The sequence below is a fragment of the Pseudocalidococcus azoricus BACA0444 genome (genome assembly GCF_031729055.1).
Lineage (GTDB): Bacteria > Cyanobacteriota > Cyanobacteriia > Thermosynechococcales > Thermosynechococcaceae > Pseudocalidococcus > Pseudocalidococcus azoricus.
On record NZ_JAVMIP010000018.1, the window covers coordinates 1 to 57,671 of the forward strand.

A 57,671-nucleotide genomic window follows, 5' to 3' on the forward strand; every position below is an offset into this window, starting at 1 on the left:
ATCTTACTTGACAATAGATAAGTTTAATTATAGCTCACTTATTAATGGGTATTGCCATATTGGGTGTGGTAACGCTGAAGAATGATTTCCCCATCTTGGTATTCAGCGGGAGTTAACCCAGTTTTGTGGGGTTCCCATTGGGAGATGACCCAGACCCAAGCCTGCGGCTCGATGGCCAATAGGGTTACTCATCCGCCGCTCATATTGGAAGAGTAGGCCTGGGGACAGCGTTGATAGGTTTGTAACCGAGATGCAGAGAGGACATAAGCCATGACTATCTAGCCTCTTAATTTCCGTCCCGACCAGACCACTCGCCCCAGGATGGCAAAATCATCCGGGTCAATTTGCTCAGAAATCGGAAACGGGGGATAGGCACTGTTATCACTGGCAATCAAGAGGGTTTTACCTGGCTGTGGGAGTAACCGCTTCACCATCAAGAGAGCATTACAGCGAATCAGATAAATTCCCTCTTGCAAGGGGTCGGGGAGCTTATGGGTAAAGAGTACGGTATCGCCATTATTGAGGGTGGGTTCCATCGAATCACCTCGCACTGTCAGTAATCCGGCATCCTGGGGATTGACGTTCAACTCTTGCTCAATCCAATCCAAGTCTAGGTTAAGCGCATCAACCGCGGTTTCCGCCTCCAAGAATGTACCCGTCCCCGCCGCTGCTTCTAAGTCATACCGAGGAATCGCCACCGTTGGGCGTTGTGGGTAACGTCCCATCAGGAGCCAGGTTGGGTCAGCCTCAAAGGTTTGGCACACACGGGCTAACAGTTCAGCATCGGGGAGACGTTCTTCTTTTTCATACCGCACCAGAGTACGTGCCCCAATCCCTAATAGCTCGGCAAAGGTTTGACGGCTTCGCTTTCCCCGTAACTGTACTAAACGTTCCCCAATTCCACACGAAAGACGCTGATTATGATGATTCATTTTTAATATCATGCCCGAATGGGCGTAATCTAACATAAAACCTATGAGATGTTGAAGGGATGGAACGGAGTCGCCCCATGAACAACAACCCATCTCAAACGCTGACTGCCCAACGGACTAGCTTAGAACAGCAGTATGGTCGCTTCCTAATTTCTGCCCAGTTTGGCCAGAGATGGCAGCAGATGAGTCTGTCACAGCAGACAGAGGTGTTGGCCTATTGTGAACAAATTATTGGCCAGCCTGAAGCCTTGAGATTATCCCCTCTATCCCCTGAAGTTGTCTTAGAAGTCAGTTTAGGTCGGGTTTGGGCCGTGCGGGTCAGTCGTGGATCCGAATTTGCGGCCTATCAATTTGCGAGATGGGCCACAAGGGTATCAGCCTTAGTCGCGGTTCAGCAGACTGAACTGGGTTGGGTTGTGCGGTGTTGGGGGCTAAACCCGTTGGTTTGGCGACAAATCCTCGATGCCCAAGCTGGATGAAGGACTGTCATCAATGACAGTTGAATTTGGCAGTCGAGTCGAGATAAGTGACCTGACCACTACCCAAACAGCCCCCTCACTCCACTGGGACTGATGTTAGTAATAAGGTCGTCAATTGCAGTTCAAGTATCTGGAATCTCTAAATACTTGATATGTTGCAGAAGTGTTAAAAGTTAGCTTAAAGTACAAAAAAAGGGGCGGAAATCAAGTATTTTTCCCTTGAATAAAAACAGTGAAGTATCATGTCATTATTTACAAACATTGTCAAATCGATTCTCAAACAACTTAGCAGTCACGATTACCCTGTTCTCAACTCTCAACTGTTTTTCAAAATCTGGTTAACCTACGTCATAGACCAAGGTTAAACGAGTATGAGAGCCTTATTTTACCGCTTAAACAAATCAGGAATTGAGATTGATATATCTACCTTTTCAAAAGCAAATAAAACTCGTGAGAATGGCTTACTTCGGTGATTTTATCCCCAACTGATGCAGCAAGTCAAACGGAAAAATGCCCCCTGTAAGCTGATGCCATTTTCCATTGATTCAACCATTATTACCTTAACCAGTAAACTCTTTTGGTTGCGAGGATATCATCCAGTAAAGTTGATCAATGGATTTAATCTGACTCAGAACGTCATGAGTAAATGCATGATTAACTTCGGTCAATAAAATGATGCTAAGTTTACCGATGAAATTCTGACAATAATCCCAGAAAATGCAGTCGCCATCATAGATAGAGGATTTGCTGACTGGAAATTTCTCGATGAACTGAGTCAATTAGAACACTTATTCTTAGTGCGAATTAAAAACAATATGAAAACGGATCTAGACCACAACCGCTATTGAATCATTTGATTTTATGATATTGACAGTGGCATAGAGTTTCGTTTGGCCACTAATCTGCTAGGAATGAGTGATCAAGAGATTAGTGAATTGTATCGGCATCGCTGGGCAATTGAAAATCTATGGAAATTTCTATAGAGCAAAGCTTGTTCGCAGAAGATGAACTTATTTTTAGAGAAAATAATCACGAAGAGTCTTAATGGTGTCACGACACAAATTTATATAATTCTGATTACATATTTAATCTTAGAGTTGATGGATATTCCTTTTTGCTATGGTTGTACATTATTAGATAGATTGCGTTATTCAAAACTTGAATTAAGTCGGCATCACTCGGTCATCCACTGGAGCTTTAATTGGTAGTCAGGAATATTTATTACTTAAAATATAAAATTTTATTGCAGCTTTCAACGTTTCTGATTAAAAATAAATAAATAAATTCAGGCCGGGAATGGTGCGGGATAATGTCCAGAACAGTAGGCCAATGTAAGGTAAACCCAGGCCCCACTGATACCAAACCAAACTTCCTACCAGGCCTGGTAACTGTTGATCTCGCAAGCGGACATCATTAAAGCCAAATTTGAGAAAGTTAATTAAACTCAGATCAAAATAATTTAATCCTGTCCAGCGGCGGCCCCAGAGAATTGGTTCATAACGGTCGCGGAAAAAGGGAAATCTTGGCATGATCGGTAAACGCCCAATCAGTAAGCGAAACTGCCGTTGACTGCCATCTTCCACAAAATAACTAATGGTCATCAGGTCATGATAGCGACCTTGGAGATAGATAATCAGGGTTAAAACCAGGGGAATTGGAACCAGAAAAATGACTAAACAAAGCCATGTTAACCCCGGATTGACCGCCGCCCGCATAATTAAACTTCCCCCCACCAGGCCGAGGCCAATCCCCCCAAAAATCATTACCACTGTTTCCACCAGGCCTGGCAGGATGGGAGTTGGCCGCCAGCGTCTAATCCGATCCACCCCCCAGAAGACCAAGGCAAAATAGGCAATCGCTACTAGACCAACTCCAAAAATTAAGCCAAACCGACTCCCATAGGCCGTAAAGGCTAACAGTAAACTCAAGCCCAACCATTGCCAGAGATAACCCCAATAGGCCGTTAAGGAGAGCACCGGCACAACATTTACCTTGGCCTGGAGTTTGACATAGGTGGCGAGATCAATCACATTCCGACTGAGTAAATCACTGAGGTCAGTAAAGGGTTTTTGGACCCGCTGGGCAAGGACTTGGGTGGTCTGGGATGGTGTAAATCCTAGCTGCTGCAATTGAGATTCGGATAGTTGATTCAAATTCCGTTGCCAAAGGGTGCGGCTGAGTTCTTGCCAGTGGCGGAGTTGGCCCATGAGTTCAATGGCATTGGCATCTTGAATTTGCTCCAACTGGCGGAAGTTACGGACTAGATTACGAATGACGGTTTGATTGTTGCGATAGCTGGGCAGGGTGAAGCTGGCCCCGATTTTGCCGGGAGTTCCTAAAATTTGGGCAGTTTTGGCATCAAACTCAAGGTCAGGAATATTGATTTTGGCCTGGGGACTAAAGCTGGCATCACTGAGATCGAGTTGATTGAGAATGGTAGCGGCCCGTAAATTCATTTTTTCTTGGAGTTGGATCCCCCGAAAACTGATCATCTGGTTAAAGCTGGCCTCAGGAAAAAATATCGATTTCTGCCACTGACTACGATTAAAATTCACGGTTCCGAGCCAGCGGGTTTGACTAAAATCTGCATTGCCTTGCCATTGGGAACGGGAAAAGGTGGCGGACTGCTCAAAAATGACGCGACTAAAATTAGCACTGTCACGAAACTCACTATTACTAAAGTCAACGGATTGCTGCCAGCGGGTTTGGGTAAAGTTGATTTTCCGAAAAAAGATCGTCCCGTGCCAATTACTGGCCTGGTGAAATTGACTCCCACTCCAATTACAGGCCTGGCTGAAGCGACTCCCAGACCAATCGGACTTGCTGAAAAAATCTGTATTCTGCCCTTGGACTTCACCTAGAAAAAAAGTATTTCGCCCCGAAACCAGGCCTTGAAATTGGGTGCGATTTAGATAGATAGCCCCCCGCCATAGGCGCAATTGTAAATCGTCTTCACGGTAGTCTTGACTTAACAGGGATCGGGATAAGCGACTTAATTGAAATAACCGCTGCCGATCTTGATTGAATTGAGTTTGTTCTGCACTGGAAAAATTAGGAGCCAAGGCCTGGCCGGTTAAGGGTAAACGCACTCCCAAGGGGCCAAACTGCCAATCCCCCATAATCACGGCATCACTTAAATCCAGGCCCCAGGCCTTGCCAGAACGTTGGAGTTGAGTCGCTAAAACGGAATAAAATTGATCGCGAAAGGGGGTATTTTCTGGACGTAAATCAATTTGAAATTGTCTGAGATCGATAGTGGGTTTGCCATCTAAAGTGATTGGATTTTGGAGTCGTTGTTGCAGTGTTTCTAGGGTTAGTAATGGATGCTCATCTGCAAGGCCTGGCCTGGTTAAACTAATCCACACCAAAATAACAGTCAAAAGATACCGCAAGATGAGCTTGATATGATTTGTTGGTGAACCTTGCTTAGGGCTGAATCTCATTATCAAGACCATCAAATCCTCTAGGGAGCCAATACTTTGCCAACGCCCCATCTTCTAGGTTTATCTCACAAAAGGCGATGGGGAATGTTTGCTACGATTGTAGAACTCCTGCTGACCTGAATTTCTATGAGTGAGCTAGAATTTCAATCCCAAGTCTTGACTGAGTTGCGGGGCATCAACCAACGTCTTGATCACCTCGAGAATGATTTACAACTCATTAAGGGTGATTTAGCTGCCTCGACCCAGCGGATGGACAAATGGGAGGAACGCTTTTTTCAACTCTCCCGCGATAACCTGATCATTGCCCGAACGGTGATTGTGGCGGCAGCTTCGGTGGTCATCTTTGGGAATTTGCTCCAAAATGCAGATGCCATCATTGGGGCGGTGACTAAGTTACTAGATCGGGCTTAGATTTCGCTGCTACCATCGTTCACATCTGTAAAATTCCCCCCCAGGCCTGGGAAATTCAAAGTCCCTAGGGCATAATGATGGGTAATCTAAGGATAGTTATTGTTCCGGTCTGGGATGGGTTATGGCAAGTTTCTGCACAAATATTACTAAAACGAACTGGTTAACTGGGTGCTGTATCCTGGGTATCTTGGTCAACTTTGCAACCCCAGGCCTGGCTGCCAAACCAGAAGACCTCCAACAACTGAACCGCACAGGTAACTGTCCTAACTGTGATCTGAGCTATGCCAACCTTAATGGCCGGAATTTCAAAGGGGCTGATCTGCAAGGAGCCAATCTAAATGCGGCAACTCTCAGAGGTGCGAATCTGACGGGGGCAAACTTGACCGGAGCAACCCTGACCAATGCGGATTTACGGGGCGCGCGCTTTAGTCGTGCAAATTTAACCAATGCCAGCCTGGCCTGGGCCCGAGTTGAGCGGGTGCGGTTTGATCAGGCCAATCTGACGGGAGCTATGTTGGGGGGCAGTAAACTCGCCGGGGCCTTAGATTTAACGGGCGCAACTCTGCCGAATACGAAGCCAGCCTTCTTTGTTTTACCAACTCGGTCATCTCGATAAGGGGTCAATTCCGCTTTATTTAGCTGCTTGGGTGATCCGCAGTAAATCCGTCAAACTACCGCAGTAGGGAGTTAGGCCTAAACTTTGGGGATTGATGATCCTGTCATAACTGAAGTGTCGATATTGGACACAAAAATAATCCCAGGCCGCCATCTGTAAGCCAAAAACCTTGATCAAAATATTCACTAGCCATAACCGGAGCGGCAGTTGGACGTAAATCCGTTGTCCGCTAAAGTCACACATTTCCGCTAACATTTGTTGAACGGTCAAGGCTGGATTACCCAAAACTAAACGCGGGCCTGGGTTTGTTTCAGGGTGCTGAATCAGATGGGTAATCACCAGGCCAATATCGCGACCGTGGACAAAATGAAAACTGCCATCCACATCAAAATATTTGGCCAACCACAACCATTTGAGCGCGTCCCCCAGGCCCCCCGTAATATGAGAAGTTGGTTTGCCATCGCCGCCCCCCCCAAACACCAAGGTGGGAAAAAGCTCCACAATCCGATCCGCAATCCTTAAGGTTTCCAGTTGGTGCAGGCATTGATATTTGGAGCGAATATAATCGGTACCAATCGTCCCAGCTTCCGGGAGGGGATTGAGTTGCCGATCTAGAACACTTGCAGTAGAAAAGTAAAAGACTTTTTGGCAAACGTCTGGATTTAACGCTTCCATTAAGGCCAAGGTTTGAGTTACATTCACCTGGAAAATTTCCGGGCCACCCCACATCGTTGCCGTCAAAATCGCTATGTTGAAAGTTGGGAGTAAAGCCGCTAGGGGTTCCAGGTTGAGCATATCCCCTTGAATCACCGTAATCCCAGGCCGGGCCGTCAGATCCAGGTTTAATTTGGCCGGATTGCGCACCATGAGAAATAATTCATGATCCGTCTGTTGAATCAAGCTTTCGGAAATATAGTGACCAATGCAGCCGCTCGCCCCAGTAACTAAAATCCGCAAGGGTTAATAGCTCCCCGATTTGACCAAATCAAACAAGTAGGCCACATTTTCTTCGGGGGTTTTTTGGAGCACACCATGACCCAGGTTAAAGATATAGCGAGAATCCCCGGCCTGGCGAATAATATCAGCGACCCGTTCCTTAATCACATCGGGACTGGCAAAGAGGGTCACAGGGTCAAGATTGCCTTGAATGCCAATGTTGGGGCCGAAGCGTTGCCGGACTGGACTAATATCGACTGTCCAATCCAAACTGACAATATCCACCCCACTGGCCGGCATCTTATCGAGAATTGCCCCACTGCCATTGATATAAAGAATCATCGGCACATCGGGATAAACCGCTTTTACCCCCCGGACAACCCGCTGTTGATAGGGCAGCGCAAAATTGGCATAGTCCCGCTGGCTGAGTTGCCCGGCCCAGGAATCAAACAACTGCACCACCTGCGCCCCACAATCAATCTGATAGCAAAGATAGGCAGCAATGGCATCGGCCAGTTTTCCGAGGAATTGATGGAGTAAATCCGGCTCCTGGTAGGCCATGGTTTTAATCACAATGTAGTCTTTGGAACTTTTTCCTTCCACGGCATAGGCAGCAAGCGTCCAAGGGGCCCCGGCAAACCCCAAAACAGTCGCTTTATCCCCAACTTCTTTTCTCAGGGTGGTTAAGATCGGGCGAATGAATGGGCAGGCAACTTCTGGTTCAAGGGGGGTTAAGGCATTGACCTGGGCCTGGCTGCGAATCGGCGGATCAATAATCGGCCCTTTACTTTCAATGATGTCAAAGGGAATCCCCAGGCCGGGTAAGGGGGTTAAAATGTCGGAAAAAAGAATGACCCCATCGGGAGCAAAAGCCCGAAACGGTTGGAGGGAAATATCAATGGCTAACTCGGGAATTTCGGAGCGATCACGAAAAGAGGGGTAACGATCCCGCAAGTCTCGATAGACCTTCATGTACCGACCGGCCTGGCGCATTAACCAAATCGGGGGCCGATCTAGGACTTCCCCTTGAGCGACGCGCAACAAATGCGGGAGTACGGAGGTCGTTGTCCCCACGTTTTTAATTCCTTGAAATTCAGTGCATACTCTAGTCTATGCCAGGCCGGGACTCCTGAAAAGTCTCTTGTCGGTCTGCCAGCGGTCTCTACCCCCTGTATAGTGCTATAGAAGCGCAATCTGGCATTGTGTAACACATTTATGGCAAAACCTGGTATGGCAAAACTTGGCTTTAATCCCCTCCAGTCCCTCACTGCCGCAATCAAAGTATTTGAAAGCAAAAAAATGGCGGTTGTGCTCTTGATGGGTTTTTCCTCTGGATTGCCGTTTTTCTTGACCAGCCGCACTCTCCAGGCCTGGATGACCCAAGCAAACGTAGATTTAACGGCCATTGGCTTGTTTAGTTTGGTCGCGCTGCCCTATTCCCTCAAATTTCTCTGGTCGCCCCTATTAGATCGCTATGTGCCCCCCTTTTTAGGCCGGCGGCGGGGTTGGTTGATGGTGACCCAAATCGGTTTATTACTGGCCATTGCAGCGATGGGGTTCCAAAATCCCGCGGTGGGGCTGCGGCTGTTAGCGGTTAATGCCCTCCTGATTGCGTTTTTCAGTGCCAGCCAAGATATTGCCGTGGATGCCTACCGAACCGACATCTTGGAAGAGTTGGAAATGGGGGCTGGGGCTGGGGTTTATGTTTTAGGCTATCGGATTGCGCTGTTGGTAACGGGGTCGGCGGCTTTAATTTTGGCGGATCAAATGCCTTGGCCCTTGGTTTATCTGTTAATTTCTGGGCTGATGATGGTCGGGATATTAACCACCTTTTGGGGAGAGGAACCGGCCACGGATGTCCCTGCACCCCCCTCTTTGAAAGATGCAATTATTTTGCCCTTTGGGGAGTTTTTTCACCGCTTTGGGGGGGGGAAGGCCCTGATTATTTTGCTCTTTGTCTGTTTCTATCGCTATGGAGATGCTCTGATTGGCAATATGGTGACTCCCTTCTTATTAAAAACTGGGTTTAGCCAAACGGAAATTGGGGCCTGGCAAGGGGGCCTGGGCCTGGTGGCAACCATTGTGGGGGTTTTGGCGGGAGGGGCCATTATTAGTCGGATTGGGATTCATCGGGCATTGTGGATATTAGGCTTTCTCCAGGCCCTCAGTAATCTGACTTATTTTGCCTTGGCCCAGGCCGGACAGAGTTATGGGCTGATGATTTTAGCGATTAATGTGGATAATTTTTGTGGGGGCCTGGGAGTAGCAGCCTTAACAGCCTTTCTGATGAGTTTATGTAATCCCCGTTTTTCGGCGACTCAATATGCCCTCTTGTCCAGTTTATTTGCCGTCAGTCGAGATATTTTTACTGCCCCTGCTGGCCGCTTAGCTGAAATTATGGGTTGGCCAGTGTTTTTTCTATTCACCCTTGCCGCTGCCTTACCCGCCTTGGCCCTGTTGCCCTTTTTTGCCCCCTGGCAGAGCCATGAAGAACCTCCCTTACCCCGGCCTGGTCAATAATTTTGATCTGTTTTCTATTCAATCCGAACCAAAAAAGAACTGATATTCTGATCACTCTGAACTTGGTAACTGAATTCATCCACATTTTGTAGGGCTAGGAAAATGCCCAAACCACCAATCGGACGTTCTTCAATGGGTTCTTCTAAAATAGATTCATCAAAGTTCCGCTCCCGTGGATCATAGGCCAGGCCAGAGTCAATCAAAATAATTTTCAAAAACGTTGGCGCAAGTTCAGCACTGATTTCCAGACCAACGGGGGAGGATTGATTCGCATAACCATAGTTAATAATGTTTGTTGCTAACTCGTCCACCGCTAACCTTAAGCGATAGGCTTTCTTTTGGGAAAGTCCAGCAACTTTAGCCGCATTCAGGACATATTTACCAATTGGTTCTAAAGAGTCTAGCTCGGCGGGCAAAACCAGGGTTTCCATAGGATTAATTCCGATAAACTACCAACATCGTAATATCGTCGAACTGAACTGCATCAGCAATATGGTCTAACAACGCTGAGCGCACACATTCTAGAATATTGACATGATCCTCATAATGCTGAATGAGTAATTGTTCAAGTCGCTTACGCCCAAAAAACTCCCCATTGGGGCAACGGGCATCCGTCACACCATCGGTATAACCCACTAAAAGATCACCTGGCTCAAGATTAATGTGATGGCTAGGGAACATAGATTTCGGCATCATCCCCACCGCTGGCCCCGAGGACTTGAGTTGGTGTTTAATCCCGGCCGGGTTGAGAACATAAACCGGCTCATGGCCAGCATTGATGTAGGTTAACATTCCAGTTTTAATATCAAGAACGCCGAAAAATAGGGTCGCAAACATCGCCATACTGGAATGTTCGGTTGTAATGTAGTCATTAGTTAAGTAAACTGCCTGGAGAAACTGATGAACGAGCGGATCCATCCCGTCCAAAATATCGGTGAGATCATCATTTAAGCTGCGATTATCAATGTAAATTTCTGATGACATTCCTGCCCCAGAGAAGACCCGTAAGAGGCTCCGAAAGAGGCCCATAAACATGGCTGCACCAACACCTTTATCACAAACATCCCCAATCACCAGGCCCAGGTAATTATCATCCAAAGCAAAGGCATCATAAAAATCCCCAGACACAGAGCGAGCTGGCTCAAACAAACCCGCAATATCCCAACCCGCCGCTTCCGGTAGATGTTCAGGGAGAAAATCTTGCTGAATTTGCCGTCCCTTTTCTAATTCCAAGCGGTAAACAGCATCCTTAACCTCTTGATCAATCAGATTTTTAAGTTGGGACTGCATATTCATAAAACTTTGCGCCAATGTCCCAATCTCATCTTGGCGGTGAATATCAATCACATAGTCCAAATTTCCATCGGCAATCGCGCTGGTGGCCTGGGTGAGGGCTGTAATCGGGACAGTGCTATGGTGAATAATTTTCCAGGAACTATAGGCAACAATGATTCCAATGAAGGCGACTAGAATTAAACCGACACGATTGACATCGGCAATGGCTGATTGAACTGTTTCTTCAGTATTAATTAAAATTAGTCCCCATGTTCGATTATTTCGATATTTAATTGGCATTGTAAAGATAAACTTTCTGTCAGTGTAGGTGATGCGTTGCTCCCCGGCCAAAACCCGTTTTTCGGCGGGCAAATTCTGACGATTTTCTAATTGACTATAGGTAGTGTTGCCAGTATCCGCGTAAATCCAACCTTCATAATTGACAAAAATGATCCGATCAACATCAATTGATTTGCCTATCTCATTAACAAACCTTGAAATGGCACTGAGGGGAATACATTCCAATAACACGCCTACTTGCTTGTTGCTTTCTGGGGATATTATTGGCATGATCAAGCAGTCTTTGCTATCTTCAATGGTGGTGTTTCTGGTCAGGCGGTTCATCGGCCCCCCACGAGCCTTAGATTCTGCTAGCCATTTTGGAAGCTTATCAAAGGCCTGGAAAGAGTTTTGGGGACTCTCGGCAATTAAATCTCCTTGCATATTAAATATGCTAAAGTCTCCTTCCCAGTGATGAAACTGGGCAAAATGCTGGAGGAGAACCTGTGCTTCTTGTTTCTTAAATTGAATTACGGCTGGGTGGGAAGCCAAAAAATCTGTATCAAGGCGGCGCTCACGATCGAGTCTGCCCATCAGTTCGGCCAGTAACTTGCCCCGACTGACGAGGTCTTGTTCAGCTAACTTAATTAACCGCTCCTCAGTATAAAGATCAAGCCAATAAATTCCGCCCAAGGACACTGGAATGAGGCAAATTAGCAGTAAAAAGACAATCCGTAACTGAATCGAACGGGCAATCGGGTTGTGTTGTTTGATAAAGTTAATTTTCTCAATCCACTGTTGACGAATATTTTTCGTTTTTGCATGGGGTTGATTGGGAATCTTGGCCAAACTCATAGGCCAACGTCCCTGGCATCCAGGCCGAGATCTAGACCCCTTGGCAATGAAATGGAGTAAGGCAAACAATTCATGACGGTCAAGACTCTGGGCCTGGGCCAATAAAAATCAGTCAAATCATCGGAATTGGTTCAATCATCATCAAGTCGTAAAGTCGAAGGCATCCACTAAATAAAAGCTTTGGTGCAAACCGGTTTGATCAATTGTATCTTGTACCATTTCTTGGGCCCCAACAATATAGATATTGACACTAGTGCCCATTTTTTGTTTGGCAAAAATCAGAACTCGTAACCCAGCACTCGACATGTATTCCAGTTCGGCCATCAGTAAAACTAAGCGTTTAATTTCTGCCTTGGCAATCTCTTCAATTTTCTCCTTAAATAGGGGCGCTGTGCTGCCATCTAACTCACCGATCAATGTAACCTTACCCAAGTCTCCTAAAACTTCTGCTTCAATTGTAAATGCCATAGTTCCTCTCAATAATATTCGTGCAGTTACTTCGCCAATAAAATGACCAGGCTCCGATCCCCAACTAATAATCCAGATTGTGAGTCTAAACGCGGCTCTGACCCTGGCCAATGAATATCTTCAGGTGGTTTAGCCCCAGTATTGGCAAACACATACCAGGCCTGGCCCAGTGGTGGTTCAGGGAGATTAAACCAAAGGCTTTCGTGATGCATATTCATCGCCACATAAATTTGGTTATCCTTCACTTTACCCCCTTTAGCGTGTTGACCACAGAGCATAAAAGCGAGAACTCGACTCGTAGCTGACCAATCGGCGTGCCAGGCCTGGACTCCATGCCAACTAATATCTGGGTAGCCTGTCCCTAAGTAATCACAGTTCTGGAAATGTTCCGCATTCCGAAAAACAGGATGGGCATGACGGAAGGCAATACAATATTGAACAAACCGAAACCAGTCTTTTTCTTTTTCGAGTAAGTTCCAATTCAACCAATTCAGTGGTGAATCATGGCAGTAGGTATTGTTATTGCCGTATTGGGTCCGGCCAAATTCATCGCCCATCAGGATCATCGGCACACCCTGACTCACCATCAGAATCGCCATCGCATTTCGCATCAGTTTGTGACGCAGGGCCTGGATGTAGATATTATCGGTGGGGCCTTCAATGCCGCAGTTCCAACTGTAATTATCATTAGCCCCATCGTTGTTGTGCTCCCCATTGGCTTCATTGTGTTTGCCGTTATAGGAAACTAAATCCGCCAGGGTAAACCCATCGTGGGCGGTGATAAAGTTAATCGAAGTGGAAGGGGGGCGGCCAGCGGCTTGATAGAGATCTGGAGAACCTTGTATCCGTTGGGCCATTTCCCCGACCAGGCCCAGATCCCCCTTAATAAATTTCCGCACCGAGTCCCGATATTTACCATTCCACTCTGCCCAACGCCCGTAATTGGGGAAAGAACCGACTTGATAGAGTCCCCCCGCATCCCAGGCCTCGGCAATCAGTTTTGAGCGGGCCAAAATTGGATCAAAGGCGAGGGTTTCCAGCAGGGGTGGATTGGCCAGGGGAAAGCCCCAGGGATCCCGGCCCAAAATTGAGGCTAAATCGAAGCGAAATCCATCAATGTGAAACTCCGCCGTCCAGTAGCGCAAACAATCCAGCACCATACCCCGGACGATGGGATTATTACAATTCAGGGTGTTGCCCGTGCCGCTGAAGTTAAAGTAATAGCCTTCCGGGGTGAGCATATAGTAGGTTTTGTTATCTATGCCCCGAAACGAGATGGTTGGCCCCCGTTCATTCCCCTCAGCGGTGTGATTAAAAACCACATCTAAAATAACCGCAATCCCGACTTTGTGGAGTTCTTTAACCAGGGTTTTGAGTTCATCGGTTTGCATCCCAAATTTGCCAGTGGCCGCATAGCCTGCCTTGGGTGCGAAAAAGTTAACGGTGCTGTAACCCCAATAGTTGAGCAGGAGTTCGCCCGTTTCCGGATGCCGCCGACTGTTTTCAAACTCATCAAACTCAAAAATTGGCATTAACTCGATGGTATTCACGCCCAATTCTTGCAAGTAGGAAATTTTATCTCGAATCCCGGCAAATGTCCCCCGATGACTGTCTTTGATCCGAGCAGATTCATCTTTGGTAAAGCCGCGGGCGTGCATTTCATAGATGATCATGTCCTCAAGGGGAATATCTAAGGGCCGATCATCCTGCCAATCGAAGTCATCAAAGCTAATCCGGCCCCGGTGTTGATAAATGTCATTCCAATCCGGCTGTACGCCCCAAACATCCCGGCCGCTGACAATTTTGGCATAGGGGTCTAGGAGAATTTTGCTGGTATCAAACCAATGCCCGGCCTGGAAATTATTCGGCCCATCCATCCGATAGCCATATTCCAGATTTTCGTAATCCAGATCAAACACGGTCATGCAAAAGACATTGCCAATCCGAAAGGCTTCGGGAAAAGGAATCTCCGCAAAGGGTTGGGGTTCTTTTTTGTTAAAGAGGACTAAGGTACAACTGCTGGCATGGCTGGAATAAATGGCAAAGTTGACCCCACCAGGAACAAGCATGGCCCCAAAGGGAAAAGGTTGACCACAGCGGAGTTTACGGCCGTTGATCTCATGGGTGGGGTGAATATCAATCCGTTCAATGGACATGATTTACAAGGCCGCCTTGCCTGCGTCTAGGGTATCGCGAATCGTAAAAAACTCTAAAAAGCCCGTGACGGACATGGTGTCAATCAGTTCTTCCGAAAGACCCACCAGGACGAGTGTGGCAGCATTGGCTGTGGTTTGACGATAGAGAAACAGGAGTAACCGTAACCCGGCACTGGACATATAGGGAACCTCGGTCATATCCAAGATGATTTTGGTATCCGGTTCGGCTAGGGGCATGATGGCCTGGTGGACTTTCGGCGCAGTATTGGCATCTACTTCCCCAGCTAAGGTGACCAAATGAAATCCATCCTGCTGTTTGATATCAATGTTCATACAACTAGGCCTTGGGAACTAAACGAACTTTGACCTTCACCCGTTCTTTGCTCTCTGGTAATTGCACGGTTAATCCTTGAGCATCAAAATGACTGTAGGCCTGGCCGTCAATTTCCACAGACTCAATCAAGATCGATCCCGGTGGCAAAATATCCGGTGAAACCCGCAAAATCCGATCTGGGAAGCCATTAGGTAGGGGCTTAAAGTAAAAGTCCATCGGGTGCTTGGTGATCAAGAAGTTGGTATAAACCGCCGCCAAATAACAGAGTTCAAAGGAATGATAGCCGCTCATGGAGTGACTGCCTTTGGCCCGCTCGTTCCCCCCAGCCAGATAGGAAATCCCATTGGCCAGGACATTAAAGTAAACGCCGCCATCTTCCAAGTCTAAGAACCAGGCATTGTAGAAGGCCGCCGCTTCCCGCCCCAGACGGTGATAATCATCATGTTCAAGGATACCGGCCAAAATCAAATAGGCAAGAATGGCTTGTTCCTGTTGCCACCAGGCCTTCCGATCATGCCAGACAAACTGATGGAATTTACTATTATTCGTGAGTAACCGCTCCACCGTATCTGACCAGCCGCCCCGTTGTTGATCACTCCCGACACTAGGCATCAGATCGGCAATTTTCTGGGCTAAACCCACATACTTTTCCTTGGGCTTGAGGCTCTGCATCCGCATCAGATTCCAAGCAATTTTCAGGTTATGGCCGACTACAGCCCGGTTTTGCTGCCAGCCCCAAGTTGTATCGTGAGACCAGTCTTCATAGAAGCGTTCTTGGACAAAGGGGCTATTGTCGTAGTCGGGAAAATATTTCTCAATCGTGTCGAAGGTATACTCCAACATCTCGGCGTACTTCTGCTCACCCGTGGCCAACCAAAGGTTAATTAAATAGGCTGGGGCATGATCTCCGACCGAGTTCCAGTTTTTTCTAGCTCTATTCCGTCCCAAGGACTCACTGCGAGGATCCAACATCAAGGGGTCAATGTGGGAGAAATAGCCACCGTATTCAGACTGGTCGAGAAAGAACTTATCGAAGAGCTTGATGGTTTGTTCGGCATCCGAAAGAATCCGGGGATCTCCGGTGACCCGATAGGTTTGGATTGGCCCCGCCAAGGCGTAAATCTGTTCGTAGGCCGGAATCGCATCATAGTCATCGCCAAATTCGGAGGCAAAGATTTTGAGTTCTTTTTCCCCCTGGACATCAATGCCGTGATACCAGTAAATAATGTCCTCATCCCGATCCACAAAGCGCATATGGTCCCGGAGATATTCGGTGCCTTTTTCTGCTGCTTCTAGGAACACTTCATCCCCGGTCATCATAAAAGCCGTCGCAAACCCGTAAACCAGACGGGAAATAGTATCGGTTTCTTGGCGAAATTTGACCGAGGAGCGTTCCCCACTGACTGACAAATCCGTCCGATAGTTGCGGTAATCAATTTCCTCTTGGCCAAATTGGGCCTTGACGTAGAACTTACCGAGGGCGTTGATCTGCTGAATCCACCAGTCCTGCTTTTCAAAGACATAATCATCTTCTTTTTTACCGGCAAAGACGACTTGCTTGGCATCAAAAACATCGGTATCGGGATAAAACACCCCATAGACAAAGAGAAACCGTCCCGGTGTTAACCAGGCCCGCATCGTACTCGTGGCATCGGGATAGCCTTCATCAAAGTTTTGGATCACCTTAGCATAGGCCATTGGACTGAGTTTGACCGGAAATTTCCGCCCATCGGAAGTTCTCAGGCCAAAAATGTCGGTTTCGGTGTCGTAGCTGGTTACATAGCCCGCAATCAGGTCGGAAAAGGGGAAGTTAATTTGGGGTGCCATAGGGTTGGAATCAAAGGAGGACTAAGCGGGACTAAGCAGCATCAAGTTGCGCGACAAAGACTTGGACAAATTCTTCAATCATGCCGGGATGTTTGCCTGTAATCAGGTTCCCATCAATGACGAGATCCACGGTTTCATCGTTTTCAATCACGACATCAGCCCCAGCATTTTCGACATCGCAAACAATGTTGTGGGCACAGGTGACTTTCCGGCCTTTGAGGAGATCCGGATCCGCACAGAATAACCAGAGGCTATGACAAATGGTTCCCAGTTTTACGCCCTCGGTGGCCATGGCTTTACGGAGAAATTCCACCCCTGGGGCCGTGTTTTTGCCGCCTTTTTTCACCTTGACCTGATAGCGCAACCGATCCATGGCATAGGCCCCGATGGCAATAATCCCTTTGTAATCGCTGGGGCTAACATCATTGACTTCAGTGGTGACAACGGCATGATATTCAATCACATCATTTTCGGGGTTAGAGCCAAAGGTGAGTTGCGGCTGCCCCCAGAGATGGCTGAGGTATTCCACTTCGTAGCCGTGGGCTGGGAAATATTCGTTAAACCATTTGTACTCGGTGGCATCAAAATGTTCTTCGATCAGAACCCCGATTTTGCCCTTAGTTGCGGTCATAGTTGCCTTTTTTTAGAACGTTATGAGGTGGATGGATTACTCGAACATTTCCTTGAGGGTGCCAAAACAACCGGCCGCCTTATTGAATCCGGCATAGACACACATAAACAACAGCAGTTCTTCAATTTCTTCCCGTGTCGCGCCCTGTTGCATCGCCATCGTTACATGGGCTTTGAAGGGGTTCCCCGGCCCGGTTTGATCTTGATTAACCACATCCACAGCAATCGTAATCAGGGCTTTGGTTTTTTGATCGATCAGCGGCAATCCCCAGGCCTCGCCTGCTACTCGGGTACAAAAATCACCAAACTTAGGATTGATACTGTTTAACCCATCTTGCAGGGCCTGGTCATCGAGCACCGCATTGGCATATGGACTCATAGACTAAATCTCCTTGAAAAGTTAGGTCGTGATCAGTTTGAGTAAAGTTTCTGGGGCAAAGACATCCCTGTAGAAGGTGAGTTGTTCGGTTTTCAGGTAGCAGCCGCCCCGATGCCCGCGCCGAACCCAGGTGACATTTCCCTTGGCAATGGTTTCGTGGGTTTCATCATCCAAACATTTCCATTCAAAAAAGGTATGCTCACCCCAAAACATGACAATGGGCCAAACCATGGTCACGCCCGGCTGTGCAATCAAGGCCCACCAATGTTGTTCCCGCTCTTTCTGTTGCTCCAGGCCAGAGTAGGGGCCATCTTGGCAAAAATACACCAGATCATCCCGATATTCTCCGGTTAAAATGTCTCCCCGGCCTTGGCGCAGGGCTTCACAGTGGGTCGGCCACCAGTCTTTATTTTCTTCCTCAATTTGCTCAAGAGTGTAGTCAGGGCCAATGGTGGGCAAGGTCGCTTCTTTCAGGCCAACAATCCGTAATCCCTCGGCAATCAGTTCGGCTTTCTGGGTATCGGGCACCAGGCCGGGTTGGGAGTAATTGGCTTTTAGATGGGCGTAATAATTGGTACGGGCCATAGAGAGCAGCGTCCTTTTTAAGAGTGGAGTCACAATTCAAATCTAGATCCTGGAAAAATGGGAACAGCTTTAGGTTTTCTCAATAAACTTGCGATTAATTATGATCCGGCTTGTAATGAGAACCAAGAATATAAATAAATAACAAGTAATTGTTAAGATTCTAAAAGCCTCCGCAGGACAAGGTTAAACATCATGAATCTTGTTAATACTTTAAAGTGAATATTGCCAATTTTAGTCGGCCTCAAAATACTTCAAAGTGGTTAAATCAACAATTTAATGCCAAGCATACCATAAAGTCCCAAAACTCCTCAGATAATGACCAAAAATTAACTTTTACTTAATCTTGTTGAGTGAGTGATCATTCTAAGGGAATGGGGACTTTAATTTTTGTGAATCATGTCCCTCAAAGCCAGTGGTAAATCTTTATAATGATCACCACGGTCAGTATTAATATTGCGAGGGCGTAACTTAGGCTATGAGCATTACATATGTTGAAGGTGATACTGACTCTAGTAAGGCTCTTGGGGGTATAATGTCATGGGGTAAATGGCATCATGAATAATGATCAAAGACATGGCTGGGCCAAGCTACTCTCAATTATGGTTGGGCTTTTGTTGGCTCTAGTGATTGGTCTCAGTACCGTCTTAGTTTTGCCCAGTCCGGCCCAGGCCACAGTTGGTGAAGCTCCCTCTTTAATCGTGGTTGCCGGAAAAATCAAAATCAAACCAGGGACAAAGGAAGAATTTACACAGTTGGCTGAAAAGTGTCTGACCCTCTCTCGCCAAGAACCTGGCTCAATTTCCTATAGCTTTTATGAAGATCAAACCGCTGCTAACACGATTTTATATTTTGAAGAGTGGCGGAATCAGGCGGCCTTAGATCATCATTTTCAAACTCCCTACTTTCAGGAATTTATGGAGAAAGCCGGGCCGTTATTTAATGGTACGCCAGAAATTAAGGTTTACAGTGTGACTGAGACTAAAACCCTATAGTTGCTACGCTTATGCTCGGCTTGATAACAGCATTTTTGAGGTGATTTCCTGCTATGCTCAACCACTGGTTTAGGGCTAGTTTATCGTTGCTTACAACTATCGTTTTAATGTTCGGCGTTTTAGTGTTGGGGATCATGGGTTTTGATCATTCCCCGGCCTGGGCGATTAATTCTATTCCCGACCTGCCATTTCCTAAAGTCGAAAAACCAGAGCAAATTTTAGGCCCCGCTGGAGAGATTTTCACGTTTGCCACTTGTAATCGGGGAACCCAGGGCTTTACCTTGGCTGACGCTCAAATTCCGGCTGGAGCGGGGCCATTGCCGCATATTCACCATCACACTAACGAATGGTTTTGGACTCCCCAAGGGGGACTGGAGTTGTTTCAAAGTGTGCAGGAATACCCAGACCTAAACCATCCCGCCACCGATGAAGATGCTGGTCGGGCCAAAGTCTATACCGTTGATACCGTTCCCAACCAGATTGTCTATGGTCCGAAAAATCGGGTGCACGGGTTTACAAATATTACCGATGAAACTCGCCCATTAACATTTATTTGGCTCCAAGATTCAAGTTCTCCTCAATATCCCTATGGTGATGGGGGGATTCGCGAGTATTTTCAGGATGTGGGCATTCTGATTACTGATGCTAACAATCTCCCTCCAATCACTGACCAGGCCAAGGAAGAATTTGTCACCCACGCACCCCAGTATGGGATCAACCAAAGTGACTATTTCCTGAAATATGTGGCTGAAGTTGATCATCATCCTCCCCTCATTTTGGCTAAAGGGAGTAACGATCCCGACCTAATGGCAATCATTGATACGATCCAGGCCTTTAATCAGGGTGATACTTCGGTAAGTTGTTTTTAAAAAGGAGCAGGATCAAGAATGTTCAATCAACAGTTGGGATATGCCATTATCGGAGGCTGGATATTGGGGGTTATTTTTGGTTTTTTCAAGCTGCCGTTACCAGTGCCTCCGTTTGAAGGGTTAGTTGCAGCGGCAGCCTGTTTATTGGGGCAGTTCACCTACACATTTATTAAGCAAAAACTCGGTCAAGGATAGGAATGACAACAATGTTAAAAATTAGAACTTGGGTTACTGCGCTAGTTTTTGTCCTGGTGATTAGCGGCGTAGTCATTTTTCAAACCCAGGCCAGTTTGGCAAAAAATCCCCCCTACTCCATTGACAATATCCCGATGCCAAAGCTGGAGAATCCCCTCCGCATCCTCACGCCAGCTAATGAAATTTTTGAAATTGCCTCCTGCTCCACAAAAGACTTTGGTTTTGCCATTACCACGGCCCAAATTCCCCCCGGCGGCGGCCCCATGCCCCATGTTCACTACTACATCAATGAATTTTTCTGGCCCCAAAAAGGTGGACTGGAGATTTTTCACAGTGAGCGTAAATTTCCTGATATGAGCAACCCCCCAACCGTTGAAGCCGCTGGCCGGGCCGCTCTTTATAGTGTGGAAACCCAGCCCAAACAAGTAGTTTACTCTCCCCACACCTTTATGCATGGCTTTGTCAATCCGACCACAGAAACCTTGCCGATGGTGATGATTTGGGTCCGGGATGAGGTTGCTCCAGATTTTGAATATCACGATGGTGGAATGCGGGAATATTTCTCAGCGGTGGGGGCCCATATTACGGACTTAAACAATTTACCCACCGTTACCGATGCCCAACGCAATGCCTTTGTCAGCCAGGCCCCGAAATTTGGCATTAACCAGAGTGCCTTTATGATGCAATATGTTACCTCCATTAGTGATAAATTCCCGAAAAACTTGGCGAAACTGCAAAATCCGCAAACCCTCAATAAGGTAATTGAAACCATCAATGCCTTTAACAATGACGATAAATCTGTCACCTGTGGGTAAGCATGGCTGCTGCAATTCGCTTTGGGGTTCATTCATTCATCTGGAAACAAGAGTTTTTCGGAAATGAGCATTATATTTTTGAGCAAGCCCAGGCCTGGGGATTTGATGGCGTAGAAATTTCGACCCATTACTTTGCCGATATTGCTCCAGAAACGATCAAACGCTATCGGGATGAGTATGAAATTGAATTAACCCTATGTACAAGTATGCCCAATGGCTTGTCCTTGACCAGTGAGGATGCAGACTGTTGGCAAAAATCGGTGCAATATGTCCAAGATGCCATTACCTTTGCCCAGGCCTGTGGCATTACCCAACTTTCGGGGCCGCTGATTCATCCCGTCAGTTACTTAACCGGAAAGCCTTTACAACCGGAAGAAACACCCCGACTCCACCAGGCCCTCACAGAAATTGCCGATACTTTATCTAAAACTGAGATTAAATTGGCGATTGAACCCCTAAATCGGTTCCAAGGCTATGCTCTAAATACCGTGGCGCAGGGCCTGGAGTTGTTGCATCAAATTGGTTGCGCTCAACTGGGCCTGTTGCTGGATCTCTTTCACATGAACATTGAAGAAAAAGATCTCGTGAAAGCCTTCTTGGCCGCCGGGGAGAAATGTTTCCACGTCCATGCCTGTGCCTGTGATCGGGGAACGCCGGGGACGGACACCATGCCCTGGCCGGAGTTGTTTCGAGCTTTAGACAATATTAATTTTCAGGGTTGGATTGTGATTGAAAGTTTTAATCGTGAGGATCAAGCCTTGGCCACCGCAGCCCGAGTTTGGCGACCCCTAGCCGACAGCAGCGAACAAATTGCCCGTGACGGCCTCAATTTTCTACAGCACACTTATCAGGCAACCCGATGAGAGACCCGTTTATTCCGATTGATTTACCCCCTGGCTTTGAACATACGTTTACCGAAGTTGGGACTACAACCCTCCATGCCGTTGAAGGTGGCCAAGGCACTCCCCTCTTGCTCCTCGGTGGCTGGCCCCAAACCTCTTATGCCTGGCGATTGCTCTGGTCACAGTTGGGGGAAAAGTTCCGGGTCATTTCCCTTGATATGCGGGGGCAGGGTGACTCTGATATTCCGGCTGGCCCTTACGACTGCGGCACGGCTGCCCAAGAAATTAAAGATTTTCTCGAGCTTAAGGGCATTTCCCAGTTTTATTTAGTTGGTCATGATGTCGGGGCCTGGGTAGCCTTTACGGTGCTCAAAACCTTTCCAGAGGCAATCTTAGGGGCGGGGTTGATTGATGCAGCGATCCCTGGCCTGGTTAGTCCCGACTTTTTTGGGGTGGTGAATGCAGCCAAAGTCTGGCAGTTTTACTTCCACAAAGTCCCGGATTTAGCCGATAGTTTGGTGGCGGGCAAAGAACTCGACTATCTGAGTTGGTATTTCACCAATAAATCTAAGCGCAAGCAGAACTTAACCCCAGAGGTGATGGACTACTACGCCAAATACTACAGTCAGCCCGGGGCGATGAAAGCCGGATTTCTTTGGTATGCTGCCCTCGAGGAAACCATGGCCGCTAATACTCTGGCTCCTGAAACAAAATTTACGCAGCCAATTTTTGCCATGGGCGGTGAATTTGCCACCAAAACCCTGATCTATAACGGCATGGCTCCCTACTGTGAAAACTTGACCAGCTATCTGATTGAACAGTGTGGCCACTACATTCCCGAAGAAGCGCCGGAAGAAATTTTTAACGCCATCACCACCACATTTAACCCCTAAAGGAGACCCCGACCATGCATCGCCGTGATTTATTCAAACAAGGATTAGCCGCCGGAGCCGGAGCCATTGCCACCTATGCCATGATGCGCCCTCAATCAGCCCAGGCCCAGACCCGATCCAATACCGTTAAACCCGGACAATTTTGGCCCGATGGAATCCGGATGCCAGTCTCCCTCTCCTTAATGTTTGAAACTGGATCCCAACCGGCAACTGGCGCACCTACCCCCTTTGGCAACTTCACCCCACCCCCCGGAATTTATGATTTGCCGACCATCACCTGGTATCGCTATGGCTACACAGAGGGCGTGCCGCGGATTTTAGATGTTTTAGATAAATACAAAATTAAAATCACCTCCCATATGTCCGGCCGCACGGTGGAAATGTATCCGGATCGGGCCAGGGAAATTGTCCAACGCGGTCATGAGGCGGCGGCCCACGGCTGGAATTGGGACAACGAATTTAACATGACCTTTGACGAGGAAAAAGCCTTTATTAAACGCAATGTGGACATGATCTACAAAGTGACGGGGCAGCGCGCTGTGGGCTATAACGCACCTGGCCTGCGGGGATCTGTGAATGTCCTGAATGTTTTGAATGATTTGGGCTTTCTTTATCACATTGATGATGTCAGCCGGGATGAACCGTTTATTGTCAAATTACTGAATGGCAAAACCATTGTCGTGGTTCCATACGCCGTCTATATGAACGATATTCGGGCCTATGAAGCACGGTTTTTTTCATCAGAACAATATTTAATTGAACTGAAAAACTCCTTTGACCGCCTCTATGAAGAATCGGCCTACCGCCGCCGGATGATGGCTGTAACCATGCATGATCGCCTCCAACGCCCCGAGCACGTCCAAACCTTTAACGAATTTCTGGAGTACATCATTAAAAAGCCGGGTGTCACCTTCATGAAGAAAATTGACATTGCTAACTTTGCGAATAACGATCCCAATACGATTCGGGAAAATATTGCCGATGTCTATCCCAATGTCCCTAACTTTGAAAAGAAAACCACCTAAACCTCATGACTCGGACTCTTAACCTACCACTATAAATATATAGCAACCTCATTTGAGATTGCAGCGGTAAAGTGATTATCATAAATTTATAGGCTGGTCAATATAGCGTTACGTAGACTGTTTTGAGAGAGTAGAAATGTTAAAATACTTTCCATAAAATATTTTCTGACTTGTCCCCGTCTAACCCTAAATGAGTAACGCTATAAAAACATGAACGGTTAATCATCATGAGTCGAAATAATCTCAGAAAGAATCTCTGGCCTGCGTGAATTTATTCGTTCTAATCCTGATGCAAGAGAACTGAAACAAGTCTGGTATTTATGTCCAACATTTAAGGCTGTTAAGTGGTTATTTGAATGGTTTATCGATCATTTTACACTGCATTCTGGGCAACTTCATATGTATGGTGTCTTCTCATGAACAATTTATGTTTGCTATATCAACTCAATCATTACAGTCCAAACGAACACAACTATGGAAATTACAGCTATTGCTAGAGAACGAGAGGGGATTCTCAGTGGGATGGCCCAAATTGCGCTGTTGGGGGGAACCCGGACATTAACCCCAGCCGACATCGCCAGCCTCCAGGCCTGTAGCCACTATCTTTTTCAAACTGAACTCAGAGACTGGCATCAACTGCCTCCAATTCTCCCCCAACAGTTAGCTGCGCGTTTACCCAATCCACGCCAACGGGAAATAGCCCTGCAACTGCTGACCGTGATGGCCTTTGTGGATGGGGTAGTGGATGAAGCCAAAATCAACCTCGTTCTCACCTATGCCGATGCCCTCGAAGTTCATGCAGACTACATTCAGGATTTAGTTGCCACCACCCGCCGCCAATGGGCCTGGATTTTAGCGGATATGAGCCAGCGAAACATTGAGAGTATTATCGGGCAACCCTGGGCAGGAGCCGACATCACCGCCTGGTTATTACCCTATCAACATAGGAGTGACCCGATCTTAGTAGATCGTTTCCAGGCCCTAGCTGAACTCCCCGCCGACACCCTTGGCTACAAATTTTGGGACTTTTATCAAGCCCAGGCCTATGGGTTTCCAGGAGAACCTAGGGGCTTAAATGCCAGATTTGCTGTTCCCCACGACTGTATCCATTTGCTGGCAGGCTATGACACCTCACCCGCTGGAGAAATTCTCGTTTCTACCTTTACCGCCGCCATGCACCGTCAAAAACCAATGGCTGGCCACATCTTGCCCGTAATTTACAGTTGGCATTTAGGGATTGCTTTTAATGATGTCGCCGGATCTGCCCAAGGAGCATTAGATCCCAAGGAATTCTGGCAGGCCTGGGCCCGGGGGCATGATACAGCCATAGATTTATTTGACCCGGCCTGGGATTTTTGGGCTATAACAGCAATACCCCTAGAAGAACTCCGAGACATTTATAAAATTCCTGTCCGATAAGATTAAGAGAAAAGTAGGGAGAGACTAAGCGGGCACGGGGAATCGAACCCCGATCAGTAGCTTGGAAGGCTGCGGTTTTACCACTAAACTATGCCCGCACGATTTAAAATCCTGACTTAATCGGCAATGTCTATTTTAGCCTATTATTTCTCACTCTCAGGCCTGGAAATGCCAGAAAATCATCGGGCTGCAAATTGCTATCCAGCTATGGCATTACTGATTTAGGGTGAGACGGGGACAAGTCAGAAAATGCTTGATCGGCAGTCTTTTTGACAGTTCTACTCTCTTAGAACAGCCTGCATCACGCTATCAGGAGGGAGTTAGGAGGGGAAAGCCTAATGCTTGGCGTTGCTCTAAGTAGAGTTGGGCCACCTGCCGGGCTAAGTGTCGAATTTTACCAATGTAGCGAGTCCGTTCCGCCACAGAAATAACCCCCCTTGCATCGAGCAAATTAAAGGTGTGGGAGCATTTGAGGACATAATCCAGGCCGGGTAGGACTAACTTCCGGGCAATCAGTTGTTCTGCTTCCGTTTGGTATAGGTTAAACAAAGTAAACAGCATCTCTGGGTTGGCAGCTTCAAAGTTATAGGTGGATTGCTCAATTTCTCCCTGTAAATGCACATCCCCATAGGTTAGGTCTTGATTCCACTGAATTTTGGCGATGGCATCCACCTCTTGCAAATACATGGTTAAACGTTCCAGTCCATAGGTAATTTCAATGGAAACCGGACGACAATCCAACCCCCCACATTGTTGAAAATAGGTAAATTGGGTCACTTCCATCCCATCCAGCCAAACCTCCCAACCTGTGCCCCAGGCCCCCACCGCCGCATCTTCCCAGTTATCCTCGACAAAGCGAATATCATGTTCTTCGGGTTTAATGCCCAAGGCCCGCAGTGAATCTAAATAAACCTCCTGAATGGTGTCCGGTGAGGGCTTAATCAGAACTTGATATTGGTAGTAGTACTGATAACGGTTGGGATTTTCGCCATACCGTCCATCTCCCGGCCGCCGACAGGGTTCAACATAGGCCACGGCCCAAGGTTCCGGTCCCAAGGCTCGCAAAAAGGTATGTGGACTTTTCGTCCCCGCGCCTTTTTCAATGTCATAGGCCTGGGCAATCAAGCAACCCCGCTCTCCCCAAAATTGATGCAAGGTTCCAATCACGGCCTGGAAGTTCACGAGTTTTCCTACCCCAATCTTGAACGTATCGCTTTTCCAGAATATCGAATCATTGGGGCACAAGTGCAAAACAGGTACATCTGAACTTAGATTAAAGCCTCTTGGCGAGCCATGTGCAGGATCAAATCCACTACCCGACAGGAATAGCCCCACTCATTGTCATACCAGGCCACGACTTTGAAAAACTGCGCATTTAACTCAATCCCAGCGGTGGCATCGAAAATACTGGAATGGGTGTCGGTGGTAAAGTCAGTGGAAACAACTGCATCTTCCGTATAGGCTAAAATTCCCGCCAGTTCACCGGCCGCCGCTGTTTGCATCGCTGCACAAATTTCGGCATAGCAAGTTGGGCGATCCGTCCGAAAGGTCAGGTCAACCACCGAAACATTGGGAGTTGGGACTCGAAATGCCATCCCCGTTAATTTCCCTTTCAGTTCAGGCAAAACTAAGGTCACAGCTTTAGCGGCCCCGGTGGAGGCAGGAATAATATTTTGGGCCGCCCCGCGCCCGCCGCGCCAATCCTTTTTGCTAGGGCCATCTACAGTGGGCTGAGTCGCTGTCATGGCATGAACTGTCGTCATTAAACCCTCAGCCAGGCCAAAATGATCCTGAATGACTTTAGCGATGGGGGCCAGGCAATTGGTCGTACAACTGGCATTGGAAACGATGACATCAGTGGCAGGATTAAATTGATGCTGGTTAACCCCTATGACAAAGGTGGGAACTCGTTCAGAATCCTTAGTAGGGGCAGAAATAATCACCCGCTTGGCCCCGGCCTGGAGATGTTGGGCGGCTCCGTCATAGCCCGTAAACAAGCCCGTTGATTCCACCACATAGTCAACCCCAAACTCGCGCCAGGGGAGTTCAGCCGGATTGCGAATCGCCACGCACTGAATTAATTGCCCATTGACCTCAATCCCGGCTGCCGTTGCTTTTACATCTCCGGCATAGGGGCCATGGGTAGAGTCATATTTGAACAGGTAGGCCAGATTATCAGGCGGAACCAAATCATTAATGCCGACAAATTCAATTTCGGGATGTCCTAACCCAGCCCGGAGCACGAGTCGCCCAATTCGTCCAAATCCGTTGATGGCAACTTTTACCTTGGTCACAATCTTTTCTCCGCCATTTCTGTCACTTTGATCCTAAGCGGGGAAACGCAAAAGCTAGCTTTTTTTAGATTTAATTTGTTTTTGAGCCAACGACTTTTGATCTGTTTGGGGATAAGGATGGCGCAGAGACTCTCGGATCATCACTTTTTCCAGCTTGCCCCGTTTACCAGCCAAAATGAGTATCCATTCCTCATTCCCAGTCCCTACTCCTCTGGCATTAACCCCTGAGATTATGAGTAGGGGAGAAATGTCTAGGCGGGGATGCGTTTCTTGAGGGAATTGGCCCGACGTTTGGCCACGGCATTGTTGGGATCAGCCCCTAAGGCTTGCTCGTAGGCTTCCAGGGCCTGGGTGACTAAGCTTTTCCGCTCGTAGGCATGGCCGAGATTGTTGGCCGCTGTTACATAGGCTGGGTCTTGGCTCAGGGCTTCTTTGTAGTTGCGAATGGCTAAATCGTATTGATCCTGAACAAAGTAAGCATAGCCGAGGGCGTTATAGATGGGGGCAGTGATCGCCGTAGGATCGGTTTCGGCTGTTTTTAGGGCTTTTTGGAGCAGGGGAATGGCCTGGGTTGTCAGTTTCTTATTCAGATAAATACTACCCAATTCAAAATATTCTTGGGCTGTGCCTTTTTCTTGTTTTAACTTGGCCTGGAGACGAGATAAGGCGGTTTCGATCCGGCGCGTCCGTAAAATTTGCCGAAATACAAACCAGCCCACGGCTGCCAACAAAATGAGGAGAACACCCAAATACAGGGCGGGTAAATTAGTCTCCATGACTGCTTTCTTTCCTCTAAAAACAAGCTAAGGTCACCAGGCCTGGAATCCAAGCATTGGCAAACACCCATTTTCCAGACTAGCAAGGATAGAGCCGGAGAATCCCAAGATCCTAGATGCAAAAAAAATAGCCCCCAAATTCTCTAGCCGCATCAACGACATCAAGAAACTTGGCAAGCTATGTCTAAAGAGAGAGATTAAAAGACATTTTGTTGACGAAATTTATGTCATCAGGCTCGGGAATCGTCACTACCCTAACCCTGTTGGCTTAGCCTGCCAGAGGCATAAAAGTTAGAGGCTAGTCAGAAAGCCGATGAGACCGTGGCCTGTGAAAACTTCCAAGGCCAACAATGAGATAAAGCCAACCATGGCTAAACGACCATTGAACAATTCAGCATAGGGGGTAAATCCTGACTGAGACTCGTTCATGACGTACATTTCCGGCTCAATCGCAAAGTTGTTCATCTTACCTTGGTCGTCAACAATAGAACCGCTTCTCATATTTCGCTCCGTTATTTAGCTTTACTTTTTAGCTTCTTTACATAAGTTAACATTCTTTACAAAACTTGACAACTGTTCAGGCAAATTTCTCGGCCATGTTTCGCTGCTTATTGCTGTTGTTGCTCTCAATTCCGAGTATAGTTACCCTGAATCCCTTGATATTAAAGCAATGTAGGTTGGATCAAAGTCGGTAAACCCCATAATGATCTGCTCCACCTGGCCTGGGTGATTTGTAACAAAACTCCTGCTCTTAACTTAATAAATATTTATTTTTGACTAGAGAGGCTTAATTTCTCTCTCCATTTCTTTTTGTTAGGCCAGCCCTTGCCCCCTGAACATCTTAGTTGCCTGGTCACAGGATGCTTTCCATCGCTCGCCCCATCTTGGCTTGGGGATAGAGGACATGATGGAAAAATTGCCCCATCCACAATTTGGGATTCTTGCAGCCAATGGATCAGCCTGTGTCACGCTATATGCTCTAATCTGAAGTTATCTCTAGTCGCCGATTCCTTGTCAATGCCCAGTCGCTTCCTGAAACGTCGAACAAAAATTGTTGCCACCGTTGGCCCCGCTGTCAGTAGTCCAGAACTGTTAAGGGCAATTATTGAAGCCGGAGCGACTACCCTACGCCTTAACTTTTCCCACGGCAGCCATGAGGATCATCAACGCAGTATTCGCCTAATTCGCCAAATTTCCTATGAACTCAATCAGCCCGTGGGTATCCTCCAAGACCTACAGGGCCCGAAAATTCGTCTGGGTAAATTTGAAAATGGCAAGATCAGTCTTCGGCCTGGGGATAAATTTACCCTCACCAGTCGCATTCTCTTGGGTAATGAAACCATTAGCACCATTACCTATCCACCCCTCGCCAAAGAAGTCCCCCCCGGAGCAACAATCCTCCTGGACGATGGGCGGGTGGAGATGGTCGTTGAAAGTATAGACAAAATCAAAGAGGAACTCTACTGCCGAGTTGTGGTCGGGGGGCAGTTATCCAATGCCAAGGGGGTTAACTTCCCCGGGGTTTACCTGTCCATTAAAGCCTTAACCGAAAAAGACCGGGCCGACCTGATGTTTGGCCTCAACCAAGGGGTAGATTGGATTGCCCTCAGCTTTGTCCGCAATCCCCAGGATATGTTGGAAATTAAGGAACTGATCTCAGCGGCGGGGAAATCTGTCCCTGTGATTGCCAAGATTGAAAAACACGAAGCCATCGAACAAATGGAGGCAGTGCTCTCGGTCTGTGATGGGGTGATGGTGGCGCGGGGGGATTTGGGCGTAGAACTGCCAGCCGAAGATGTCCCAATTTTGCAGAAACGGCTGATTGCAGCGGCTAATCGGTTGGGGATTCCAGTCATTACCGCCACCCAAATGCTCGATAGCATGGTTAACTCCCCGCGGCCAACAAGAGCCGAAATCTCGGACGTGGCCAACGCGATTTTAGATGGGACTGATGCGGTGATGCTGTCTAACGAAACGGCAATGGGCCAATACCCTGTGGAGGCGGTGGCAACCATGGCCCGGATTGCCATGCGGATGGATGACCAGGCCCAACTGCATCGGTCTCCTCCGGCCTCAGCTCCCGGCCAATCCATTCCCAATGCCATTAGCCAGGCCGTGGGTCAGGTGGCGGCCCAACTCAATGCCAAGGCAATTATTACCCAAACAAAAACTGGGGCCACGGCGCGGAATGTTTCTAAGTTTCGGCCCCAAATTCCAATTCTGGCCGCAACGCCCCAACTCGATATTGCCCGCCGCCTGCAATTGGTGTGGGGAGTTGAACCCTTACTCACCCTCAATCAAGGTTCAATTCGGCAATCCTTCCAAGTGGCAATTAATACCGCCCAAGAACGGGGCCTGCTGGCGGAACGGGATTTGGTCGTGATGACCGCCGGAACATTACAGGGGGTTTCTGGCTCAACGGACATGATTAAGGTGGAAATTGTCACCTCAATTATGGGGCGAGGCTCAGGAATTGGCCATGGTTCTGTGAGTGGGCCAGCCCGAGTAATTCTGGAGGGGGCGCGAATTAGCTCCTTTAATCCAGGAGAGATTTTGGTCACATCCCGGACTAATGCCGACTATGTCGAGGTAATTCGCAAAGCCGCCGGGATTATTACCGAAGAAGAAAGTTTGACCAGTCATGCCGCGGTGTTGGGCCTACGCTTGGGGATTCCGGTCATTGTCGGGGTCAAAAATGCTACGGACATTATTCGAGAAGGAACCATTCTGACCTTGGATGTGCAGCGGGGCCTGGTCTATTCAGGTTCTGTGAATAGCCTTAAGGAGCACTATTCCTAGTGTCTTCGCCAGGTGGACTTATAAATTGGCTGACCATAGATAGTTTCATTGGGGTTCAATGGGTCTATTTAAGCGGCTGTACCATCTGGGTCAATATTGTTTATCTTGTGGGCTTCTTTAGTGAGGCGATTGAATGATTGTGAATCACTAAATTCTATAGCGTTATTCCTTGAGGGTAAGAGGGAGATCAGTCAGAAAATGCTTGATAGTCAGTTTTTTAACATTTCTACGCTCTCGGAACAGCCTGCGTAACGCTATAACTTTGATAAACCTATGGCCTCAAAATGGTTGATTGGAGAATTCAGTTGGTGGCGACTCCTCAAGTCAATCCTTTTTGTCTATGTGACTGTAGCCATTTATATTTTCTTTCGGGCAGATCAGATGATCTTTCAGCCCCAGGCCCCCAGTTATGAAATTACCAGCGAATTTATCCAAATCCCCGTTACCAATCAAGAGTTCATTACCGCCCTCTATTTACCCAATCCCCAGGCCCAGTGGACGATCCTCTACAGTCACGGTAATGCTGAAGACCTTGGGGATATTCGCCCCTTTTTAAACCAACTGCGGGCCTGGGGATTTAACATTTTTGCCTATGACTATCGGGGCTATGGTCAAAGCTCCGGCGTTCCTGGAGAAACTCATGCCTATAGGGATGCCCTAGTAGCTTATACCTACCTAACCCAAACTCTGAAGATTCCGCCAAATCGGATCATTCTCTATGGCCGCTCCCTCGGGGGTGGGGTGGCAACTCATCTGGCGACAGAAGTAGAGGCAGCAGCTTTGGTTTTAGAAAGTACTTTTACCTCTGCTTTTCAAGTTGTCTCACCCATCCCAATCTTTCCTTTTGACAAGTTTACGAATTTAAGCAAACTCCCACAAATTCAGATACCGATCTTAATCATCCATGGTGATGCCGATGAAGTCATTCCCTTTGCCCATGGCCAGGCCCTCTATGCAGCAGCTAACGCGCCTAAATTTCATCTTTGGGTTCAGGGGGGGACGCATAACAACATCTCACTGATCGCTAGAGAGCCATTACAGGCAGCCCTGCAAACCCTTAAAATGACCCTAGACCAGTCCTCAGTGATACCATTACCTATTGCCTTAGGCAGACTGTTCTGAGAAGGTAGCAATGCTGCCAAGACTGCCCATCCAGTATTTTTTGACGGGTTCCCCTCTCACCCTCAATGAGTAATGGGATAAGACTGGAAAAATTGACACTCGCTTTCTCAGGACTTTACTGGAGCCAAGATGTTCTGGCCCGTTGGTTGAGATTGCCCTTGTGCAGGCTGCTATGAATCCGGCTATGCCCTAACCCACCTTAGCCAGATGCAAAACAACCCCCAGGCCCGCGCCAATTTCTTCTGGGGTAACTTTGCCATCTTGATTGGTGTCCAAGGCATCAAAGACCGCATCCGAACCGAGCCACTCCTCCCGCGTAATAATCCCATCCCCATCTAGGTCATAGACATGAAAAATATCTTCCGTGGCATGGGTGAGGGTGGCTTCTCCTTCCAGACGGGCTAAACGCCGGGCTAAGAGGTCTTCTAGGGTTTCGAGGGCTTTGGTAAATCCTTTGATGCCTTCATCCAGTTTTTCGGAGGCCATCGGATCAGCGGCGTGCATTTGGTTAAAGGTGGCCCAATCTAGGGAAATGCGCTCAATCTCCAGGCCAGCCGCCTTTGTTGCATCCAGTTTGCGAGGCAGTTCGGCCTCTGTGGATTTGAGTTGGGCAAGCAGGGCTGGGGAAATGGTCAACAGGTCGCACCCGGCCAATTCGGTAATTTCACCAATGTTGCGGAAACTAGCCCCCATGACCTCGGTGTGATAGCCAAATTTTTTGTAATAGTTGTAAATAGCGGTGACGGAAACTACGCCCGGATCTTCCTGGGGGGCATAGCTTGCGCGGCCGGTACTTTTCTTATACCAATCTAAAATCCGCCCGACAAAGGGAGAAATTAAGGTCACACCTGCTTCCGCACAAGCAATGGCCTGGTGTAAGCCAAAGAGGAGGGTTAAATTGCAATGAATTCCTTCTTTCTCCAGCACCTCCGCAGCCTTAATCCCTTCCCAAGTGGAGGCAATTTTAATTAAGACCCGATCTGGGCCAATCCCGGCGGCGGCATATTGGGCAATCAAGTCGCGGGCTTTTTTAATGGTAGCTTCGGTGTCGTAGGAGAGACGAGCATCAACTTCCGTGGAAACCCGACCGGGAATAATTTGGAGAATCTTTAAGCCAAAGGCTACAGCCAAGCGATCAAAAGCCAGGGAGGTAATTTCTTTTTCAGTCGCGGCTGATCCTAAATCTGCTTTGGCTTTGAGTAAGGTTTCGTCCACAATGGCCTGGTATTCCCCCATTTGGGCCGCTGCGGTAATCAGGGAGGGGTTGGTGGTTGCATCCCGGGGCGTAAATTGTTCAATGGCCTGGATGTCACCGGTATCGGCCACCACCACAGTCATTTGGCGCAGTTGATCCAATAAATTCATAGGATGCGGTTCTCCCAGTCGTCTCTTCCAATCTAGTCGTTGCGTTCTAATTCCGGCCGAATTTGAGCGCCCTTGCAACAATGATTAACTCGGTAAACCCCAAGGACTTGCTGAAATTCCAGATTTAATTTGGGATCACGGGGCAGAAGTCGCTGCATCGCTCAGCAATATCTCGGCCTGGAGCAGGGTCAGAATTTCTGTTAACCGACTCGGTTGGGAAATGTATAAATAGCCTAAAAGAGCTTCGAGGCTTGTGGCCTGTTGATAGATTTGGGCAGAAACCCGCTTGGGGCCAGTAGTAGCTGCATTCCGTCCCTGGCGGATAATTTCCAGTTCTTGGGGAGTGAGATGCACCAAAATATTTTGTAGGTACTTGGCCTGGCTTTCGGCTTTGACATGTTCCACCACAAGGCGATGATAATCGGCAATTCTCCGGGGTGGGTCTAAGCAGAGGGAGCGAATAAATAATTCATAAATACTATCTCCCAAGTAGGCTAAGGCCGGAGTCGGGTAATGATTGGGGAAAGCCTGGCGATCCGGCCCTGGAATCAACAATGGATGACCGAACGCTGTCATGGCGTGGGAGACTGGGGAATTAGGAAGAACTGGAACTGATTATTTACCGATTATTTACCAGCCGAGTCAGCAGTTTCGATGTTGGCTAGAGCCGTACTCAAGTCCGGTTGTAGGGAAAGGAATTTTTCCAACCGCACCAGTTTAACGGTCTGGGTGACACGGGGATTACTGACAATTTGCAAAGTCCCGCCACCGTCTTGGACTTTTTTGGCCAACTGCACCAAGACCCCCAGGCCAGAGCTATCAATAAACTCAATTTTCGAGAGGTCAAGGATCAAATGCTTGGGCCCTTCCTCAATGCACTTGGTCAAGACTTTCCGAAAAGCAGGTTCAGAAAAGGCATCAATTAAACCAGTGAGGCGAAACAGTTGCAAATTGTCCCTAATCTCGCGGGTGCCTCGTAAACTTACCGTGAGGGAGAGTGGTTCAGAAATGCTGGCCTCCTGTGGCGGAATCTCAACAGAAAATTTAGAACTTCAGTATAGGCAGTCTCAGGCCCCTTGTCTATCCCCTCCGCCCCCAGGCCTGGGTAAAGACAGCCCCCCAAACCCAGGGAAAACCAGGAAAGGGCTGGGACAGTCTCTAGGGTAACAGGAGCATGGCATCACCAAAGGAGTAAAACCGATAGCGGGCCTGGATCGCCAAGTGATAGAGGTCTAGTAAGGCTTGTCGGCCAATTAAAGCACTGACCAAAAGCAACAAACTGGAGCGGGGTAAATGAAAGTTGGTGATTAAACCCTCGACCACTTGCCATTGATAACCCGGATAGATAAACAGGTTAGATTCTCCGCAAAATGGGGCAAGTAGTCCTCCTTGGGCAGCGGTTTCCAACGAGCGAACAACGGTTGTCCCCACAGCAATAATCCGGCCCCCGCTGGCCTGGGTTTTCTGAATTTGGGCAACGGTGTCCGGACTAACTTCAATCCATTCCTGGTGGAGTTGATGTTGGGTGACATCTTCCAATTCCAGGGGGCGAAACGTGCCCAGGCCAACATGGAGAGTAACAAAACAATGGTTAATTCCGCCATCTTGGAGAGTTTTTAACAGGCCAGGGGTAAAGTGTAAACCTGCGGTTGGGGCCGCCACTGCACCAGGAATTTGCCCATAGACGGTTTGGTATTGCTCAGGGCAGGCCGGGTGGCGATCAATATAGGGCGGCAGGGGCATTTCCCCGAAGTTGTCAAGCTGATCTAAAAGTCGTTCACCAGGGGGTAAATCAAACTCCATCAGGCGACCACGGGTTTTGGGATCATAGGCAAGGATTTCAGCCCGATAAATCTTGTCCTGGTCTGTCCGATCCCGAAACTCGAGGCGATGGCCTGGGCGGATGCGTCTGCCGGGTTTGACTAGACCTAGCCATTGGCGCGGTGTTTTTTCAGCCAGGAGTAAGACCTCCACCGGGACAGGAATTTTACCGATTTTTTGCCCCCGCAACCGGGCTGGAATCACCCGCGTGTTATTCAGGACTAAGAGGTCGCCTGGGTGTAAAAACTGGGGTAACTCTCGAAACTGATGATGGGTAATTTCCCCGGAGCGAAAGACAAGCAATCGGGAACTATCGCGGGGTTCGGCGGGGGCCTGGGCAATCAGTTCGGGGGGCAACTCGTAATCGTAACTGCTGAGTTGGAGATCTGTGGGGGTAGTCACGGGTGCAAATGAGGGATATGGGCAACTTAGGCCGAAACCTGTAAGGGTAAAATCAATCGACTCAAGACACGGTCATCCTCTAGTTTATACAGGTCTAGGGTTGCGCCTAGTTGGGCAACAATTCCAAAGCAAGCCCGCAGATGTCGCCCAGGGGGTTGATCGAGGGTGGAGGGGGCCAACCAATCCAGGTGTTCTCGATGGTGAAGATCAATCAGTAGGCGGGGGTCAATCTGGCCATCATCGGTAATGGAAAGTTCAAGCCACTGGCTATCAATGGCCTGGCACCAAATATCAATCCGGCCCTGGGCCTGGGAGCGTTGGGCCGCGCAGAGTAAGAGTTCCTGCAAAACTAAATCAATTTTGGCAATATCCCCCGTTACCGACAGCATTTCTGGATTATGTACCTGTGTCCAAAGTTGTTTTTGCTTGACGAGGGACTCAATCCGCTCAAGGGAACGTCTCAACAATGTCGAGAGGCCGAGGGATTCTTGCTGTTGTCCCATAGTCGGTTTTAACTCCCAGGCCTCCTGTTGCAGTAGGGGAACTAAGCTGGTGAGTTGGCTTTGAAACTGCTGACCGGTGCGAGCTAATTGGGAGGGAGCCACAGGAGGATGACTCGTTAACCCCTGATACAGTTGCTGATAAGTCCCACCCAGATCCCGGTAGAGATTTTCAATTCGCCGGTGTTTATACCAATTGAGCATCTCTAACCGCTGCCAGCCCTCAATTAGAACGTTGGATAAGGAAATACTCCGGTGGGCATAGGCCAAGTGATTGACGAGGGTAATCAGGGCTTCAAAATAGGCCGGGGGCCAGCTGCGATCTTGGCGGTCTGCAACAATGATGACTCCTGAGGGTTGGTACTCCGGATCCGTACGCAGGGCCATGGCTAAAACTTGACCAATTTCTTGACCTGTGAGCCATTCCCGGGTTTCTGGAGCTAGATCAGTGGGGCCGAGTTGAATTACCTCTGGGTAAGGGTGGGGATGGTTAAGAAAGGTAGATGCATCAGCCTGGGAAATTTCCAAGGCGGCCTGAATCAGGGGATCGCGGTTAATATCAATTTCGTAGTTGGCGCGAATACTAAACTTAGGTAGAACTTGGGGTGGGACAATAATCCAACCTTGGGTTTGGCCGGGCTGCCAGGTAATCAAAGCCACTAGGGGGGCCTGGAGCAGTTCCATCAAATTTTGAATGCTGGCCAACTCTAACCGCTCTAGATTTTGGGTTTTTTGGATCGCCACTAAGCCCCGCTGGAGGGCCTGGTAAAGATGTTGCTGTTGCTGGGTTTGCTGTTGGAGTTGCCATTGCTGGGTGAGAACTCCCAATTGGCGGGCAATGATTTGGGCTGACTGTAAATCCGACTCCAACCAGGCCGAGCCAGTATTGCGACCAATCAAGAGAAAGTGGTTTGGTGTGCCCGTGGCCTGGGTGGAAATGACCAGCCAAGCCGGACAATGGAGGCTCAATAGGGCTTGGTGCCAACTAATCAACCGTAGGTCTTGGGCTAAATCATTAATGACTTCTGGATCAGGCTTATTGGATAGGTTTCGCCAATCTAAACTGCTCAAGGCCGCTAATTTGACCAGGCCAGCCCGGCCCCTAGGGAGTGGGTATTGATGCACAACGGTGAAAGTACCCGTATCGGGGTCGTGGCGAACCAGAAGCGTGGCTTGGGCTTGGAGGTGATTCACCAGTTGCTCACAGGCCTGGCGTAATACCCCTTGCCAATCTTGATCCGAACAAATGGCCTGGGTGAGACCACTGGCTAATTCTCGGGCTGCCTCAGCTTGGGCTAACTTGGATTCAGCCATTTCCACAGGGGCAAAGAGGGCGACAAACTGAGCCGCAACCCGTAACATTTGCCGCTCGGCCTCTGACCAAATCCGAGATTGGGGCATATCAGCAATTAAGAACCCCCAGAGTTGCTCTCCCAAAATTACGGGTGCAGCTAAGATGGCAGTTGCTTTCAGTAATTGCAAGAGGGGAATTGGGGATTGGGAACTGACTAGGCTATGGGCATCACTAATGGCCACAACCTGACCACTGCGGAGGGTTTGGCAAAAGGCCGGAATCACCTGGGCCGAAATCAGGACAGTCTTACGTTCATTTTCCCGTGGCAGGGGCTTATCGGCAGTCGTCCGGCGGCGCACATAGTCTTGGGTTTCTGCTTGCCAAGTAAACAGGCTGGTGTGGGCGGGTTGGAGGGCCTGATGTACCCGTTGGAGGAGGGCATCAATTCGGGCTGTGACCGTAGGGGTTTGGCTTACCTCTTGTAATAGTTGACTGGCTAAGGTGGCATCAAGGGGAGGCGGGCTTGGGTCAAGGGGGGGCGGTAGGTCACTGACTAGTGGTAATTGGGCGGCCGCCGGGATGGCCTGGGGAGCAGCCGTAGCCCTTGAGCGAGGCAAGGAAGCCCTTAAACGGTAGATTTCTTGGGTCAAGCCCGATAAGAGGATCGCGACCAAATGTTGTTCTTGGCCCCGGAGAATTTCCCCCCAGTGGTTGGAGCCAATCAAAACCAGGCCGAGGCAATCCTCTCTGGCACCAATGGGATACACAACTGTGCCCTGGATCCGCAGTTTTTTCGCCACCCGACACCATTCCCCAGCCCGTGGTTCAGCCTGTAAATCAGGAACCGAGACCGGATGTTTTTGCATGATCACCTGATCCAACAGGCCCCCTGCTGTGGCGGGAAAGCGTTGCTTTAAGAAGTTTGGAGTCCCCACTGCGGTCTGTCCCCCCTGCCCCTGGAGAGATTGATCAGCCCCTTGATAAGTTGCCAGCCAAACCAGATGGACTCCCGATAATTGGCAGAGAAAATCAATCACCAAGGGCCATAAAGCCGCCAAGTCCGTTTGCTGCCGGAGTTGATCCAGAGTCGTTGCCAACAAAGCCACCGTCATGTCATCTGAGGAGCGGCTAAGGCTGGTTCCGCCCCGCTCGGGTAGTGGGCCTGTAGCTGGATTCGTCATCGTTAAAAACTACGGGGATAATGGGGTGACCGGTGAACCAGGGCCATGGAGGCAACCTACTTAGTAGGTCGGAACTGCGGGATCAACCTCTAGACTCCAAGCATTGATCCCCCCTTTGACATTAATTCCGGGGATGCCGGCCTGGCTGAGAATTCCCAAGGCTTTGGCAGAGCGTCCCCCCATCTTACAGTGGGCAATCAAACGATGACCGTTGAGGAGTTCTTTAACCTTCGTAACTCCCCCTCCATTTTCAATCTCTGGTAGGGGGATCAGCACAGCACCGGGGATGCGGGCAATTTCGTACTCATTGGGATTACGGACATCAATTAAGAGATAGTCATCGGCATCGCTATCGAGCAGTTGTTTTAATTCAGTCACCGTCATTTCTTGCATTTCTGCCATTTGTTTAGCCTCTTCTGCCTTGGCTTGGGAAATTCCACAAAACTCTTCGTAATCAATCAATTCCTGAATCACCGGGCGGACGGGGTTAGGCCGCAGTCGTAATTCCCGGAATTTCATATCCAGAGCATTAAATAACAGCAAACGGCCACTCAGGGTTGTCCCTTGCCCAAGGATGATCTTGATGGTTTCGGTGGCTTGAATCACCCCAATAATGCCGGGGAGAATCCCCAAAACCCCACCTTCGGCGCAGGAGGGAACCAGGCCTGGGGGCGGTGGCTCTGGATAGAGATCCCGGTAATTGGGGCCATCTTGATAGTTAAAGACCGTGGCCTGGCCCTCAAATCGAAAAATCGAGCCATAGACATTCGGCTTGTTAAGGAGCACACAGGCATCGTTAACGAGATAGCGAGTGGGGAAATTATCTGTCCCATCCACCACAATGTCGTATTGGGCAACAATTTCCAGGGCATTGGCGGCACTGAGACGGGTGGGGTAAAGCTCGACTTGACAACGGGGGTTAATTTCTAAAATTCGATTTTTAGCCGACTCAATCTTTGGTTTACCGACCCAGGATGTGCCATGAATAACCTGGCGTTGGAGGTTGGAGCTATCCACAATGTCAAAATCAACAATCCCCAGATGCCCAATGCCGGCTGCTGCTAGGTAGAGGAGGAGGGGTGAACCCAGGCCCCCTGTCCCAATACAGAGCACTCGCGCCGCCTTCAAGCGTTTTTGGCCATCCAAGCCTACTTCCGGCAAAATCAAATGTCGAGAATAGCGTTCGTACTCGTCTTTTTCTAGTTGAATAGCATCCAGGTTGGGATTGAGCATGGTTCAGAAATCAGGTGGCAATAGTTTAGGGGCAGAGGGCAGCGGAAACTGTCTGCCTATTTCATCAGTTTATCGCTAAAGCTTGGGGAGCCTCAGAGTTACGCAACAATGATTTAACTTTGGTTGCTGTTTTATGAATGTTAACGGCTCTCAGTTGTTAAGCTGTGCGCCAATCTCTTTGGATTTCATCGGCAACGCGGCGATAGTCGGCAGTGGCTTCTTTGGCGTGATTTCCTTTCCACTGGGTAATGGGGACTCCATCCAGGGCTGCCCGTTGGTGGGCTTTGTAGGAGCGAATAAAGGCATGACAGGTGGCAATCCCCAATTGGAGGAGTGTATTTTGAGCTTCTAAGGCTTCCGGAATGCTGCGGGGATCCACTTGGGTTAACAGGACACGGTGGGGCACATGGCTAGGTTGAACAATCGCTTTGATAGTCTCAATCAGGGCAGCTAAGTCAATGGGGGCGGGTTGGGTGGGCAGGAGGAGGTAATCGGCGATGGGAACAACAGCAGCCAGGGAGTTGGCCGATAGGGAGGGGGGAGTATCCACCACAATCAAGTCATAGTTGGGGAGTTGCCGCACTTTACCCAGGAGCTTGGGGTCTTGTTCTTGAGCCAAATCAAAATCCATCGGTAAACCATGGCGTTGAAACCACCAAGTAGCCGAGGCCTGGGGATCTGCATCTACCAAAAGAACTTTCTGGGTTTCGGCAAAGGTCGCTGCTAAGTTGATCGCTGTTGTGGTTTTCCCGACTCCGCCCTTCCCATTCAAGACAACCAATAGACGTGGCATACTCACAAGACTCTCATCCCTGTAATGTCATCGTGATTAAGTTTTGCCCATTTTACCTGAGTATTATGGCAAGACTACTATACCCTCGTAGTTGAGGATTTATCCCGTTACCCAGGCTGTTGTGAGAGAGTAGAACTGTCATTAAAACTGGTGGAGAAACCGGAGATCACTGCTGTAGAGGCGGCGAATATCATCAATTTGGTGCAGCACCATCGTAAACCGTTCAATTCCCAGGCCAGCCGCAAAACCACTATATATTTCCGGATCGTAACCAACATTTTTAAGGACATTGGGATCCACCATGCCGCACCCCATCACCTCCAGCCAGCGGCCGTTCCATTCCACATCTACTTCGGCGGAGGGTTCCGTAAAGGGGAAATAACTGGCCCGAAACCGAATCGGGACATCCCCAAAGATTTCCATCAAAAAGGACTTCACCGTTCCCTTTAAATCCGTAAAGGTCAGCCCTTCATCCACCGCTAAGATCTCCAACTGATGAAAGACGGCGGCATGGGTGGCATCTTCCGTATCGCGGCGAAAACAGCGGCCGGGGGCAATCAACCGAATCGGGGGGTCGTTCAACTCCATGTGGCGAATTTGGATTGAGGAGGTATGCGTCCGCAGCAGGTTCCCATCGGGCAAATAAAACGTATCCTGCATATCTCGGGCCGGATGATCTTCGGGGGTGTTCAGGGCCTGGAAGTTGTAATAATCCGTTTCCATTTCTGGGCCTTCGTCCACTATGTAGCCCAGGCCAATGAAAATATCAATAATCCGATCCATCGTGGCATTGAGGGGATGAATCCGGCCTTGGGGACGGTAACAACCTGGCATCGTGACATCAAGGGTCTCGGCGGCGAGTTGAGCTTCGATTTGGGCCGTTTGGAGGGCTACTTTTTTTTGCTCAAGACTGGCCTGGACTTCATCTTTGAGAATGTTGGCCAACGCGCCGAGACGGGGCCGATCAGCAGGGGGAAGTTTACCCATTGCCCCCAGAATGGCTGAGAGTTGCCCCTTTTTGCCGAGATAACCAATCCGGAATTGTTCCAGTTCCTCTAGGGACTGGGCCGCCGTAATACTAGCAATGGCCGTCCCTTGCAGATCATTGAGTTGTTTTTCTAAGGCAGCCAAGTCAATTACAGGGGAGGTCATCGGTTTGCGGCAATCACTGTTTCTACTCTACCGCACTGGTCTCTCCCGGCTGCATTGGAGCGAGCTGCTTGGTCAATCAGGCTGGGGTAACCTAGGGCTTAAACTCTTGGTAAGGATAGGTCACATTAGGGACATCTCGAAAAGCAGGATGTTGAGCCCGTTCCAGGCCAATCCGATAGGCAGAATAGCCCAGAAAAACAATTAGGGTGTTGACGGTGATTAAGAGCAACAGTTTTCGATTGCCAACAACGGGTTGCGTTAGCCGGACTGTGCGACTTAAGACCGGAAATTGACCAGCCATAACAGTTTTCCTCCAGTACCTCAAAGTTTTAGAACCTTTTCTGACTTAAAACCCAACCTTGGCTCGTGCAGAGATTTTAAGTAGAACTTTATGGGCCAAACCTATCACCCCGACAGTTGTCAATCCTGCTTTTGGGGTAATTCTTAACCTGAGAGATGAAGAACTATTAAGCGGACTGCTAATACCCCAAACTCCAGGACTAGCTCGTCTTGTTACCACTTCTTAATAAAAAGTTACATTCTTATTGATAATTACTTGCATCTAATGCTTTACGATATTGCCTAGAAGTTATTGAGAATCTATTTCAATAGAAGGATGATTGTTCTCTCCCAATTCACGACTCCTTAGGCTGGGTTGCATCGAAAAGCCCGGGTTTAAAACCGAGGGTTTAATCTTATGCCCTGATCCTAATCATTTTCAGGACTGTCCAACGGGGAACGGAATTGTCAATTATCCTTCTTTGTCAAAACGGATTTGAGTGACTTCTCTAAATTGATCAAAACTATTCTCATTAGTGAGGTGTATCTCTATGACTGTGGTAACGGATCCCTTAACTGGATCGTCTCCACCCAGGCCGATGACTGCCAGTGCGGGGATGCAGACCTATGGCCAGGCAACCGTTAACTATGACTGGTGGGCCGGTAATGCGCGCTTTGCGGAAAAGTCTGGGTTGTTTATTGCGGCCCATGTAGCCCAAGCAGCACTGACGGTGTTTTGGGCCGGGGCGTTTACCCTCTACGAAATTTCTCTGTTTGATGCCAGTCAGCCCATGGGTGAGCAGGGCCTGATTCTCCTGCCCCATTTGGCCACCCTGGGCCTGGGCATTAGCGATGGTGGACAGGTGACAGATACCTATCCCTACTTTGTGGTGGGGGTTGTGCATCTGATTGCTTCGGCAGTTTTGGGGGCAGGGGCACTGTTCCATATTCTGCGGGCCCCTGAAAGTCTTGAAACGGCTAAAGGCCAGGCCCGCCGCTTTCATTTTGCCTGGGATGACCCCAAGCAGTTAGGGATTATTCTCGGCCATCATCTGCTCTTTTTGGGGGCTGGAGCTTTATTGCTCGTGGCTAAGGCGATGTATGGGGGGGGACTGTACGATGCCACCTCGGAAACCGTCCGCATCATTAGCCAACCGACCCTTGACCCCCTAGTGATCTACGGCTATCAAACCCACTTTGCCAGTATTAGTAGCCTTGAGGATTTAGTCGGTGGTCATCTCTATGTTGGAATTTTGCTGATTGGTGGGGGTATTTGGCATATCTTAGTTCCCCCCTTACCCTGGGCCCGTAAGGTACTTATTTTTTCAGGGGAAGCAATTCTGTCCTATTCCTTGGGCGGGATTGCCTTGGCGGGTTTTGTGGCGGCCTATTTTTGTGCCGTGAATACCTTAGCCTACCCAACTGAGTTTTACGGCCCACCGCTGGAAATTCGCTTAGGGATTTGCCCATACTTTGCCGACACCGCCACCGACCTTCCCTATGGAGTCCACACAGCCCGAGCCTGGTTGGCTAATGCTCATTTCTTCTTGGCATTCTTCTTTCTCCAAGGTCATCTCTGGCACGCTTTACGGGCGATGGGGTTTGATTTTCGGCGCATCTCCCAGGCCATTGATGCCATTAGTGATGTCTAGGTAGCCAGGAACAAGGCAGAAGCTAGAAGTAAATCTCTCGATTTTTAGGTTTAGATTTTGCTTTTAACTTTTGCCTGATCAACAAGTTGTATTTGGAGAAACTCGGATGACAAAAATTGGTTTGTTTTATGGCTCCCAAATGGGAAACACGGCCGATATTGCCGAGAGAATTGCCCAGGCCTGGGGTGGGGATCTGGTGGAGGTTCAGGATATTGCCCAGGCCAGCCCCGATGATTTGGCTAACTATAGCTGCTTGATCATTGGCTGTCCGACTTGGAATATTGGCGAACTCCAAAGTGACTGGGAGGCGTTTTTCCCGGACTTGGCGGACGTGAACTTTGCCGGTAAACAGGTGGCCTACTTTGGACCTGGGGATCAAGTGGGCTATGCTGACAACTTTATGGATGCCCTTGGGATTTTAGAGGCAGAAATCTCTCGTTTAGGGGGAAAGACGGTTGGATATTGGCCAACTACGGGCTATGACTTTAATGAATCTCAGGCAGTCAAAAATGGTAAGTTTGTGGGTCTAGCCTTGGATGAGGATAATCAAGCGGAATTAACCGACTCCCGCATCCAGGCCTGGGTGAGCCAACTGAAAGGAGAATTTCAACTTCCATAGTTTCCTTAACGGACTCAGGCTTGTTTGAGTTGGGGAAATTTGGGGGTAGTTCGACAGGTTTCTCCAACTAAAGCCTTTTTGATTAAGAATTGATTCAGAGACTTTACTTGGCTAGGTATAGTTATTTCTGCCAAAACTGGGACATTTAAGGCGGCGGCTCGTCATGGTTTCAAATCTTTTGGGGTTTGATTCCTAAGCGAAATGACTATAGAACATGATGCGGCAATCCTGATGGAATTTATTGCAAAGCCCATACTCACCTGATTTATCAAGCTCCAATTTAATATATTTTAGCTAGATTTTTTGGCTCTCGATATGGAGAGATATTAGCGAATAGATTTTCAGGTGGTGATTGAGCTACAGACGGTAGAGTTGTCGCTTCCAGGATTCGGTTCAAAACTCTTTATCCCATCTCAGATCATCCAAACGGCTTTCCGGTGCGTACATTTTGTGTTGTTGCTAGACACCCACCATGAAAGTTACCTACTATGCCGCTCTTGCTTCCCTAATGGCTCTTTCTGCCTTGACCTACTATGGCAGTTCTAAAAGTCATGCCGTCTCTGGTGCATCTCCATTAACGTCCCAAATTGCAAATAAGCCCAACCCCTGTGCCAGTAAAAACCCCTGTGCCTCTAAAAATCCTTGCGCAGCTGCAACTAAACAATCGTTGATCTACAGTGACCAGGCCGGGATTGCCTTAAAAGGTCAGGATGTAGTCAGCTACTTTACCCAAGGACGGGCTGTTTCAGGCAGTGGCCAATACACGTTTAAATGGCAAGGAATGAACTGGCACTTTTCCTCCGCCACCAATCGGGATTTATTTGCTGCCAATCCCAGTCAATATGCACCCCAGTACGGTGGGTATTGTGCCAAGGCCATGGCGGAAGGGAATATTGCCCCTACAGATCCGAAGGCTTGGTACATCCATCAAGGCAAGTTGTACTTGAACTATGACAAAGGGGTGCAGCAAACTTGGTTACAGAACTTACAACAGAATATTACCCTTGCCAATCCCAACTATCCGAAAGTATTGACGGTAGCCCAATAAAGATTTGCTCTAACCTGTTCATGACTCAGAATGGTTGGTGATCCTGATGATGATACAAGACTCCCCGGCTTTTGGTGGCCAGGCTTATTGGGCCAATGCGGCGGGTATTTGTCAGCCCTTAGTGGGTCAATTAACACCCTTAGCCAACAGTCCCCTGCGGTTATATCGGTTTCTGACCCATGTTGAGGATATTCTGCTGACAGTGCAGGAGGATGAGCAGCGATTGCAATTGTTATGTCCGTTGGTGCAGCGATTGTTGGCAGATTCTCCTTGGCTGGCCTGGCCGGACTTAGTCCCTGATCCGGTTCTGGGTTGGGGCGTTCAGACACTCTATGATGAGCCATTTTATCCTCTCACTGTGCAGCGCGTGGCCTGGAGTCCGGGGGCAAAGTCACCCATTCACAATCACGGGGCCTGGGGAATTGTGGCTATGCTAGATGGCCAGGAGCAAAATACCTTTTGGCAAGATTCACCCGCCGCCGCAATTCCGCCTCAACTTGAACCGGGAGTAACCTTAACCCTCAGCCCAGGCGATATTCTGGGGCTTATGCCAGAAACAATTCATCACGTGGAAGCACTTAGCCCCCATCCCACCTTGAGTTTTAATATCTACGGAGAAACGAATTATGATCAGCGTTGGGAGTTTGATCCGTTAAATGGCACTGCCTCCTTGTTTTAGTCCTAAAATTTCGGACGGGGACAGATATTGAAATACCTCAAAGTCAGGAAGTGGGGCTTTTTCTCAGGGTAATTTTCGCTAGACTGCCTGGGACTGCTGATGTTAGCGAGCAATTATGATTCTTAAAGATTTAAGTGATGCCGAGCTAATTACAAGAGCACGCCAAGGCCAGCACCAAGCCATGGGTATTCTTTATGATCGCTACGGCAGTTTTGTCTATCACTTGGCGTTACGGATTTTGAACAATGTAGAAGAGGCAGAGGATATGACTCAAGATATTTTCTCTCAACTTATAAATAAGGCTTATAACCAGGATCGGGGGTCTTTGCGGGCTTTTTTAACGGTTCTGACTCGGTCGCGTTCGATTGATCGACTCCGAAAATTAAATGCCCAAAATAAAAATATCCAATACATTTTTGAAACCAAGCCAGTCTATACCTCGGCCCAGGAAGTAGCGAATACGGATGAGCGGCAACGGGTTCGCCAGGCCTTAGATCAACTTCCCGCAACTCATCGCCAGGTCTTAGAACTTGCTTATTACAGTGGTCTGAGCCAATCTGAAATTGCGGCCAACCTAGATACTCCCTTAGGAACGATCAAATCTCGGGCCCGGAATGGTTTGATTCAACTAAAACGCCTGTTAGCAGATTTGAGGGAATAACAATGGTGCAGTTGCCACCCCAAGCGGATTGGGAAAATCTTTTTGCTGGGTATGTCCTGAATAATCTCTCAGACACCGAGACAGCCCAGGTGCAAGAGTTGTTACGCGTCCATCCTGAGTTGAAAGCAGAAATCGAGCAGTTCCAAATGGCTTTTGATCACTTACCTCTGTCTTTGCCAAGTTCGCCACCCCCACCCCGCTTACGCCATAAAATTCTTGAAATCGCCTCGATAAAACCCGATCAAACTCATGTCCGAAGATTTACTGGGCCGGGGCTGCTTCTGGGGATTGGGGGTTTGGCCACCCTTTTGGGAGTTGGCTGGGCCTGGGATGGATATCACTTGCGTCAACAACTGGCTGGGATGCAAGCGGAACTCACCCAAATCCAGGCACAATTGCAACAATCTGCCCCAAATCGGAGTCGAACATTGATGTTGGCCGGGATGGGAGGCGCGTCTGATGCAACAGGAGTGTTAGCGGTTGCCCCAGAGGATAAAACAGCCGTCATCAGTATTGATCATCTTGCTCCGTTACCCCCAGGCCAGGTTTATCGGCTTTGGGCGGCTGTGGATGGCAAGAAAGTAAATTGTGCGGAATTTGTGCCCGATTCATCGGGACGGGTCTTCGTAAAGTTACCGTTAGAACCTGCCTTAATGAGTTTGACGAGTGTTGCGATTACGATTGAACTGGCTTCTGCCCCGTCTGTGCCTCAGGGGGAAGTTGTCATGCTTGGTGAAATTTAATTCTACTCATTCTTGTTTTCATTCTTATTGTCAACTTGTTATTTCTGCTGATACTTAGTTGTAGGATATTACCTCCAATGATCACCGCTTCACCTGTTCATAGACGGAAATCTACTCGAATACATCCCCGCAGCTTGGTAATTGTTCTTGGTTTAATGGCCGCCTTGAGCTTATTCTGGATAGCGTGGCAGGAATTATCCAAAATCGGCTGTGTTTTAGAGTCCTGGCTAGAACAATATCAAGATCCGGCCTGGTTAGAAATTAGTTATTTGCCGGACTGGTATATCTGGAGCTTGCCCTTTGGCTTGATGGGCCTGGCCTGGGGATTAACGAAACTCTCACCAAACCCCAAAGTCTGGTCACAGGTAGTGATGGTGGCGATTTTGCTGGCCCTACTGGTGCGCTATGTCCTGTGGCGGGTGCTGACAACCTTAAACTTTGACTCTCCCTCCGCTGCGGTGGTGAGTGTGGGTTTCTTAGGCCTGGAATTGTTGGTTTTGGCCGGGCAGGCCTGGCAGTTAAATTGGCTGCTTTATGAACGCCCCAAGGTTGACTCGGCTCCCAATCCTGATCTCCAGGCCCAACCATCCTCAGCCCCAATCCAGACCGCTGTTTATGGCCCCAAGGTTGATATTTTAATTCCGACCTACGATGAACCCCTGACTATTCTCAAGCGAACGATTGTCGGGTGTCAGGCCTTGGATTATGAAAACTTTGAAGTCTTTTTGCTAGATGATACCCGTCGCCCCGAAGTGAAAGAATTAGCGGCCATGCTTGGATGTCATTATCTAACCCGTCCTAATAATCTCTATGCCAAAGCTGGAAATCTGAATCATGGCCTGGAATTTTGCCAAGGGGAACTGGTGGTGGTGTTTGATGCTGACTTTGTCCCAACCCGTAATTTTTTAACCCGGACAGTCGGCTTTTTCGCAGATCCCACAGTCGGCCTGCTGCAAACCTATCAGAGTTTTTATAACCATGATCCCGTAGCCCGCAACCTTGGCTTAACCGACACTCTGCCCCAGGAAGTGGAAATATTTTCCCGCCATTATCAAGTTTTGCGGGATGCCGTCGAGTCTGCCATTTGCTATGGGAGTGCGTTTGTGGTGCGGCGGGCGGCATTGGAAGCGGTAGGAGGATTTGATGTCGATACTCTGAGTGAAGATTATTTGACGGGGGTGCGGCTGAGTAGTTTGGGCTATCGGGTGTTGTATTTGGAGGAAAGTTTAAGTGCAGGCCTGTGTGCCGATGATTTGGCGGGGCATATTCAACAGCGGTTGCGTTGGGCCAGGGGGAGCTTGCAGTCTTTTTTTGTAGGGGCGAACCCCTTGACCATTGCTGGCCTAAACCGACAACAACGAATCGCTCACCTCGAGGGATTAGTCCAATGGTTTCACAGCCCCATTCGTCTAATTTTCTTGCTCTTGCCCTTAGTTGCCAATGGCCTGGGCCTGGTCCCGATTAAAGCCACGATTGCCGCTTGGATATTTTATTCCTTGCCCTATTACTTAGTTACCTTGAGCAGTTTTAGCTGGCTGAATGGGCGCAGTCGCTCGGCCTTAATGTCTGATGTTTATAGTGTTTTGCAATGCGTACCGATTACCATCACGGTGTTTCAGACGCTGTTATTTCCCTTTGGACGCTCATTTCAGGTCACTCCCAAGGGACGACAACGCTGGTACTATCGCTTGAATGGGAGGGTGGCCTGGCCGTTATTGCTGTTACTGGGGGCCTCTCTCATTAATTTATTGTTTTGTGCTTGGGCATTGCTGCAACCGGAGGAGAGGGTTAGCCCTTGGGAGCAAATTGGCCTGGTCTGGAGTATTTACAATCTCCTGGTTTTGAGCCTGGCGGTGATGGCCTGTGTGGATGGCCCGCAAGTGGATGGGTTTCTTTGGTTTGCCTTAAAACGGCCCCTAACTGTAGATATAAAAACTAGTAAGGATTGGGAGGTGCGCGGCCAGGTGCGGTTGCTTTCGGAAGGGGGGGCTGTGATTGATTTAGAAACACCAATTATTCTTCCCCCTGGGACAACCTTAGAGTTGGAATTTGGTAAATCCCACTTTAAACTTCTTGCCCAGGCCATCAGTCATGGATCGGAACAAGCGGGGCCTGGTCAGGAGTTGCGGGTGATGTTTGAGGAGCTAAGTTTACCCGAATATCGCAAGCTGGTGCAGCTTTTGTTCTGTCAGCCTGGTCAGTGGTGTTGGCCTAAATCCCAAGGAGAACTCAAAACCCTTGGACAATTACTTAAAACCCTAGTTCGACCGGCCTGGCAACGATATCCCCAAGGACGATTAACCCCTGTGGTGATTGATTTACCCCCAGGCCATGATTTACCCAGGTCTCAATTACCCAAAGAAACCTTTGCTTAATCCAGTCCAGATTGGGATTCAGAGCTATTTCTACTCAGTCGCTCAGATTAACTAGGTGCAATCAAGGACAGCCCATCGATATTGCTGTTGTTGATCAAAATGAATCTTCAAGTTTTTGGGCAACAATCAACGGCTCTACAGTCAGAATCAACTGAGGGGTACTAACTTGAGTAGCACGCCAAATAACTTCTATAGTTATTTTGATTAAGAGTGAGACATTAAGCGGCAGAATAGTTGCGGATAATTTTGTCAACAGATGTGCCGATGTCAGCATACATCCTGGCTCGTTTTAGAGCACTGAAATCACGCTCTATCTTGTTAGAGACCAACGATCGTGCACAGCATCACAGTCTTCTGATGTATCGAAGCATGATCCAAAATCAGAAGGAGGGTTGGTCTAATTCCGGCAAGCAATAGTGGCTCAACCATGCTGTAAATCCCACCGGATCGAGAGAAGCATCCAAGAGCATGGGGGCAATAAAATCCTTGAGGTGATGATGTCTAGCAGCAACCAGACTCTCTCGTTTGCGTCGTTTTCCTTGTTGCGCTCCAAATAAGCGTTTTCCCCGTTTTGACCAGCCATAGACGCAGGTAGGATTGGGGTCAAGTCCACTTTTATCCATGTAAACGAGACTAGAGCTACTCTGCTGTTTTGCCCACGCTTGCAGCGTTTTTGCTAGCTCGCAGAAAATCTTGACGGCTTGAGTGACTTGCCCACCCTGTTTTAGATAGGCCATCACCCGTTCCCGTAAATCCAAGCTGTAACTCATGACCCCTACAGATAACAACAATCATTGAGTTTAGTGCTTTTCTCTCCTCACAGTCCCACTCTGAGTTGGAAAAGCTATAGTCATTTCACTTAGGAATAAAACACAAAAATACTGGAAACCACTATAGCTAGTCGTTTTGAATGTCTCAGTTTTGGTAAAAATGACGATAACTCAGCATAAGTTTAGGTCAGCCCAATAATTGGTTTAGCTTTCTAACAGTTGCAAATTGCTGAGGGTGAGTTCAGTAGTGGTTGTCTGCCCTTGTTCTGAAACATGGACAACTTTTTTGGACAGTAGAAAATAGCCACCCACTTTCTCATAGGTATCGAGGAATTCCACTTCCTGCAAAACTTGATTGCTTTGGGGCTGACGGAAAATGGCTTTATAATGGGTCGAAATGTAGCCCTCTCCCGTATCCAAGGCAGCAAGGTGATCAATGGCAAAGGCCATCCCGCCCATGACCCGACTCACATAGACTACTTGGTTATTGCGAACCCGATAGTTAGACCCCATTGCATCCCCAGTGACTAAAATCTCTACCGCGCCGGTGGCATCCGTATCCCCAACCGTAAAGGTATTTTTCCCGTGGCTGGCCTGGAAGCTATTGCGCTTACGGTGGGTGACCACTTCTTGGAGGGGGCGTTGAATTTCTTTTTGAATGTCCTCAGACTCAATCCCTGTCACCGTGACTTGAAAATTGGCTGTAACCGTTACCTGTCCATGATGACTAATATCCCCTTGATGAAGAATGACATCAGCCAAAAATCCGGGAAAGTTTTCATCCCAGGTGTAACGATTTTCATAGGCAGCTTGAAAGAGGGCTTGGGCATCAAGGGCCTGGGTGGTCGGCATAGAAAACTAACTCCGCAGCGAAGCAATTATGTTTACTATAAATCATCTGCGAAAAAGATTTATAGATTGGGCTAGAGTCCTTGGACAAGGATCAGTGGGAGTTGGGGTTGGCTGATGGCCTGGGCATAGGTTGGGGTTAGGAAAGGGCGAAACTGGGCCTGGTTAGCAATATGGGTTTCGGCAAAAGCAACACTGAGGGCATTTAGGTAACGCCGGGCTAAGGCTGGATCTGGGCCGAATAGGGCTGCGGGTAGAGGAATTGCGCCACCCCCTTGGCCGCCAATCCCAGGATTGTAGTTATGGGTTCCTTTTTGGATGACAGTGAGGTATTTTATCGGGGTTTGTAGCCAAGTAAAGGGTTCAATTTGTTCTAAAACAGCAGGTGTGACCACATCATCGGAGCCCGCTACCACCATCACCGGAATAGCAATTTGCTGAAGACTGGCCTGGCCCAACAGAATCCGTTGAATCGGGTTTAGGGCAATTACCCCTTTGATCCGCTCATCCCGGAGATTGATGGCTTCGGGAGTTAGGGTCATGGCACTACATTGGATGGGAACTGCGATGCTCAAAGCCCCTAGCTCTTGCTGACAGTCCTGTTTGATCTGCTCCCAGTTTAGGTTTGCCCCGGCCAACGACAATACGGTTTGCCCACCAATGGAATGACCAATTGCCCCGGCCTGGTTGGGATTGATTTTGCCTTGGAAACGCGGATCGGCCTGGCTGAGGCGGGTCAGTTCATCCAGCAGAGCCGTAATATCGCGGGGGCGTTCGATAAATTCTTCAGGGCGGATAAACTGTTTTTCCAGGCCGGTTAAAAAAGCTAGGCGTTGCTGGGCGTTACTACCGGGATGTTCCGGGAGAGCAACCGCCAGGCCATAGGATGCGAGATGTTTGGCCAGTTCTAGGAAGTCATTGCGATCAGACCCCAGGCCATGGGAAATAATCATCACCGGAGCCGGCCTGGAAACAGCGGGGAGAAAAACTGTGACTGGAAACTGTCGTTGTCGCTTGGTATCGGTGACGGTAATAGTCTGTTCTTGCCAGGCCACTGGGCCAACTTGGCGCAAATCCGGGAGTTTCTGAAAGTCTATGGGGCCAATGGCTTTAATTTCCGCCGCTGCTCGAGCTTCCAGGCCAGTCATAGCGGTGGTGGTTATTTCCATCAAATGCCCAAACAAACGGAACTGGGCCAAAACACGCTCAGAATTAACGTTAATACAACAGCCAGGCACAAGTCTGAGAATATTGAGGATGCTTAACCCCTCCGGATCCTTAGCCGCTAGGATAAAGGCCGAGCGCAACCCATAAAACCCGTTTTGATTCGCCCCAGTGCGTAAATCTTCCCCCACTGATTTCAGGACAGTTTCCCCCAGATTAGAGTAGAGAAATTGGGAGACGGCAAAAGCTGGCACATTGATCCGGGCCTGGAGAATTTGCCGTAACTCAGCCATTTGTGCGGGAGTAGCCCGTTGGGCATAGCTGGCTAATTCCCCTTGGAGTTTTCCCGATTGGGCATAGACTTCTAAATCCTTAATCGTCAGGTTAAAACGTACGCCACTGAAGGGAATGGAAAACCTTTCCGCAGCAAAACTTTGGGCGTAATCAGCACCCATACCCCCCAAGACCAAACTACCCAGGCCCAAGATTCGTCCCCATCGTGAAATCTGTCTGCGAAGCGAAAGGTTATGCATCATGCCCACGCTGGCCAAGGGAGTCATTCAACCCAAGAAAAGTTAGGTTGCCATCTTCGCCAGAACTGTCCCTAAAAACAGACTAAAAGATTGCTGCATCGTTTGGCCAACCGTTAGAACTTCTTCATGATTCAGAGGGTGATTGGCGATACCTGCACCTAAGTTTGTAATGCAGGAGAGGGCAAGAACTCGCATTCCCATCTGCCGCGCCACAATCACTTCTGGAACTGTTGACATTCCCACTGCATCTGCCCCCAGGCCCCGGAGCATCCGAATTTCTGCGGGTGTTTCATAATTCGGCCCAGGTACGGCTGCATAAACTCCTCGATGACAAGTTAAGCCCAGCGCTTGAGCCGTGACCTGCGCTAAATCCTGCCATTCGCTATCATAGGCTGCCACCAAATCCACAAACCGAGAGCCAAATTCCCCTCCACTCATGCCCCGCAACGGATTATCCACCAACAAATTGAGATGATCGGTAATAATCATTAAGTCTCCCGCCCGAAAATGGGTTTGAACGCCTCCAGCGGCATTGGTGGTAATTAAGCCCTTTGCGCCAAGAAGATGGGCCACCCGCAAAGGAAAGGTTGTTTCGGCGAGAGAATACCCCTCATAAAAATGAAATCTTCCTGAGAGAATCATTAGGGATTTATTTTCGTGCTTGGCCAAAATCAGCTGATTACCATGACCAGCAACGGTGGCCTGGGGAAAGTGGGGAATGCTCCTGTAGGGAAACATCCTTTCGATAGTGATGTATTCGACTAAGCCTCCCCAACCTGACCCTAGAACTACCACCAAATCCGGCGCAAACGAACCCTGGGCCTGAATAAAATCAGCAGTGGCCTGGGCCTGGTTTTTGAGAGATGCCATGGTGACTGAATCAAAGCGTTTTCGAGAGTATCATAGGGGATTCGTTGCTACTTAATTTCGCCTTAATGTAATCACGCAAAATGCCTCCTCCTAGAATATTTAAGAGTAGGCAAAAATACAAAATATTGATTGTTACTGGATGAACAGGTGAACCTGAATACCTAATCCAGAAATATCAGAACCATTAGCAGGATATCTTTATCTCGGCTCTAGTCCTCCCTAACCAGTAAACCAGAATGCAATGTCAGGGTTAGATCCCGCTGAGCATCAATCGCCACCACATCATCTGACACAGGTTTGACGATACCGTTGAGGTTAGAATTATCGGTTGATCCAGGCCCTAAGATCAGCCGCTCGGGGTTGTAATTTCCCCCAGTAATGGCAGAGACTCCCATGGTAATTGCGGCATTGATTAAGTCATTGCGAGACACCGTGAGAGTTGGATTGTTCCCCTTGTTAGTGTTGACATAGTTGGGAACGGTGCCTGGCAAAATCTTCATCACGGCAATGGTTTGATTTCCAGCAAGATTATTCACAGCAGCGGCAACTGTTGAGCCAATCGCAGAGTTTCGCAGCACATTGATGATATTTGGATCACGCAGGCTAAGAGCTTTCCCCACCACTGATGATGTTGCTGAAAGCGGAATCTGTTGGTCATTTTTTAAGCGCAATCCATCTGCAACAAAGCGAGAACCGCCCTGCACAGGCTGGATTTGTCCGTGAATCAGACTACCCCGAGGGATAGCGACCCGCCCCCAGGAATCATTGATATTTGCTGTAGTAGCTAGATTAATCTCTACCGTTTCATTCGGAGCTAGGAGAATCAGGGGAGCGTCTAGATAACGAACTGGAATCTGAGTGCCGACAGCAATATTTGCTGGTGCTTGAGACAAGGAGGGGCGGACAGGGGCTGGAACAGGCGTTGGCGTAGGGGACTGGGGGGGAGCTAAAGCTACATACCGAGTGGGAACAAACGCTTGCGTTCCTGTTTTTGTCGCCTGACAAAGGAAGTTAGCAATATCCACTCGACTGGCCAGTTGAGTCGGTTGCAAGTCCCGCACATTCGGGTAATTAACTACCAACTGCCGCTCCGTTGCCGCTGCAATTGCCGAACGAGCATATTCGGGAATAACATTTGCATCATTAAAGTTTTCGAGCGTAACATCCACACTACTCGTTGGAATATAGTTTAAGCCACTGGCTAAAGCCACCAAGGCCTGGACGCGGGGAATATTTTCATTTGGACGAAAGTAGTTTCCAGGGTAGCCGCTGAGGAAACCGGTTCGTGAAGAATTTTGGATACCTGAATAGGCCCAAAAGTTTGACTGAACATCACTAAACTGATTTGCAGACCGATTTATGGGCGCGGTAGGAAAGGCTTTGCTCAACATGGCAGCAAACTCCGCCCGAGTGACAGCAGCATTGGGGCGAAATGTCCCATCAGGATAACCACTAATAATGTTCCGTCGGACAAGGGACTCAATACAGGTTTGTCCCCAGATTCCCTGGACATCGCTAAATGAGGATTGAGCCTGAGCCTGAATTGGGAACAGAAAAGGAATGCTTAAGCTGAGACTGGGAATTCCCAGGCCAATAAATGTTCTAAGAGTCTGTTTCCAGGGTGAGTAACTATTCATCTAAATCTCCATTTTTAGCGATTAAATCTAGTTTCTTGAATTAGCTAAAAATGTTATCAACCCTAGTCTTGAATCGAAAATGCGACAAATCTTTGTTGTGATTTGTGTCTATTCACAATTCAGGAAAGGGTGACTAATAGCTTCTTTTAGCTGAAGTTTACGGCGATTTCGATCCCGATATCTATATCATAATCGGATTAAAGATATTCAGTGTATTCACTACTTTGAATAAATTAGAATTTTTCTAATCCTCTTTTAAGTCAATTTTATTAATGTATAAGCAGTAGTCTATCATGGTTGACTTTGTGTTGAATATGTTCCAATTAAACTGGACAATAACAAATTCAAGATTTATCCCAGAAAACACAAAACTTAATCAAATTTTGGTTGAATGAGTCGGGGGCCTGGAGAAAGCGGTGAATTGCTAGATCGAGAAACTCAGCTTGAAATATAGAGTTACCCAATTATGACTAGATGGAAGCAAGTTAAAACGCGTCTAACGGGCCAGATTTACAAGATTGTTATGAGTCAAAATAGTCTGGATAACACAATAACTAGAGATGCCAGTTTCCCCCAACCAGATCTTCAAATAAAAGCCAAATCCGAATAGACAGGTTATGGAAGACTTCAAGAAATAAAGGGATAGGTATTACACTGACTTAATAGGAGATTATCTGCTTGTATTTGCCCTTTATATAACAACTAGATATGAATTATATCAATAGATTAAATTGTATTGCGAAATTTATCACCATTGAATCAACTTCAATACTTTGTTAGTTTTGCTGGCAAGATCAGGAAGTCAAAATTAAGATAATATCCTAATAAAATGAGGTTTGCCAAGTGATATCCATTTGCAAATGTAGTAGAGTCCGTCAAAATGAAACTTCTGCGGTGGCCAAAACTAACAGGTTAATCCTAACTTAAACCTGGTTTTTAGCTGGATGTTGCATTGCATCCTTAGTTGTGAATAACAAAAAGTAAGACCTGGACTCTATAGGAATCAGATGAAAGTTCTATCTTAAATGATGTGGGCAATGTAACTAAACCGTGTAGGATCTAAGATTAGTGTTAATTGCTTCTGTCGAGGGGTTTCATGGCTGCTATTTTATCCTCCCCAACTCCACCAGACTTTTGCCAAGGGGTTCAATATTTTAGTCAGGATTGGCCGGATTGGGAAACTCAGGGCACGACCCCGATCATCTCTGCGGATTCTCAACGTATTCTTGATCCACAGAATCCCACCGCCGCCTATCAGACCCTCCTTTATGCTGATGCCTTACGCTATTTAATCCTGCAAACGACGGCTAGTAAAGCATCAGGGCATCCGGGGGGATTTGCCAGCCAGGCCGAGGCTTACGCTGCTTTAGTCATGCTCGGTCACAAAAATATCATTACGGAAGTTGGCCACCACGCCCCGGGATTTTACTCGGCCATGTTTCTGGATCGGTCTCTGGAAGCAATGGGCATTAATACCGTAGAAGATTTGCGGGCCCGCTTTCGGGAAAAACATGGACTTTTGGGGCATTTATCGGGCTATATTCCGGGAATTTTGGCTCCGGCTGGCCCCCTCGGACAAGGACAACACTTTGCCATGGCGGCGGCCTGGTTGCATCGAGATAAACTATTTCCCTTTACAGTTGGCGATGGCGGCCTGGGTGAACCCTATGTGATCAGCAGCATGGCCCACTTCAACACGGCGTTTCCCACGGTGACGAATTTCTTACCCGTGCTGGTTTGGAATGGCTTTAGTCAAGAACATCACTCGATGGTTTCACTCAAATCCAATGCGGAAATGGTGGCCTATTGGCAGGGCAATGGGTTCAAAAATGTCGTGCTGATTGATGCCAAAGACTTTGACGACCAGGCCCAGGCCGGGGCTTAT

At 48.3% G+C, this 57,671-nt stretch carries 53 protein-coding genes, 1 tRNA gene and 1 pseudogene (1 of these 55 running past the window's edge); 22 read left to right on the forward strand and 33 right to left on the reverse strand.

Features of this window, described 5'->3' with window-relative positions:
- Nucleotides 1–41: 41 nt before the first annotated feature.
- A complete protein-coding gene (locus tag RIF25_RS13775) occupies nt 42–179 on the reverse strand; it encodes a hypothetical protein (RefSeq protein WP_322879105.1) in 138 nt (45 codons plus the stop codon).
- A gap of 99 nt (nt 180–278) precedes the next feature.
- Nucleotides 279–932: a helix-turn-helix transcriptional regulator gene (locus tag RIF25_RS13780; protein WP_322879106.1), complete on the reverse strand. Its 654-nt coding sequence runs from the start codon at nt 930–932 to the stop codon at nt 279–281.
- A 77-nt stretch (nt 933–1,009) separates the two neighbouring features.
- Here RIF25_RS13780 and RIF25_RS13785 point away from each other — a divergent pair, with 77 nt between their 5' ends.
- Complete coding sequence (locus tag RIF25_RS13785; protein ID WP_322879107.1) at nt 1,010–1,411, forward strand: hypothetical protein; 402 nt, start codon at nt 1,010–1,012, stop codon at nt 1,409–1,411.
- A gap of 1,265 nt (nt 1,412–2,676) precedes the next feature.
- Here the strand turns inward: RIF25_RS13785 and RIF25_RS13790 are convergent.
- Nucleotides 2,677–4,791, reverse strand: coding sequence for a pentapeptide repeat-containing protein (locus RIF25_RS13790; protein WP_322879108.1), 2,115 nt, complete (start codon nt 4,789–4,791; stop codon nt 2,677–2,679).
- Between the two features lie 189 nt (nt 4,792–4,980).
- Between RIF25_RS13790 and RIF25_RS13795 the strand changes: the two genes are divergently transcribed.
- Together RIF25_RS13795 and RIF25_RS13800 are read left to right on the forward strand one after the other, a co-directional pair.
- Nucleotides 4,981–5,265 (forward strand): hypothetical protein, encoded by a 285-nt coding sequence (locus RIF25_RS13795; RefSeq protein ID WP_322879109.1) that lies wholly within the window; start codon nt 4,981–4,983, stop codon nt 5,263–5,265.
- A gap of 121 nt (nt 5,266–5,386) precedes the next feature.
- Nucleotides 5,387–5,881, forward strand: a complete 495-nt coding sequence (locus RIF25_RS13800) for a pentapeptide repeat-containing protein (protein WP_322879110.1) — start codon at nt 5,387–5,389, stop codon at nt 5,879–5,881.
- Between the two features lie 15 nt (nt 5,882–5,896).
- On the opposite strand, the gene RIF25_RS13805 is transcribed toward RIF25_RS13800, so the two are convergent.
- Both RIF25_RS13805 and hemE read right to left on the reverse strand, forming a co-directional pair.
- On the reverse strand, nt 5,897–6,838 hold the full coding sequence (locus RIF25_RS13805; protein WP_322879111.1) for an NAD-dependent epimerase/dehydratase family protein: 942 nt from the start codon (nt 6,836–6,838) through the stop codon (nt 5,897–5,899).
- Between the two features lie 3 nt (nt 6,839–6,841).
- Nucleotides 6,842–7,891, reverse strand: a complete 1,050-nt coding sequence (gene hemE / locus RIF25_RS13810) for a uroporphyrinogen decarboxylase (protein ID WP_322879112.1) — start codon at nt 7,889–7,891, stop codon at nt 6,842–6,844.
- A gap of 156 nt (nt 7,892–8,047) precedes the next feature.
- Between hemE and RIF25_RS13815 the strand changes: the two genes are divergently transcribed.
- The gene (locus RIF25_RS13815) at nt 8,048–9,337 is read left to right on the forward strand and encodes an AmpG family muropeptide MFS transporter (RefSeq protein ID WP_322879113.1); all 1,290 of its coding nucleotides are present in this window, start codon (nt 8,048–8,050) and stop codon (nt 9,335–9,337) included.
- Between the two features lie 14 nt (nt 9,338–9,351).
- Here the strand turns inward: RIF25_RS13815 and RIF25_RS13820 are convergent, their stop codons facing one another.
- The 9 genes from RIF25_RS13820 to RIF25_RS13860 all read right to left on the reverse strand — a co-directional run bounded on the left by RIF25_RS13820 (nt 9,352) and on the right by RIF25_RS13860 (nt 18,125).
- Nucleotides 9,352–9,768 (reverse strand): ATP-binding protein, encoded by a 417-nt coding sequence (locus tag RIF25_RS13820; protein WP_322879114.1) that lies wholly within the window; start codon nt 9,766–9,768, stop codon nt 9,352–9,354.
- A gap of 4 nt (nt 9,769–9,772) precedes the next feature.
- Nucleotides 9,773–11,746, reverse strand: a complete 1,974-nt coding sequence (locus RIF25_RS13825; protein ID WP_322879115.1) for a SpoIIE family protein phosphatase — start codon at nt 11,744–11,746, stop codon at nt 9,773–9,775.
- A gap of 141 nt (nt 11,747–11,887) precedes the next feature.
- The gene (locus RIF25_RS13830; RefSeq protein ID WP_322879116.1) at nt 11,888–12,214 is read right to left on the reverse strand and encodes an anti-sigma factor antagonist; all 327 of its coding nucleotides are present in this window, start codon (nt 12,212–12,214) and stop codon (nt 11,888–11,890) included.
- 26 nt (nt 12,215–12,240) lie between these two features.
- Nucleotides 12,241–14,364, reverse strand: coding sequence for a glycogen debranching protein GlgX (gene glgX / locus RIF25_RS13835; protein WP_407682431.1), 2,124 nt, complete (start codon nt 14,362–14,364; stop codon nt 12,241–12,243).
- A gap of 9 nt (nt 14,365–14,373) precedes the next feature.
- Nucleotides 14,374–14,703, reverse strand: coding sequence for an anti-sigma factor antagonist (locus RIF25_RS13840; RefSeq protein WP_322879118.1), 330 nt, complete (start codon nt 14,701–14,703; stop codon nt 14,374–14,376).
- A gap of 4 nt (nt 14,704–14,707) precedes the next feature.
- The gene (locus RIF25_RS13845) at nt 14,708–16,531 is read right to left on the reverse strand and encodes an AGE family epimerase/isomerase (RefSeq protein ID WP_322879119.1); all 1,824 of its coding nucleotides are present in this window, start codon (nt 16,529–16,531) and stop codon (nt 14,708–14,710) included.
- Nucleotides 16,532–16,562: 31 nt separating this feature from the next.
- Nucleotides 16,563–17,162 (reverse strand): DJ-1/PfpI family protein, encoded by a 600-nt coding sequence (locus RIF25_RS13850; RefSeq protein ID WP_322879120.1) that lies wholly within the window; start codon nt 17,160–17,162, stop codon nt 16,563–16,565.
- A 36-nt stretch (nt 17,163–17,198) separates the two neighbouring features.
- Nucleotides 17,199–17,540 (reverse strand): carboxymuconolactone decarboxylase family protein, encoded by a 342-nt coding sequence (locus tag RIF25_RS13855; RefSeq protein ID WP_322879121.1) that lies wholly within the window; start codon nt 17,538–17,540, stop codon nt 17,199–17,201.
- A gap of 21 nt (nt 17,541–17,561) precedes the next feature.
- Nucleotides 17,562–18,125 carry a hypothetical protein gene (locus tag RIF25_RS13860; RefSeq protein WP_322879122.1) on the reverse strand — a complete coding sequence of 188 codons (564 nt, stop codon included), beginning with the start codon at nt 18,123–18,125 and terminating at the stop codon, nt 17,562–17,564.
- Nucleotides 18,126–18,679: 554 nt separating this feature from the next.
- Here RIF25_RS13860 and RIF25_RS13865 point away from each other — a divergent pair.
- The 8 genes from RIF25_RS13865 to RIF25_RS13900 all read left to right on the forward strand — a co-directional run bounded on the left by RIF25_RS13865 (nt 18,680) and on the right by RIF25_RS13900 (nt 25,175).
- Nucleotides 18,680–19,117, forward strand: coding sequence for a putative quinol monooxygenase (locus RIF25_RS13865; RefSeq protein ID WP_322879123.1), 438 nt, complete (start codon nt 18,680–18,682; stop codon nt 19,115–19,117).
- Between the two features lie 53 nt (nt 19,118–19,170).
- The gene (locus RIF25_RS13870) at nt 19,171–19,986 is read left to right on the forward strand and encodes a cupin domain-containing protein (RefSeq protein WP_322879124.1); all 816 of its coding nucleotides are present in this window, start codon (nt 19,171–19,173) and stop codon (nt 19,984–19,986) included.
- A gap of 18 nt (nt 19,987–20,004) precedes the next feature.
- The gene (locus tag RIF25_RS13875; protein ID WP_322879125.1) at nt 20,005–20,181 is read left to right on the forward strand and encodes a hypothetical protein; all 177 of its coding nucleotides are present in this window, start codon (nt 20,005–20,007) and stop codon (nt 20,179–20,181) included.
- Nucleotides 20,182–20,192: 11 nt separating this feature from the next.
- Nucleotides 20,193–20,996, forward strand: coding sequence for a cupin domain-containing protein (locus RIF25_RS13880; RefSeq protein ID WP_322879126.1), 804 nt, complete (start codon nt 20,193–20,195; stop codon nt 20,994–20,996).
- Nucleotides 20,997–20,998: 2 nt separating this feature from the next.
- Nucleotides 20,999–21,859 carry a sugar phosphate isomerase/epimerase family protein gene (locus tag RIF25_RS13885; protein WP_322879127.1) on the forward strand — a complete coding sequence of 287 codons (861 nt, stop codon included), beginning with the start codon at nt 20,999–21,001 and terminating at the stop codon, nt 21,857–21,859.
- Entirely contained in the window at nt 21,856–22,731 is an 876-nt protein-coding gene (locus RIF25_RS13890; RefSeq protein WP_322879128.1) for an alpha/beta fold hydrolase, read from the forward strand. Before RIF25_RS13885 ends, RIF25_RS13890 begins: the two co-directional genes overlap by 4 nt.
- Nucleotides 22,732–22,745: 14 nt before the next feature.
- Nucleotides 22,746–23,756, forward strand: a complete 1,011-nt coding sequence (locus tag RIF25_RS13895) for a polysaccharide deacetylase family protein (protein WP_322879129.1) — start codon at nt 22,746–22,748, stop codon at nt 23,754–23,756.
- Nucleotides 23,757–24,230: 474 nt separating this feature from the next.
- The gene (locus tag RIF25_RS13900) at nt 24,231–25,175 is read left to right on the forward strand and encodes a hypothetical protein (RefSeq protein WP_322879130.1); all 945 of its coding nucleotides are present in this window, start codon (nt 24,231–24,233) and stop codon (nt 25,173–25,175) included.
- Between the two features lie 27 nt (nt 25,176–25,202).
- On the opposite strand, the gene RIF25_RS13905 is transcribed toward RIF25_RS13900, so the two are convergent.
- The 5 genes from RIF25_RS13905 to RIF25_RS13925 all read right to left on the reverse strand — a co-directional run bounded on the left by RIF25_RS13905 (nt 25,203) and on the right by RIF25_RS13925 (nt 28,746).
- A tRNA-Gly gene (locus RIF25_RS13905) sits at nt 25,203–25,273 on the reverse strand.
- Between the two features lie 211 nt (nt 25,274–25,484).
- Nucleotides 25,485–26,357: a glycine--tRNA ligase subunit alpha gene (gene glyQ, locus RIF25_RS13910; protein ID WP_322879131.1), complete on the reverse strand. Its 873-nt coding sequence runs from the start codon at nt 26,355–26,357 to the stop codon at nt 25,485–25,487.
- Between the two features lie 86 nt (nt 26,358–26,443).
- Complete coding sequence (gene gap, locus RIF25_RS13915) at nt 26,444–27,469, reverse strand: type I glyceraldehyde-3-phosphate dehydrogenase (protein WP_322879132.1); 1,026 nt, start codon at nt 27,467–27,469, stop codon at nt 26,444–26,446.
- Between the two features lie 251 nt (nt 27,470–27,720).
- Entirely contained in the window at nt 27,721–28,245 is a 525-nt protein-coding gene (locus tag RIF25_RS13920) for a tetratricopeptide repeat protein (protein ID WP_322879133.1), read from the reverse strand.
- 291 nt (nt 28,246–28,536) lie between these two features.
- Nucleotides 28,537–28,746, reverse strand: coding sequence for a chlorophyll a/b-binding protein (locus RIF25_RS13925; RefSeq protein ID WP_322879134.1), 210 nt, complete (start codon nt 28,744–28,746; stop codon nt 28,537–28,539).
- 516 nt (nt 28,747–29,262) lie between these two features.
- Between RIF25_RS13925 and pyk the strand changes: the two genes are divergently transcribed.
- Together pyk and RIF25_RS13935 are read left to right on the forward strand one after the other, a co-directional pair.
- Complete coding sequence (pyk, locus tag RIF25_RS13930) at nt 29,263–31,044, forward strand: pyruvate kinase (RefSeq protein WP_322879135.1); 1,782 nt, start codon at nt 29,263–29,265, stop codon at nt 31,042–31,044.
- Nucleotides 31,045–31,317: 273 nt separating this feature from the next.
- A complete protein-coding gene (locus RIF25_RS13935) occupies nt 31,318–32,166 on the forward strand; it encodes an alpha/beta hydrolase (protein WP_322879136.1) in 849 nt (282 codons plus the stop codon).
- A gap of 189 nt (nt 32,167–32,355) precedes the next feature.
- Here the strand turns inward: RIF25_RS13935 and RIF25_RS13940 are convergent, their stop codons facing one another.
- From RIF25_RS13940 to RIF25_RS13980, 9 genes are all read right to left on the reverse strand, one after another.
- Nucleotides 32,356–33,531 carry a transaldolase gene (locus RIF25_RS13940; RefSeq protein ID WP_322879137.1) on the reverse strand — a complete coding sequence of 392 codons (1,176 nt, stop codon included), beginning with the start codon at nt 33,529–33,531 and terminating at the stop codon, nt 32,356–32,358.
- 135 nt (nt 33,532–33,666) lie between these two features.
- A complete protein-coding gene (locus RIF25_RS13945) occupies nt 33,667–34,107 on the reverse strand; it encodes a Mini-ribonuclease 3 (protein ID WP_322879138.1) in 441 nt (146 codons plus the stop codon).
- A gap of 50 nt (nt 34,108–34,157) precedes the next feature.
- Nucleotides 34,158–34,541: an STAS domain-containing protein gene (locus tag RIF25_RS13950; protein ID WP_407682432.1), complete on the reverse strand. Its 384-nt coding sequence runs from the start codon at nt 34,539–34,541 to the stop codon at nt 34,158–34,160.
- Nucleotides 34,542–34,689: 148 nt separating this feature from the next.
- Complete coding sequence (queA, locus tag RIF25_RS13955) at nt 34,690–35,754, reverse strand: tRNA preQ1(34) S-adenosylmethionine ribosyltransferase-isomerase QueA (protein ID WP_322879139.1); 1,065 nt, start codon at nt 35,752–35,754, stop codon at nt 34,690–34,692.
- Nucleotides 35,755–35,780: 26 nt separating this feature from the next.
- Complete coding sequence (locus RIF25_RS13960; RefSeq protein WP_322879140.1) at nt 35,781–38,729, reverse strand: GAF domain-containing protein; 2,949 nt, start codon at nt 38,727–38,729, stop codon at nt 35,781–35,783.
- 60 nt (nt 38,730–38,789) lie between these two features.
- Nucleotides 38,790–39,962 (reverse strand): molybdopterin-synthase adenylyltransferase MoeB, encoded by a 1,173-nt coding sequence (gene moeB / locus RIF25_RS13965; RefSeq protein WP_322879141.1) that lies wholly within the window; start codon nt 39,960–39,962, stop codon nt 38,790–38,792.
- A 157-nt stretch (nt 39,963–40,119) separates the two neighbouring features.
- The gene (locus RIF25_RS13970; protein WP_322879162.1) at nt 40,120–40,755 is read right to left on the reverse strand and encodes a ParA family protein; all 636 of its coding nucleotides are present in this window, start codon (nt 40,753–40,755) and stop codon (nt 40,120–40,122) included.
- 141 nt (nt 40,756–40,896) lie between these two features.
- The gene (gene pheS, locus RIF25_RS13975; protein ID WP_322879142.1) at nt 40,897–41,907 is read right to left on the reverse strand and encodes a phenylalanine--tRNA ligase subunit alpha; all 1,011 of its coding nucleotides are present in this window, start codon (nt 41,905–41,907) and stop codon (nt 40,897–40,899) included.
- Between the two features lie 91 nt (nt 41,908–41,998).
- Nucleotides 41,999–42,208 carry a hypothetical protein gene (locus RIF25_RS13980; RefSeq protein ID WP_322879143.1) on the reverse strand — a complete coding sequence of 70 codons (210 nt, stop codon included), beginning with the start codon at nt 42,206–42,208 and terminating at the stop codon, nt 41,999–42,001.
- 595 nt (nt 42,209–42,803) lie between these two features.
- Between RIF25_RS13980 and RIF25_RS13985 the strand changes: the two genes are divergently transcribed.
- From RIF25_RS13985 to RIF25_RS14015, 7 genes are all read left to right on the forward strand, one after another.
- The gene (locus RIF25_RS13985) at nt 42,804–43,838 is read left to right on the forward strand and encodes a chlorophyll a/b binding light-harvesting protein (RefSeq protein WP_407682433.1); all 1,035 of its coding nucleotides are present in this window, start codon (nt 42,804–42,806) and stop codon (nt 43,836–43,838) included.
- A 106-nt stretch (nt 43,839–43,944) separates the two neighbouring features.
- Complete coding sequence (fldA, locus tag RIF25_RS13990; protein WP_322879145.1) at nt 43,945–44,457, forward strand: flavodoxin FldA; 513 nt, start codon at nt 43,945–43,947, stop codon at nt 44,455–44,457.
- Between the two features lie 472 nt (nt 44,458–44,929).
- Nucleotides 44,930–45,505, forward strand: a complete 576-nt coding sequence (locus RIF25_RS13995; RefSeq protein WP_322879146.1) for a YHS domain-containing (seleno)protein — start codon at nt 44,930–44,932, stop codon at nt 45,503–45,505.
- Nucleotides 45,506–45,554: 49 nt separating this feature from the next.
- On the forward strand, nt 45,555–46,184 hold the full coding sequence (locus RIF25_RS14000; protein ID WP_322879147.1) for a cysteine dioxygenase family protein: 630 nt from the start codon (nt 45,555–45,557) through the stop codon (nt 46,182–46,184).
- 115 nt (nt 46,185–46,299) lie between these two features.
- Nucleotides 46,300–46,845, forward strand: coding sequence for a sigma-70 family RNA polymerase sigma factor (locus tag RIF25_RS14005; RefSeq protein ID WP_322879148.1), 546 nt, complete (start codon nt 46,300–46,302; stop codon nt 46,843–46,845).
- A gap of 2 nt (nt 46,846–46,847) precedes the next feature.
- A complete protein-coding gene (locus tag RIF25_RS14010) occupies nt 46,848–47,588 on the forward strand; it encodes an anti-sigma factor (protein WP_322879149.1) in 741 nt (246 codons plus the stop codon).
- 77 nt (nt 47,589–47,665) lie between these two features.
- Nucleotides 47,666–49,963, forward strand: coding sequence for a glycosyltransferase family 2 protein (locus tag RIF25_RS14015; protein WP_322879150.1), 2,298 nt, complete (start codon nt 47,666–47,668; stop codon nt 49,961–49,963).
- A 218-nt stretch (nt 49,964–50,181) separates the two neighbouring features.
- Here the strand turns inward: RIF25_RS14015 and RIF25_RS14020 are convergent.
- The 5 genes and pseudogenes from RIF25_RS14020 to RIF25_RS14040 all read right to left on the reverse strand — a co-directional run bounded on the left by RIF25_RS14020 (nt 50,182) and on the right by RIF25_RS14040 (nt 55,786).
- A pseudogene (locus RIF25_RS14020) lies at nt 50,182–50,733 on the reverse strand (transposase).
- Nucleotides 50,734–50,937: 204 nt separating this feature from the next.
- Nucleotides 50,938–51,585, reverse strand: coding sequence for a DUF3386 domain-containing protein (locus RIF25_RS14025; RefSeq protein ID WP_322879151.1), 648 nt, complete (start codon nt 51,583–51,585; stop codon nt 50,938–50,940).
- 71 nt (nt 51,586–51,656) lie between these two features.
- Nucleotides 51,657–53,282 carry an alpha/beta hydrolase gene (locus RIF25_RS14030; protein WP_322879152.1) on the reverse strand — a complete coding sequence of 542 codons (1,626 nt, stop codon included), beginning with the start codon at nt 53,280–53,282 and terminating at the stop codon, nt 51,657–51,659.
- Nucleotides 53,283–53,321: 39 nt separating this feature from the next.
- Nucleotides 53,322–54,149 carry a purine-nucleoside phosphorylase gene (locus RIF25_RS14035; protein ID WP_322879153.1) on the reverse strand — a complete coding sequence of 276 codons (828 nt, stop codon included), beginning with the start codon at nt 54,147–54,149 and terminating at the stop codon, nt 53,322–53,324.
- 209 nt (nt 54,150–54,358) lie between these two features.
- Nucleotides 54,359–55,786, reverse strand: a complete 1,428-nt coding sequence (locus RIF25_RS14040; protein ID WP_322879154.1) for an S-layer homology domain-containing protein — start codon at nt 55,784–55,786, stop codon at nt 54,359–54,361.
- A 1,096-nt stretch (nt 55,787–56,882) separates the two neighbouring features.
- Between RIF25_RS14040 and RIF25_RS14045 the strand changes: the two genes are divergently transcribed.
- Nucleotides 56,883–57,671, forward strand: partial view of a phosphoketolase family protein gene (locus RIF25_RS14045; protein WP_322879155.1) — the 5' portion only. Its footprint extends 1,416 nt past the window's final position; 789 of the gene's 2,205 nt are visible here — the first part of the coding sequence; its start codon is at nt 56,883–56,885; its stop codon lies beyond the right edge, outside the window.

Excerpts from the sequence above, each read along its gene's own strand:
- RIF25_RS13960 (WP_322879140.1), bottom strand. The coding sequence starts at position 38,729 with ATGACGAATCCAGCTACAGGCCCACTACCCGAGCGGGGCGGAACCAGC.
- RIF25_RS14005 (WP_322879148.1), top strand. The coding sequence starts at position 46,300 with ATGATTCTTAAAGATTTAAGTGATGCCGAGCTAATTACAAGAGCACGC.
- RIF25_RS13830 (WP_322879116.1), bottom strand. The coding sequence starts at position 12,214 with ATGGCATTTACAATTGAAGCAGAAGTTTTAGGAGACTTGGGTAAGGTT.
- RIF25_RS13785 (WP_322879107.1), top strand. The coding sequence starts at position 1,010 with ATGAACAACAACCCATCTCAAACGCTGACTGCCCAACGGACTAGCTTA.
- RIF25_RS13995 (WP_322879146.1), top strand. The coding sequence starts at position 44,930 with ATGAAAGTTACCTACTATGCCGCTCTTGCTTCCCTAATGGCTCTTTCT.
- RIF25_RS13800 (WP_322879110.1), top strand. The coding sequence starts at position 5,387 with ATGGCAAGTTTCTGCACAAATATTACTAAAACGAACTGGTTAACTGGG.
- RIF25_RS13815 (WP_322879113.1), top strand. The coding sequence starts at position 8,048 with ATGGCAAAACTTGGCTTTAATCCCCTCCAGTCCCTCACTGCCGCAATC.
- RIF25_RS13780 (WP_322879106.1), bottom strand. The coding sequence starts at position 932 with ATGAATCATCATAATCAGCGTCTTTCGTGTGGAATTGGGGAACGTTTA.
- RIF25_RS13880 (WP_322879126.1), top strand. The coding sequence starts at position 20,193 with ATGTTAAAAATTAGAACTTGGGTTACTGCGCTAGTTTTTGTCCTGGTG.
- moeB (WP_322879141.1), bottom strand. The coding sequence starts at position 39,962 with ATGCTCAATCCCAACCTGGATGCTATTCAACTAGAAAAAGACGAGTAC.
- RIF25_RS13900 (WP_322879130.1), top strand. The coding sequence starts at position 24,231 with ATGGAAATTACAGCTATTGCTAGAGAACGAGAGGGGATTCTCAGTGGG.
- RIF25_RS13895 (WP_322879129.1), top strand. The coding sequence starts at position 22,746 with ATGCATCGCCGTGATTTATTCAAACAAGGATTAGCCGCCGGAGCCGGA.
- pheS (WP_322879142.1), bottom strand. The coding sequence starts at position 41,907 with ATGACCTCCCCTGTAATTGACTTGGCTGCCTTAGAAAAACAACTCAAT.
- RIF25_RS14000 (WP_322879147.1), top strand. The coding sequence starts at position 45,555 with ATGATACAAGACTCCCCGGCTTTTGGTGGCCAGGCTTATTGGGCCAAT.
- fldA (WP_322879145.1), top strand. The coding sequence starts at position 43,945 with ATGACAAAAATTGGTTTGTTTTATGGCTCCCAAATGGGAAACACGGCC.
- pyk (WP_322879135.1), top strand. The coding sequence starts at position 29,263 with ATGCCCAGTCGCTTCCTGAAACGTCGAACAAAAATTGTTGCCACCGTT.
- RIF25_RS13825 (WP_322879115.1), bottom strand. The coding sequence starts at position 11,746 with ATGAGTTTGGCCAAGATTCCCAATCAACCCCATGCAAAAACGAAAAAT.
- RIF25_RS13970 (WP_322879162.1), bottom strand. The coding sequence starts at position 40,755 with ATGCCACGTCTATTGGTTGTCTTGAATGGGAAGGGCGGAGTCGGGAAA.
- RIF25_RS13870 (WP_322879124.1), top strand. The coding sequence starts at position 19,171 with ATGCTCAACCACTGGTTTAGGGCTAGTTTATCGTTGCTTACAACTATC.
- RIF25_RS14015 (WP_322879150.1), top strand. The coding sequence starts at position 47,666 with ATGATCACCGCTTCACCTGTTCATAGACGGAAATCTACTCGAATACAT.
- RIF25_RS13885 (WP_322879127.1), top strand. The coding sequence starts at position 20,999 with ATGGCTGCTGCAATTCGCTTTGGGGTTCATTCATTCATCTGGAAACAA.
- RIF25_RS13865 (WP_322879123.1), top strand. The coding sequence starts at position 18,680 with ATGAATAATGATCAAAGACATGGCTGGGCCAAGCTACTCTCAATTATG.
- RIF25_RS13940 (WP_322879137.1), bottom strand. The coding sequence starts at position 33,531 with ATGAATTTATTGGATCAACTGCGCCAAATGACTGTGGTGGTGGCCGAT.
- RIF25_RS13890 (WP_322879128.1), top strand. The coding sequence starts at position 21,856 with ATGAGAGACCCGTTTATTCCGATTGATTTACCCCCTGGCTTTGAACAT.
- RIF25_RS14025 (WP_322879151.1), bottom strand. The coding sequence starts at position 51,585 with ATGCCGACCACCCAGGCCCTTGATGCCCAAGCCCTCTTTCAAGCTGCC.
- RIF25_RS13845 (WP_322879119.1), bottom strand. The coding sequence starts at position 16,531 with ATGGCACCCCAAATTAACTTCCCCTTTTCCGACCTGATTGCGGGCTAT.
- RIF25_RS13980 (WP_322879143.1), bottom strand. The coding sequence starts at position 42,208 with ATGGCTGGTCAATTTCCGGTCTTAAGTCGCACAGTCCGGCTAACGCAA.
- RIF25_RS13875 (WP_322879125.1), top strand. The coding sequence starts at position 20,005 with ATGTTCAATCAACAGTTGGGATATGCCATTATCGGAGGCTGGATATTG.
- RIF25_RS14040 (WP_322879154.1), bottom strand. The coding sequence starts at position 55,786 with ATGAATAGTTACTCACCCTGGAAACAGACTCTTAGAACATTTATTGGC.
- RIF25_RS13985 (WP_407682433.1), top strand. The coding sequence starts at position 42,804 with ATGCAGACCTATGGCCAGGCAACCGTTAACTATGACTGGTGGGCCGGT.
- RIF25_RS14030 (WP_322879152.1), bottom strand. The coding sequence starts at position 53,282 with ATGATGCATAACCTTTCGCTTCGCAGACAGATTTCACGATGGGGACGA.
- RIF25_RS13820 (WP_322879114.1), bottom strand. The coding sequence starts at position 9,768 with ATGGAAACCCTGGTTTTGCCCGCCGAGCTAGACTCTTTAGAACCAATT.
- RIF25_RS13935 (WP_322879136.1), top strand. The coding sequence starts at position 31,318 with ATGGCCTCAAAATGGTTGATTGGAGAATTCAGTTGGTGGCGACTCCTC.
- RIF25_RS14010 (WP_322879149.1), top strand. The coding sequence starts at position 46,848 with ATGGTGCAGTTGCCACCCCAAGCGGATTGGGAAAATCTTTTTGCTGGG.
- RIF25_RS13840 (WP_322879118.1), bottom strand. The coding sequence starts at position 14,703 with ATGAACATTGATATCAAACAGCAGGATGGATTTCATTTGGTCACCTTA.
- RIF25_RS14035 (WP_322879153.1), bottom strand. The coding sequence starts at position 54,149 with ATGGCATCTCTCAAAAACCAGGCCCAGGCCACTGCTGATTTTATTCAG.
- RIF25_RS13795 (WP_322879109.1), top strand. The coding sequence starts at position 4,981 with ATGAGTGAGCTAGAATTTCAATCCCAAGTCTTGACTGAGTTGCGGGGC.
- RIF25_RS13860 (WP_322879122.1), bottom strand. The coding sequence starts at position 18,125 with ATGGCCCGTACCAATTATTACGCCCATCTAAAAGCCAATTACTCCCAA.
- RIF25_RS13850 (WP_322879120.1), bottom strand. The coding sequence starts at position 17,162 with ATGACCGCAACTAAGGGCAAAATCGGGGTTCTGATCGAAGAACATTTT.
- RIF25_RS13925 (WP_322879134.1), bottom strand. The coding sequence starts at position 28,746 with ATGAGAAGCGGTTCTATTGTTGACGACCAAGGTAAGATGAACAACTTT.
- RIF25_RS13855 (WP_322879121.1), bottom strand. The coding sequence starts at position 17,540 with ATGAGTCCATATGCCAATGCGGTGCTCGATGACCAGGCCCTGCAAGAT.
- RIF25_RS13920 (WP_322879133.1), bottom strand. The coding sequence starts at position 28,245 with ATGGAGACTAATTTACCCGCCCTGTATTTGGGTGTTCTCCTCATTTTG.
- RIF25_RS13945 (WP_322879138.1), bottom strand. The coding sequence starts at position 34,107 with ATGACAGCGTTCGGTCATCCATTGTTGATTCCAGGGCCGGATCGCCAG.